The sequence below is a fragment of the Vibrio gallaecicus genome, from assembly GCF_024347495.1.
Taxonomy (GTDB): domain Bacteria; phylum Pseudomonadota; class Gammaproteobacteria; order Enterobacterales; family Vibrionaceae; genus Vibrio; species Vibrio gallaecicus.
Genome location: NZ_AP025490.1, coordinates 1,787,815 through 1,845,485, shown reverse-complemented (window position 1 = coordinate 1,845,485; position 57,671 = coordinate 1,787,815). Strand labels below are relative to the sequence as shown.

General features: G+C 40.0%; 46 protein-coding genes (1 of these 46 running past the window's edge). 25 read left to right on the top strand and 21 right to left on the bottom strand.

Going from position 1 to position 57,671, the window contains the following annotated elements:
* A protein-coding gene (locus OCU78_RS07925; RefSeq protein WP_137373102.1) for an ATP-binding protein crosses the window boundary here: on the bottom strand, positions 1 to 720 show its 5' end (the start). 1,245 nt of this gene lie to the left of the window's left edge; the window shows 720 of its 1,965 coding nt (coding positions 1–720); its start codon is at positions 718 to 720; the stop codon falls past the left edge of the window.
* 184 nt (positions 721 to 904) lie between these two features.
* Between OCU78_RS07925 and OCU78_RS07920 the strand changes: the two genes are divergently transcribed.
* Complete coding sequence (locus OCU78_RS07920) at positions 905 to 2,167, top strand: DUF945 family protein (RefSeq protein WP_137373103.1); 1,263 nt, start codon at positions 905 to 907, stop codon at positions 2,165 to 2,167.
* A gap of 161 nt (positions 2,168 to 2,328) precedes the next feature.
* Entirely contained in the window at positions 2,329 to 3,432 is a 1,104-nt protein-coding gene (gene serC / locus OCU78_RS07915) for a 3-phosphoserine/phosphohydroxythreonine transaminase (RefSeq protein WP_137373104.1), read from the top strand.
* 157 nt (positions 3,433 to 3,589) lie between these two features.
* On the opposite strand, the gene cydC is transcribed toward serC, so the two are convergent.
* The 3 genes from cydC to trxB all read right to left on the bottom strand — a co-directional run bounded on the left by cydC (position 3,590) and on the right by trxB (position 8,183).
* Positions 3,590 to 5,311 carry a heme ABC transporter ATP-binding protein/permease CydC gene (cydC, locus tag OCU78_RS07910; RefSeq protein ID WP_137373105.1) on the bottom strand — a complete coding sequence of 574 codons (1,722 nt, stop codon included), beginning with the start codon at positions 5,309 to 5,311 and terminating at the stop codon, positions 3,590 to 3,592.
* Positions 5,304 to 7,088: a heme ABC transporter permease/ATP-binding protein CydD gene (gene cydD, locus OCU78_RS07905; RefSeq protein ID WP_137373106.1), complete on the bottom strand. Its 1,785-nt coding sequence runs from the start codon at positions 7,086 to 7,088 to the stop codon at positions 5,304 to 5,306. The genes cydC and cydD overlap by 8 nt, the downstream gene beginning before the upstream one ends.
* Before the next feature lie 135 nt (positions 7,089 to 7,223).
* Positions 7,224 to 8,183 (bottom strand): thioredoxin-disulfide reductase, encoded by a 960-nt coding sequence (gene trxB / locus OCU78_RS07900; RefSeq protein ID WP_137373107.1) that lies wholly within the window; start codon positions 8,181 to 8,183, stop codon positions 7,224 to 7,226.
* A 412-nt stretch (positions 8,184 to 8,595) separates the two neighbouring features.
* On the opposite strand from trxB, the gene OCU78_RS07895 reads away from it, so the two are divergent.
* From OCU78_RS07895 to OCU78_RS07880, 4 genes are all read left to right on the top strand, one after another.
* Positions 8,596 to 8,979: a DUF6575 domain-containing protein gene (locus OCU78_RS07895; protein WP_137373108.1), complete on the top strand. Its 384-nt coding sequence runs from the start codon at positions 8,596 to 8,598 to the stop codon at positions 8,977 to 8,979.
* A gap of 168 nt (positions 8,980 to 9,147) precedes the next feature.
* Entirely contained in the window at positions 9,148 to 9,729 is a 582-nt protein-coding gene (locus OCU78_RS07890; RefSeq protein WP_137373109.1) for a hypothetical protein, read from the top strand.
* Positions 9,730 to 10,203: 474 nt separating this feature from the next.
* Positions 10,204 to 10,860, top strand: a complete 657-nt coding sequence (locus OCU78_RS07885) for a 2OG-Fe dioxygenase family protein (protein ID WP_137373292.1) — start codon at positions 10,204 to 10,206, stop codon at positions 10,858 to 10,860.
* Positions 10,844 to 12,076, top strand: a complete 1,233-nt coding sequence (locus OCU78_RS07880; RefSeq protein WP_137373110.1) for a cysteine desulfurase-like protein — start codon at positions 10,844 to 10,846, stop codon at positions 12,074 to 12,076. Before OCU78_RS07885 ends, OCU78_RS07880 begins: the two co-directional genes overlap by 17 nt.
* Before the next feature lie 49 nt (positions 12,077 to 12,125).
* Here the strand turns inward: OCU78_RS07880 and OCU78_RS07875 are convergent, their stop codons facing one another.
* Positions 12,126 to 12,473, bottom strand: coding sequence for a c-type cytochrome (locus OCU78_RS07875; RefSeq protein ID WP_137373111.1), 348 nt, complete (start codon positions 12,471 to 12,473; stop codon positions 12,126 to 12,128).
* Between the two features lie 229 nt (positions 12,474 to 12,702).
* Positions 12,703 to 13,527: a DUF2797 domain-containing protein gene (locus tag OCU78_RS07870; protein WP_137373112.1), complete on the bottom strand. Its 825-nt coding sequence runs from the start codon at positions 13,525 to 13,527 to the stop codon at positions 12,703 to 12,705.
* Between the two features lie 311 nt (positions 13,528 to 13,838).
* Here OCU78_RS07870 and OCU78_RS07865 point away from each other — a divergent pair, with 311 nt between their 5' ends.
* Positions 13,839 to 15,134: a GGDEF domain-containing protein gene (locus OCU78_RS07865; protein ID WP_137373113.1), complete on the top strand. Its 1,296-nt coding sequence runs from the start codon at positions 13,839 to 13,841 to the stop codon at positions 15,132 to 15,134.
* 222 nt (positions 15,135 to 15,356) lie between these two features.
* Here OCU78_RS07865 and OCU78_RS07860 read toward each other — a convergent pair whose 3' ends face one another.
* Both OCU78_RS07860 and OCU78_RS07855 read right to left on the bottom strand, forming a co-directional pair.
* A complete protein-coding gene (locus OCU78_RS07860; protein ID WP_137373114.1) occupies positions 15,357 to 16,727 on the bottom strand; it encodes an SLC13 family permease in 1,371 nt (456 codons plus the stop codon).
* A 188-nt stretch (positions 16,728 to 16,915) separates the two neighbouring features.
* Positions 16,916 to 17,590, bottom strand: a complete 675-nt coding sequence (locus tag OCU78_RS07855) for a SanA/YdcF family protein (protein ID WP_137373293.1) — start codon at positions 17,588 to 17,590, stop codon at positions 16,916 to 16,918.
* Positions 17,591 to 17,923: 333 nt separating this feature from the next.
* On the opposite strand from OCU78_RS07855, the gene OCU78_RS07850 reads away from it, so the two are divergent.
* The 8 genes from OCU78_RS07850 to OCU78_RS07815 all read left to right on the top strand — a co-directional run bounded on the left by OCU78_RS07850 (position 17,924) and on the right by OCU78_RS07815 (position 23,129).
* Positions 17,924 to 18,082, top strand: coding sequence for a hypothetical protein (locus OCU78_RS07850; RefSeq protein ID WP_167494022.1), 159 nt, complete (start codon positions 17,924 to 17,926; stop codon positions 18,080 to 18,082).
* A 203-nt stretch (positions 18,083 to 18,285) separates the two neighbouring features.
* Positions 18,286 to 18,609: a hypothetical protein gene (locus OCU78_RS07845; RefSeq protein WP_137373115.1), complete on the top strand. Its 324-nt coding sequence runs from the start codon at positions 18,286 to 18,288 to the stop codon at positions 18,607 to 18,609.
* A 397-nt stretch (positions 18,610 to 19,006) separates the two neighbouring features.
* The gene (thrS, locus tag OCU78_RS07840; RefSeq protein ID WP_137373116.1) at positions 19,007 to 20,935 is read left to right on the top strand and encodes a threonine--tRNA ligase; all 1,929 of its coding nucleotides are present in this window, start codon (positions 19,007 to 19,009) and stop codon (positions 20,933 to 20,935) included.
* Entirely contained in the window at positions 20,932 to 21,489 is a 558-nt protein-coding gene (gene infC / locus OCU78_RS07835) for a translation initiation factor IF-3 (RefSeq protein ID WP_428807955.1), read from the top strand. The genes thrS and infC overlap by 4 nt, the downstream gene beginning before the upstream one ends.
* Before the next feature lie 109 nt (positions 21,490 to 21,598).
* Entirely contained in the window at positions 21,599 to 21,793 is a 195-nt protein-coding gene (gene rpmI / locus OCU78_RS07830) for a 50S ribosomal protein L35 (protein ID WP_004738430.1), read from the top strand.
* A gap of 42 nt (positions 21,794 to 21,835) precedes the next feature.
* On the top strand, positions 21,836 to 22,189 hold the full coding sequence (gene rplT, locus OCU78_RS07825; protein ID WP_004733517.1) for a 50S ribosomal protein L20: 354 nt from the start codon (positions 21,836 to 21,838) through the stop codon (positions 22,187 to 22,189).
* Positions 22,190 to 22,366: 177 nt separating this feature from the next.
* Complete coding sequence (gene yqfB / locus OCU78_RS07820) at positions 22,367 to 22,684, top strand: N(4)-acetylcytidine aminohydrolase (protein WP_137373117.1); 318 nt, start codon at positions 22,367 to 22,369, stop codon at positions 22,682 to 22,684.
* 7 nt (positions 22,685 to 22,691) lie between these two features.
* Positions 22,692 to 23,129 (top strand): hypothetical protein, encoded by a 438-nt coding sequence (locus tag OCU78_RS07815; RefSeq protein WP_137373294.1) that lies wholly within the window; start codon positions 22,692 to 22,694, stop codon positions 23,127 to 23,129.
* 90 nt (positions 23,130 to 23,219) lie between these two features.
* Here OCU78_RS07815 and OCU78_RS07810 read toward each other — a convergent pair whose 3' ends face one another.
* From OCU78_RS07810 to OCU78_RS07790, 5 genes are all read right to left on the bottom strand, one after another.
* The gene (locus tag OCU78_RS07810) at positions 23,220 to 24,458 is read right to left on the bottom strand and encodes a leucine-rich repeat-containing protein kinase family protein (protein WP_137373118.1); all 1,239 of its coding nucleotides are present in this window, start codon (positions 24,456 to 24,458) and stop codon (positions 23,220 to 23,222) included.
* Between the two features lie 241 nt (positions 24,459 to 24,699).
* Positions 24,700 to 26,469, bottom strand: a complete 1,770-nt coding sequence (locus OCU78_RS07805) for a sodium:solute symporter family protein (RefSeq protein WP_137373119.1) — start codon at positions 26,467 to 26,469, stop codon at positions 24,700 to 24,702.
* Between the two features lie 657 nt (positions 26,470 to 27,126).
* Complete coding sequence (locus OCU78_RS07800; protein ID WP_137373120.1) at positions 27,127 to 27,753, bottom strand: bifunctional 4-hydroxy-2-oxoglutarate aldolase/2-dehydro-3-deoxy-phosphogluconate aldolase; 627 nt, start codon at positions 27,751 to 27,753, stop codon at positions 27,127 to 27,129.
* 71 nt (positions 27,754 to 27,824) lie between these two features.
* Entirely contained in the window at positions 27,825 to 28,757 is a 933-nt protein-coding gene (locus OCU78_RS07795) for a 2-dehydro-3-deoxygluconokinase (RefSeq protein ID WP_137373121.1), read from the bottom strand.
* 34 nt (positions 28,758 to 28,791) lie between these two features.
* Positions 28,792 to 29,127, bottom strand: a complete 336-nt coding sequence (locus tag OCU78_RS07790; RefSeq protein WP_137373122.1) for a cupin domain-containing protein — start codon at positions 29,125 to 29,127, stop codon at positions 28,792 to 28,794.
* Between the two features lie 329 nt (positions 29,128 to 29,456).
* Between OCU78_RS07790 and OCU78_RS07785 the strand changes: the two genes are divergently transcribed.
* The 4 genes from OCU78_RS07785 to OCU78_RS07770 all read left to right on the top strand — a co-directional run bounded on the left by OCU78_RS07785 (position 29,457) and on the right by OCU78_RS07770 (position 36,042).
* A complete protein-coding gene (locus OCU78_RS07785; protein WP_137373123.1) occupies positions 29,457 to 31,655 on the top strand; it encodes a heparinase II/III domain-containing protein in 2,199 nt (732 codons plus the stop codon).
* Positions 31,656 to 31,657: 2 nt separating this feature from the next.
* Positions 31,658 to 33,811, top strand: a complete 2,154-nt coding sequence (locus tag OCU78_RS07780) for a heparinase II/III domain-containing protein (protein WP_137373124.1) — start codon at positions 31,658 to 31,660, stop codon at positions 33,809 to 33,811.
* A 176-nt stretch (positions 33,812 to 33,987) separates the two neighbouring features.
* The gene (locus OCU78_RS07775) at positions 33,988 to 34,992 is read left to right on the top strand and encodes a Solitary outer membrane autotransporter beta-barrel domain (RefSeq protein WP_137373125.1); all 1,005 of its coding nucleotides are present in this window, start codon (positions 33,988 to 33,990) and stop codon (positions 34,990 to 34,992) included.
* Positions 34,993 to 35,229: 237 nt separating this feature from the next.
* The gene (locus tag OCU78_RS07770) at positions 35,230 to 36,042 is read left to right on the top strand and encodes a fumarylacetoacetate hydrolase family protein (RefSeq protein ID WP_240701726.1); all 813 of its coding nucleotides are present in this window, start codon (positions 35,230 to 35,232) and stop codon (positions 36,040 to 36,042) included.
* Between the two features lie 117 nt (positions 36,043 to 36,159).
* On the opposite strand, the gene phnE (OCU78_RS07765) is transcribed toward OCU78_RS07770, so the two are convergent.
* From phnE (OCU78_RS07765) to phnD, 4 genes are all read right to left on the bottom strand, one after another.
* Positions 36,160 to 36,990: a phosphonate ABC transporter, permease protein PhnE gene (gene phnE / locus OCU78_RS07765; protein WP_137373127.1), complete on the bottom strand. Its 831-nt coding sequence runs from the start codon at positions 36,988 to 36,990 to the stop codon at positions 36,160 to 36,162.
* Positions 36,991 to 37,000: 10 nt separating this feature from the next.
* Entirely contained in the window at positions 37,001 to 37,864 is an 864-nt protein-coding gene (gene phnE / locus OCU78_RS07760) for a phosphonate ABC transporter, permease protein PhnE (protein WP_240701727.1), read from the bottom strand.
* The gene (phnC, locus tag OCU78_RS07755) at positions 37,861 to 38,697 is read right to left on the bottom strand and encodes a phosphonate ABC transporter ATP-binding protein (RefSeq protein WP_137373128.1); all 837 of its coding nucleotides are present in this window, start codon (positions 38,695 to 38,697) and stop codon (positions 37,861 to 37,863) included. The genes phnE (OCU78_RS07760) and phnC overlap by 4 nt, the downstream gene beginning before the upstream one ends.
* A gap of 79 nt (positions 38,698 to 38,776) precedes the next feature.
* Positions 38,777 to 39,733: a phosphate/phosphite/phosphonate ABC transporter substrate-binding protein gene (gene phnD, locus OCU78_RS07750; RefSeq protein ID WP_137373129.1), complete on the bottom strand. Its 957-nt coding sequence runs from the start codon at positions 39,731 to 39,733 to the stop codon at positions 38,777 to 38,779.
* 564 nt (positions 39,734 to 40,297) lie between these two features.
* Between phnD and OCU78_RS07745 the strand changes: the two genes are divergently transcribed.
* The 6 genes from OCU78_RS07745 (at position 40,298) to OCU78_RS07720 (ending at position 52,020) form a co-directional block, all read left to right on the top strand.
* Positions 40,298 to 42,076, top strand: a complete 1,779-nt coding sequence (locus OCU78_RS07745) for a sodium:solute symporter family transporter (RefSeq protein WP_137373296.1) — start codon at positions 40,298 to 40,300, stop codon at positions 42,074 to 42,076.
* Positions 42,077 to 42,419: 343 nt separating this feature from the next.
* Positions 42,420 to 43,301 (top strand): NAD(P)-dependent oxidoreductase, encoded by an 882-nt coding sequence (locus OCU78_RS07740; RefSeq protein WP_137373130.1) that lies wholly within the window; start codon positions 42,420 to 42,422, stop codon positions 43,299 to 43,301.
* Between the two features lie 652 nt (positions 43,302 to 43,953).
* Positions 43,954 to 45,825: a methyl-accepting chemotaxis protein gene (locus OCU78_RS07735; protein ID WP_137373297.1), complete on the top strand. Its 1,872-nt coding sequence runs from the start codon at positions 43,954 to 43,956 to the stop codon at positions 45,823 to 45,825.
* Positions 45,826 to 46,065: 240 nt separating this feature from the next.
* Positions 46,066 to 47,808, top strand: coding sequence for a polysaccharide lyase family 7 protein (locus tag OCU78_RS07730; protein ID WP_137373131.1), 1,743 nt, complete (start codon positions 46,066 to 46,068; stop codon positions 47,806 to 47,808).
* A 378-nt stretch (positions 47,809 to 48,186) separates the two neighbouring features.
* Complete coding sequence (locus OCU78_RS07725; RefSeq protein ID WP_137373132.1) at positions 48,187 to 49,764, top strand: polysaccharide lyase family 7 protein; 1,578 nt, start codon at positions 48,187 to 48,189, stop codon at positions 49,762 to 49,764.
* Positions 49,765 to 50,274: 510 nt separating this feature from the next.
* The gene (locus tag OCU78_RS07720) at positions 50,275 to 52,020 is read left to right on the top strand and encodes a hypothetical protein (protein WP_137373133.1); all 1,746 of its coding nucleotides are present in this window, start codon (positions 50,275 to 50,277) and stop codon (positions 52,018 to 52,020) included.
* Between the two features lie 672 nt (positions 52,021 to 52,692).
* Here OCU78_RS07720 and OCU78_RS07715 read toward each other — a convergent pair.
* The 4 genes from OCU78_RS07715 to OCU78_RS07700 form a co-directional block, all read right to left on the bottom strand.
* On the bottom strand, positions 52,693 to 53,451 hold the full coding sequence (locus tag OCU78_RS07715) for an oligogalacturonate-specific porin KdgM family protein (RefSeq protein WP_137373134.1): 759 nt from the start codon (positions 53,449 to 53,451) through the stop codon (positions 52,693 to 52,695).
* A gap of 860 nt (positions 53,452 to 54,311) precedes the next feature.
* A complete protein-coding gene (locus OCU78_RS07710; protein ID WP_137373135.1) occupies positions 54,312 to 54,521 on the bottom strand; it encodes a hypothetical protein in 210 nt (69 codons plus the stop codon).
* 561 nt (positions 54,522 to 55,082) lie between these two features.
* Positions 55,083 to 56,372 (bottom strand): MATE family efflux transporter, encoded by a 1,290-nt coding sequence (locus OCU78_RS07705; protein ID WP_240701728.1) that lies wholly within the window; start codon positions 56,370 to 56,372, stop codon positions 55,083 to 55,085.
* 279 nt (positions 56,373 to 56,651) lie between these two features.
* On the bottom strand, positions 56,652 to 57,374 hold the full coding sequence (locus tag OCU78_RS07700; protein WP_137373137.1) for a FadR/GntR family transcriptional regulator: 723 nt from the start codon (positions 57,372 to 57,374) through the stop codon (positions 56,652 to 56,654).
* Positions 57,375 to 57,671 lie beyond the last annotated feature (297 nt).

Genomic DNA, 57,671 nt, shown 5'->3' with positions numbered 1-57,671 from the left:
TCTTTGCTGACTCAATTGATCTTTCTTGTAGAGGGCGACTTCACCTTTAGTAATTAGCCATAAAAACCGATTGTCTTCGCCTTCTTTGGTTAACAAATGGTCTGAAGAATAGTGGCGAAGTGCTTTAGTTTCGTCTGTTTTAGAGAAAAATTCGTGTAGGGCTGAGACCACTTTTTCAGCTAACTCTGAATCGGTCAGATCATGAAAGTCATGAATAAAGCCAGATTGATAAGTCCGTATTTTATTTTCAATATGTGACCTTAATAATCTCTGGTGATCAAGAACTTGGCTATAAGACAAAAGGTCATCTTGCGCATGCTTTATAATAAAAGAAGTGAGCTCTTTTTGGGCTGTTTTAAAAAGTAAGTTGTCTTGCAAAGGTTTCGTTAAGCAGTGATTCAACCTACCTTCATTAACAGCGGTAAGAATGGCTTGAATGTCTGTAGAGCTGCTAACCAAAATTGTATGGGCAGTTTTGGTATGCGGTAATTGTTCTAGCTCTACTAAAAATTGAACGCCGCTAAAACCAGAGTGATGATGAGTGACGACCAAAGCAACGGTTTGATCGCGGCTCTGCACATACTCTAACGCTTGATGAGCATCTTCTAAATCATCAACCGTGTAGATATCAAACATTGGGGCTAATGGTGCTAGCTCTTGTCTAATTTGTTCAATGCTTACTGGGTTGTTGTCTAAGCAAATAACAGCGTATTGATTCACAATTAGGCTCTCATAATGATACTACCCTGAGATTACCAACTTAAAGATAGGAGTGATGAGAGCTAGCTTTAAAATTATTGTCTAAAAATGTAAATCAACCAATAGGCTGATTTAACTCAATGTTTCTTGTTTCTTGCTGATAGGCTAGACTGTCACAATATTAGTCAGCATATAAAGAGAGTTCATGGAACAGTTAAGAAAGATGGGTGCTATTGGTGGTGCTATTGCATTGTCACTGTGTTGGCCTCTGGCAGTGGGACAAATTGGTCAGAATGTTGTGACTGATGGTGTTGCTAGCCTCAATAATGCGAGTGTAGAAGCTGAATTACTAAATTATGATCGCGGTTACTTATCATCAACCGTTCAGACTCGATTTACTGTTGTAGATGAAAGCCTAAAAGAACAATTAGAAATTGATGGTTTACCGACTGAATTTGTCGTTAATAGTGACATTAGCCATGGTTTACTGAGTTTAAGCGCAGTTTCGACGCTTGTAGATGCAGAAAAATTACCTCTGACGCTTACTACGAAGACAGAACTAAACGGAAATACAGATTTTAACTTTGTGTTGAGCCAATTAAATCACCAAAGTTCTGGTGAAAACAGCACGTCAGTTTCTATCACTAAGTCTACCTTGTCTGGACATGCTACGGTACTAGGACAAATCAACTACGAGCTTTCCATTCCTTCCGTTCAGATTGACTTCCCTACCGGTGAAGAGATTATTCTATCCAATTTAACGGGTACAGGTGAAGGCAAGCAAGCAAAAGGCTATTGGCTTGGCAATCAAGACTTTTCGATTGAATCATTTTCTGTTTCAGACGCGAGCATGCAACCTTACTTAGCAATTGATGGCTCTACTTATAAATTTGGCTCACACCTTGATGAAGTGACAAAGCGTTTACAGAGCAATGTGAAATTAGGCGTTGAAGCAATCAAAACCAGCGATGGCGAGGTAAATAACCTTGATGTTGATTTTGAACTTTCGAATTTAGACAGCGAGTCTTTTGAAAAAGTATTTGAGATCTATCAAAGCAGCCCTGTCATGACGCAGGAGGATATCGAGAGCATTGTGCCTTACATTGATATCTTATTCGCAAAAGGTTTTGACTTATCGATGAACAAAATGTCGCTGAACCTAGGGCAGGGTGAATTTGAGTCAAAATGGTTAGTGAGTGTTCCTGAGGGTACTGAAAATGTGAGTAGCAACCCTGCAACCATTGTTCCTGCATTAACTGGTAATTTAAGTACTTATTTCTCAAATGAATTGGTTCAAGAATACCCATTTATACGTGAAGGTATTGATGAGCTTATCGTTATGGAAATGATTAAAGAAACTGGAAATGGTTATGAAATTAAAGCGGAATTATCAAAAGGGAATCTAGTCTTTGAAAACGGACAAGAAATCCCATTGATAACGCTGCTTATGCCAGTATTACTGCAGTAATCAAAAGAAGTGCTTGGCTGACTTTCTGCTGTTTTGGCAGCTAAGCTTAGTATTTCTATCCGTACACAACAAAAGAGGTATTAAGACCTCTTTTGTTGCTTTTTATGTGACGTAAAACATGCTATTACTTGCACAGTTATTATTTAGATTTAGCAGGAGCAATGTCCCCAATGGAACCGAAAGTAGAGAATATATATAACTTTAGTGCTGGCCCCGCTACATTACCAAAGCCAGTAATGAAGCAAGCCCAAGCCGACTTTATTGATTGGAATGGTCTGGGCACTTCAGTGATGGAAATCAGCCACCGCAGTAAGGAGTTCATTAAGGTTGCTGACGAAGCAGAGCAAGATTTACGCGATCTGCTAAGCATTCCTGATAACTATAAAGTGCTTTTCTGCCATGGTGGTGCACGTGCTCAATTTGCAGCTGTTCCAATGAACCTACTTGGTCAATCCAAAAAAGCGACATATATCGATGCGGGTTACTGGGCTGAAAGTGCTGTAAATGAAGCAGAAAAATACTGCGAAGTTGATGCGTTTGATGCTAAGACAACCATTGATGGCAAAGCTGCGGTTATCCCTGCAAGTGAGTGGAAAGTTACAGCTGATTCAGCTTATGTACATTTCTGCCCGAACGAAACTATCGACGGAATCGAGATTAACGAACTTCCTCAAACCGATAAGCCTATTGTCGCTGATTTATCTTCTACGATTCTATCTCGCCAAATTGACGTGTCTAAATATGGTGTGATCTACGCGGGTGCTCAAAAGAACATTGGTCCTGCTGGTATCTGTATCGTTATTGTACGTGATGATTTATTGGAACTAGCAAGCGAGGCGTTACCAAGTGTATTGAGCTACAAAGTGCTGGCTGAAAAAGATTCAATGTTCAACACGCCGCCAACATACGCATGGTACTTATCTGGTTTGGTATTTAAGTGGTTGAAAGAACAAGGAGGCGTAGAAGCGATTGAGCATGTCAATCGTGAAAAAGCTGAGTTACTTTATAACCACATTGATGAGTCTGATTTCTATAAAAATGATGTTCATACCAATAACCGTTCTCGTATGAATGTACCATTCCAACTCGCTAAGCCTGAGCTTGATGCTCAATTTTTAGAGCTCGCTGATAAAGCTGGTTTGAAGTCTTTAAAAGGGCACCGAGCTGTTGGCGGGATGCGAGCGTCTATTTATAACGCGATGTCACTTGAAGGTGTTCAAGCCCTTGTTGATTTCATGAAAGCATTTGAAAAAGACAACGCATAATAATCGTCTTGATTTAATGCTACTTTAAGCGTTAAATATTCAGCGCGATAAACTATCACGATAAACAATAAAAAAGCTCCTAAATAGGAGCTTTTTTGTTAGCGAAGTTTCAAGCTAAATTAATTTCTAAGTGATATTAATTTTCAAATTATATCGCCTACAAAGCTTGGTGCAGCTGGTGGTATCGTCCTTTATCAGCTAGCAATTGAGAGTGTGATCCCTTCTCAATAATTGCACCTTGTTCTATTAGAACAATTGAATCCATTTTTGAGAGTCCAACCAAACGGTGTGTAATAAATATAACCGTTTTACCTTCAAAGTGTTCATCGAAGAGTGACATGATACTGCTTTCAGTCTGCTTATCTAACCCTTCTGTTGGTTCATCTAACAGTAGAATTGGGGCATTATGCAAAATTGCACGGGCAATACCAATTCGGCGCTTTTCACCACCAGAAAGCTGTCTACCGCCATCACCTAGCCATGCATCTAATGCAGTATCATCCAGCAATTTCACAAGCCCAACTTTAGTAAGTAGTTCACTCAATTCTGTATCTGAGGCATCAGGCTTCGCAATTAATAAGTTATCACGCAGTGAGCCGTTAAGAATATCAACACGTTGACTTACAACACTGATTGAATCTCTTAATTGTTTCTCGCTCCATTGTTTTAATGAAGTGCCTGCAATAGAAATGTCGCCATTTTTCGGATCCCAGTAACGAGTCAGTAACTGTATTAATGTTGATTTACCTGAGCCAGTTTGTCCTACAATCGCCATTTTACTTTTTGCTGGAATGGACAATTCAACGTTTGAAAGAACATTGTGTTCAGAATCTGGGTAATTAAACGTCACATCAGAAAATTGGATATCTAGTTCAGATGATAATGAAGCCGCTTGTTCTGGAAATTCAACGTCTGGCTTTGTCAGAATAACTTCATTAAGTCGCTTAGCTGAAGACAGTGTTTGACCTAGGTATTGGAAAGCGCCGGCGATTGGCATTAATAATTCGAAACTTGCCATAGTTGCAAACGCCATCAAAGCGATAAACGGGTCTGGCGCATTTCCGCCAACACCATCAGAGGATAACCACAGAATAAGTACCAGTGTCCAACCGTTAAGCAGCATCAACAGCGCAGAAGCGAGCCCGGTTAAGTTGGCGTTAACATATTGGTTATTCATCAACTTCTGCTGAGAAACTAAGATTGCGTTACGGTAGCGCTCTTCTGCACCGAATAGGGTAAGCTCACTGTACCCTTCAATCCAATCTAGCGTCGTGATTCGTAAATTCGCTTTGTTTTGGGTGAGTTGCCCACCGTTACGCTGTCCTAGCTTGTAAAAAAGTACAGGCCATACTGCAAGGAGAACGACTAAAATCCCACCAAGAAGCAAGCCTAAGGAACTGTCAAACCACATTAGAAATGACGTTAAGCAAAGAATACCAAGAACACCAACGGTGACAGGGCTAACAAGTCTTAGGTAGACATGATCCATTGCATCGACATCGGCGACTAAGCGATTTAATAAATCGGCATCACGCAGATTGGATATGCGTCCAGGGATTAACGGAGTCAGCTTCTGGAAGAAGAAAATTCGAAGATCGGTTAAAAGCTTAAATGTAGCATTGTGGCTAACAACACGTTCACCCCAGCGACCGGCAGTTCGGCTCATAGCAAGCCCGCGGACACCGCCTCCAGGTAACATGTAGTTGAATGTTTCACGTGCGATGGTGAGACCAGCTACTGCTGATGCGGAAATAAACCAACCAGATAAAGTCAGCAAACCGATTGAGGCCGAAAGCGTAGCAAATGCCAGTAGCATGCCTAGCGATAAGCCAAACCAGTGTTTTTTGTAGAGTTTAAGGTAAGGCAGTAAATCACGCATCTAAATTACCCTCATTGTTATGTTGAGCTAAATTCGCGCTGAGCATTTCTTCAAATAAACCACCCGCTTGAGACAGTTGCTGATAATTGCCTTGTTCAAGCAGCTTTCCGTTTTGCATGACAAGGATTTTATCGACGGCTTTAAGAGGTTCGAGTTGATGGGTCACCAGTAATGCTGTTTTGTCATCAATATTAGAATTGATGCCTTGCATAACCAGTTGCTCACTGCGAGCGTCTAAACTTGCTGTCGGTTCATCCAATAGCCAAAACTGTCCGTTTTGAATCATTGCACGAGCGAGTGCTAGACGTTGAGATTGACCGACTGACAAACCACCTGAACGATCTGAAATCATGTATTCAAGACCATGTTGGTTGACGAATTCATCAGCGTGAGATTGCGACAGTGCTTGATGGATGTCAGATTCAGAGATTTCTTGTTTACCTAGCGTGACATTGTCTTTAATAGTTCCATGAAGCAGTAATGGGTTTTGACCAACCCAGCTGATTTGTTTTCTCCATGAAGCCAAATCAAGTTCTCGTAACTCTATACCATTGATCTTCAAACTACCTTCATAGGGCATGAAACCTAAAATAGCGTTGATCAAGCTGGTTTTACCGGCACCACTTGGACCAACTAATGCAGTTGATTGTTGTGGGTCTAAAATAAATGAAATTGGACCGACAAGCTCAACACCTTCCGGGCTGATTACTTTTAGATCGCTGGCTTCAACTGAGATACTGCTAGGGGATGCCAAATCAATATTGCCCGACTTAACTTTAGTAATATCAGTATCCAAAAACTCCACAATGCTTTCTGCTGCACCTACTGCTTGCTGTTTAGCATGGTAAAACGTACCCAAATCTCTCAGAGGCTGATAAAACTCGGGAGCTAAAATTAAAATAAACAAGCCAGCGAATAGAGTGACACCCACACCATAGTGACCAAAGTTAAGTTCACCAATATAGCTAAAACCGAAATAAACCGCGGTCATTGCAATTGAAAGCGAAGTGAAGAACTCAAGAACAGCAGATGATAAGAAAGCTATTTTCAAAACATCCATTGTACGGGTTCTGAATACTTCAGATGCACCGCGTAGGACTTCGGTTTCTGCATCTGCTCGGTTGAACAGACGAATGGTCGTCATTGACTGCAATCGATCGTAAAAGTGACCGGATAAACGCTGTAATGCTTTGAAGTTTTTACGGTTAGCATCAGCCGCTTTCATTCCAACAAGTGCCATAAACATTGGAACAAGAGGAGCAGTCAAAAGGAAAATTAAACCAGCAGCCCAGTTAATGGGGAAGACCACAACCAAAATGATGAACGGGATAAAAACCGAGAGGGACATTTGAGGGAGATAACGAGAGAAGAAATCTTGCATGTCTTCAACTTGTTCTAAAAGCAAAGTTGCCCAGCTACCAGCGGGTTTGCCTTTGATGTAGGCAGGCCCCAACTCTCTGAGTTTGTCCAAGATCAGCTGTCTTATATAGATTCGAATTTGCTCACCACATCGGTAACCAGCAATTTCTCGTCCCCAAGTACAGCCCGCTCGTCCAACAACTGAAAGTGCTAAACCAATAAAATGCATGACAAGTTCGGACTTATCGACATTTTCAATAATGAGCTGATGAAGAATAGAGGCAAGTAGGGCAGCTTGTACCAGCAAAAAAATGCTTGAAAGTACGCCAAGGCCAATAGCAATCATAAGCCAGCGCTTAGCTAACTTACTTTGCTGTTTAAGCCACTTATTCAAGGTGCGTTGTTTTGTCTTATCCATTATGAAGGCTTAATGATAATTATTCTTAGGTTTGAAGTCGGGTAGTATACAAAAGAAAGCCCAGTGGATATACCACTGGGCTGTATGGATTTATGACAATTTTGGATAATTGTTACATAAACATGAATTCGATTTTTATTTATCCGTCAGTGCGTCAAGAAATCGTTCTGCATCAAGAGCAGCCATGCAGCCAGTACCAGCTGAAGTAATGGCTTGGCGATAGTTATGATCCATAACATCACCAGCAGCGAATACACCTTCAACACTAGTCTGTGTTGCATTACCTTCTAAGCCTGATTGAACAATGATGTAATCATCTTTCATCTCTAACTGACCTTTGAAGATAGTAGTATTTGGTTGGTGGCCAATAGCAATAAACGCACCCATAACTTCTATATCTTCAGTTTTATCAGATTGAGTATCCTTTATACGCACGGCTGTAACGCCCATGTCGTCACCCAGCACTTCATCTAAAGTTCGATCAGTATGAAGAATGATATTTCCATTCTCGACTTTATCCATGAGACGCTTGATTAGGATCTTTTCAGCACGGAACGTTTCGCGGCGGTGAATCAAATGAACTTCAGATGCGATGTTAGAAAGGTAAAGAGCCTCTTCAACAGCAGTGTTACCACCACCTACAACTGCAACTTTTTGATTGCGGTAAAAGAAACCATCGCAAGTCGCACATGCTGATACGCCACGTCCTTTAAATGCTTCTTCTGACTCTAAACCTAGATATTTTGCAGAAGCACCAGTAGAAATAATCAGTGCATCACAAGTGAACTCACCTGCATCGCCTTTTAGTCTGAATGGACGCTGAGATAAATCGACCTCATTGATATGGTCGAATAGAATTTCAGTTTCAAAACGTTCAGCATGCTCTTTCATGCGTTCCATTAAATCAGGACCAGTTAAGCCTTCTGCGTCTCCTGGCCAGTTTTCTACTTCAGTTGTTGTGGTTAATTGACCACCTTGCTGCATACCAGTCACAAGCACTGGATTTAAATTAGCGCGTGCTGCATAAACAGCAGCGGTATAGCCGGCAGGGCCAGAACCAAGAATTAATAAATTACAATGCTTTACGTCGCTCATGAGGACTCCAAACTTGAATACGTTTTTATTTTTTATAGCCTAGGATTGTATGGAAAATATGGAGGCAATAAAAGTTTAAACAAGACCTCGATTGTAATTAATGGTTATAGGTTAGAACATAAGGTGATTTTTATGAACCTAAGTAAATCAAGGGTTTGCTTCATTATCAATAGGTTAGCCAATGGTGCTCGCTGTATGTACATATAAAGGCTCATTTCGGGGACCTCTGCCGCCATCTTGTCGCCACTATTTATTGAGTGCCTGATTGAGCAGGCTTCTATGTTTCATGACTTGTCTGACGTCTGTTAAGTTTCTAACAGGCTCAGTAAATAACTGTATATAAATACAGTATTTCATTGTAAGCTTAAATCTAATGTTTGATAAGCAAAGTCATGAACATGAGGAACAAGCAATGAACTTACTCCCTACAGGAACGCAGCTAGGAAAGTTAGAACTAATTGAAATGTATGATGATTTATTAGGACCTAAGTGTTTCTCTGTGAAAAATGAACACACTCAAAGGTATATGGTGTACTGGAGTGGGGATTATGATGAAGGTTCCTGTATTAAATGGGCTTACATACCCGTCACTAAGCCTTTGTTAGCAAATTTGCTCAACAACCAAGTGAGTTTCCATGACGCATTTCACCAAGCTGCTGAGCTGTATATTGCTTCAATTTATTCTGACGGAGTAGGAAAAGCCGCGAAGGTAGAGCGGGTCAATGGAATGAATAAGCACTTGGTAAACCTGCCTCCCCTAGATTTTGAAATTGACCTTGAAGAAGCATGCCTGTAGTCGCGAAAATGTACTACTTACCGATCAACTTTAGTATGTATGGCAAAGCTTTGTGATCAATGCAACAGATTGTATCTCTAAGTCTTTTATAAAATTCAACTCATTGAAAAATAATATATATTACATCTCAAACGTTATTTGGATATATAAGAGAAGAATGAGAAAGATATGGAAATAAAACAAAAGAAATTTTCTAATAAGCATGTATTCAAATTTGGTGATGAGTCATTAAACTTTGCTTTTAAAGATAAGACAGGTTCCGACGATTTTGATCTCCACTATGCTAATTTTCCTGATAAATCTTCAGTAAGCATTGAGCGAAATGAATGGTTGAGAAATGTTGGTGGTTTATGGTGTTTGCTGGGTTGTTATCAATTAGGGACGGCTATTTATAACGATTTACCATTAACAGGTCGTGGTTTTTGGCTTTTAATTGGGCTACTTTGCTTAGGTTGGTTTGCGTTTACAAAAATTAAATACTCAGTCTTTAAAACAGAATATGGGAATATTTTTGTCATGAATGACAGAAAGCATGATCAGATTATTGATGAAATAAAGAGTCGGAAAAAAGCACAGTTATCTGCATGGTACGGTGAAATAAATTTAGACAACGGCTTAGATCATGAAATAAGTAAATTTAGATGGTTAGCTGAGATGGATGTCATCACAGATCAAGAAGCGGAAGAAAAGATAGCAGCAGTCGAGTTTGCTCATAAGAGTGATGATTCGCATGGAAATATATTGAACTAGTATCAAAAAAGGACTTTGAAAAGTTAGAGTGAGTCGAGCTCCCCCCGAACTTGGCTCTTATTGAGTATTATTAACTTATCGCTCGTATAAACTACGAGCAACGTTTCACTATAAAAAGCCCACAAATTAGATTCCCCATCTCACCTGCTTAACCAAAAAATTAAGAATGCCATGACTTTTGCTATTTATTGGCGAAAAGGGACTTAAATCATTTATAAATATTATTCACTAATAATTACGAATAATTTAACCGATTATATTGAACTAGTGAAGTGTTCTGGATTTTGATGTTGCCTAACTTTTAAATTGGAGAGTGTGACTGGTTTTTTGGTTATTAATGGTTATTAACTTTGTTTTAACTGAAAAAGTAAAACTTTGAGCTGTATAAGCTTGTTTTGGCGGAATTATTGCGTATCCTTTTGATGTAAATTAAATGTTAAAAGTAAATGAATAACAATCATTAAGGAGTCGATGATGTTACATGCTCGCGAGAATACCTTACATATTACGCACCTAAGTAATCATGCTATTGAGGAACTTTCACCTTCATTTTCTCAGCTTCCAAGTACTGAACATGCTGATGGTAAATACCGTTTACGTCGATACTCTGTTGTGCGGTTTTGTGAAGGTAAAGTCGTGGAGCAAGATAAACATAATTTCGTCCAATCAGATGATATAAACCATTTTCAAGGCAACGTTGTTAGGCAATTTGAAGCTATTGAGCCGCAGATCCTAAACGGTGTAGGTATGCAAGAAATGTGTGCGCTATTTACTCGAAGCAACGAACTGCAAGATGGGCAAGAAATTGAAATTCACCAGATGCGTATTTCTGCTATTTATGAAGAAACTCAAGTTGCACCAGAAGGAGTGCATCAAGATGGTTTCGATCATATTGCTTTAGTAGGTATTTCTCGACATAACATTGTTGGGGGAGAAATCATGCTGTATCAAGATTATAACGAAGCTCCGTTTTTTAGAAAAATACTGAATAACGGTGAAGTGGCGATTCTAGCGGATAGTAAACTATGGCATAACGCGCAACCTATTCGAACGATAGAATATGATCAAGCTGGCCATATGGATGTATTTGTACTTACGGCAAAGGATGCTCGCAATGCACTTCAATCTTAATGAAATTCGCCAACAGTTTAGTGCTTTAGGTCAGTATCACAACGATAAACCAGTGACGTTTTTTGATGGTCCGGGTGGCTCTCAAGCTCCTGAATCCGTCCTTTCGTCTATGACTGAATATTTAGGGCACTTTAATGCTAATTTAGGTGGTCATTATTTCTCAAGTCAAAAAACAACAAGTCTCATGCAGCAAGCTAGAGAGTCTGCACAAGCTTTATTAAATGCTGAGTCTTCGGGAAATATTGTATTTGGCGCAAATATGACGTCTTTAACTTTCCAGCTAAGTCGTACCATCAGTCGAGATTGGTCGGAAGGTGATGAAGTGATTGTGACAGCTCTTGATCATTATTCGAATGTATCGAGTTGGAAGCAAGCAGCAGAAGATAAAGGTGTTATTGTTCACCAAGTTCGTGTGAATGAACATGATTGCAGCTTAGATATGGACCATCTTAAGTCTTTATTGAATGCTAAAACGAAATTGGTCGCAGTGACGTTTGCATCGAATACAACAGGCTCAATTGTTGATGTAGAGGGCGTGGTTAAGTTGGCTCACGATGTTGGTGCTCAAGTGTATGTGGATGCTGTTCATTACGCTCCCCACCATTTAGTTGATGTGCAGAAACTTAATTGTGATTTTTTAGTTTGTTCGGCGTATAAGTTTTTTGGTCCCCATATCGGAATTGCGTATATTGCTCCTCAATGGTTGCATACTTTAAATCCATATAAGGTAGAACCTGCAACAAATGTTGGACCTGGCAGGTTTGAAACCGGCACTCAAAGTTTTGAAGCGCTTGCTGGGCTGATTGCTGCTATCGAGTACCTGGCGCAATTAGGTGATGCAGATGCATCATTGAGAAGAAGGTTAGAGCAAAGCTATAAGCTTTATAATCAACATGAATCTAAGTTGAGTGAGTATTTTTTGACTCGTTTAGCTGAGTTGGAAGGTGTGACGTTATATGGCCGTACTGAGCACGACTCTGAGCGAAGAACACCAACTTTCGCGATTACGTTTGCTAAGTACTCAACAGAGTACATAGCCCGTTTGTTAGGTGAACATAACATTTGTGTTTGGAATGGGCATTTTTATGCATTAGGTCTTGTTCGTCAGCTTAATATTGAGGAGCAGGGTGTTGTCAGAATTGGCTGTATGCACTACAACTCAATTGAAGAAATTGATCTGCTATTTAATGTACTAGAAGGGATAACTAGAAGTTAACTCTTTTTCAATAGTGATTAGATTAATGACGATCTTTGGGTCGTCATTTTTATTTATTGCTATCACTACTTTCTGAATCTACTTTTGATAGATATAAAGCGATGAGCTTTATTTCTTCAACGGTATACTCATCAATGACCAGTTCCATCAAAGGATATAAGCCACTCTTTCGTGTTTTATTAGAAAATGCGAGTAACTGACTCACTAAATATTCTTCACTTTGTCCATTAATTTTAGGGTAAGTAGAAATTAAGGGCTCTGATCCTGTTGAACCATGGCAGTTTACACAACCACCTTTGTCTTGCATTGAATAGAGTTGTTTTCCTAATTCGAAGTCACTTGTGGCATAACTGCATAATGAAAATAGAGATAAGTATATAAAGGTGAAGATCTTCATAAGGACTTCTTTTATCGTATTTAATGATTAATTAATGCTATCAGATAAGCATTTTTATGCATAATTGGAATGACTGAAAATTACTATGAAGTCTCATTTGCTAAGATAAAATTACTTAGGCGTTACACGAATAAAGAAGTGATATGGGTGGGAAAGAGTTAAGGATCTTCAGCGTATCGACATATGAGGTAAATACGCTGAATTAAATTTATCTCTAAAGCAACAATGACTAAGCCGATACCTCAACTTCGTAAGAGCTAAATTTACGAATATTGATAACCCCAGTATCTAAGATTAGGTACTGACCTTTTATACCTTGCAGAGTCCCTGTTACTTCAGGGTTCTTATCAAAATTGTGAGACGTAATCTTAACCGGATGCTGCTCTACCGGGTAGCTTAAAGGTGTGATGCTTTCGCTTAACACTTCTACTGCATCATCCCCGTATTTTGCCTTTATTTCTGAAATAGTATTTTCTGCCAATGGTAAAAGCTCTTTAGCTCGCTCTATTAATTCAATATCGTCCCCATCGCCTTTTAGCAATGTTCGCCAGTTGGTTTTGTCTGCGATATGTTTCGCTAGCTCAATCTCAATTAAACCAGAGATATGACGAGTTTTTACTTTCAATATCGGTAAGCCTTGAGTCGCACCTTGATCTATCCAACGCGTTGGGATCTGAGTATGACGCGTGATCCCCACTTTTAAGCTGGAGGTATTAGATAGGTATACAAAATGATCTACCATGCAGTTATCTTCACCCCATTGAGGTTCACGGCATGTGCCTTCTTCATAGTGACAAGTTTCTGGCTTCATTATGCACATATCGCAACTCGCCAGTTTACGCATACATACGAAACAGTGACCTTGTGAATAACTTTTCTTGGTTTTCTTACCACACGCACTACAAAAAATGTTACCGGTATGGGTGAGAGTGATGGATTGACCGATGAGTGGATTTAGTTCCACAAATTCATTTCCTACAGGTAGGCGATAAGAGACGGTACCATCAAGAGAAGCACTCATTTTTTTGAGTGTCCCTGTTGCTAATAAAGACATGACATTACTCGAAATAATTATATTTACGCCCAGAACCCTACATTCGTTCGATGCTTAATAGTCACTGAGCTAGTTTCTTGAGTATATCAAACAGTTGATGAATTTGGCTTTAGATATGTTCTGAGATAGAGCATTGGTGCATTTTCTTCATTAATTTGATGAGCCATTAAGCTTTTTTATTTTAGTGTATGACATATTACAAACTCGTGATATAAAGTTAATGATAATAGACTGAATAAAAGTAAGCCAATTGGCTTAGTTCGATTCAGTGGCACAACAATTAACTTAATACTCTTCAGGAAGCTACAACCGTGAAATGGGCACATAAAATAGTCATATTTTTAGTGGTATCAACACTCGCAGCAGTTCAGTACTATCGGCTTAATGGCAACACAGTTTTAATTGCGATCGACCCTGAAGAGTACGCATTTTTTGCAACATCCGATAGAATTGATCGTGGGAAAAGTATTTCCCAGCTGTCTATTGAAGATGGGTTGTATACGTTAAATTGTGAGCTCGTTGATTCGGAATATCCCTGGCCATATTGTGGGCTGTCTATACATATCAACCCTGATCCTTCCATTGGTTTGGATCTTTCTCGTTACCATACTTTCCGCGTTAACATCGATTACATTACAGATGAAAAATCGAGTGGGCGATTACGAACGTATCTCCGAAACTATAATCCTGCTTACTCCACGTTAGATGATGAACATACTCATAAATACAACGGCATGGAGTTCTCCCCAGGTGTAAGCCAAGGCGTACTTGAAATCCCGATAGCCAATTTGCAAGTCATGACATGGTGGTTGGCGGATAATGATATCGCTATGGAATATTCTGCTCCTGAATACAGCAATGTGAATAAGGTTGAGTTTGCCACTGGTTCTGGTGCAAAACTTGGGACACATAAAATCATTATTCGTAGTATTGAATTTGAAGGTTCATACATAGCCGCCGACAACTTTTTCCTACTGTTATTGGGTGTATGGGTCAGTACTGGTGTTATATTCATTATTGTTGAGCTAAATCGTTCCCGTAAAGCTGTAGCCAAAGCTGAAAGGCGACACCTACACCTAAAGCATGTTAACCAAGTCTTGCGTGAGCAAAACTTTGAATATTCAGAGATGGCACACCGCGATGAATTGACTGGCACTTTGAATAGACACGCGGTGCGGGATTGGCTGAAACTGCAAGCTCAACAAGTAAAATCTGAGCAAGGGCAGTTGGTTATGCTTTATTTCGATATTGATTACTTTAAGCAGATTAATGATAAATATGGTCACCAAATGGGCGATGATATTTTACGTGAGTTTAGTATGGTGATGGGTAGCGGAATTAACCAAACCGATAAGTTGGTTCGCTGGGGAGGGGAAGAGTTTATTATATTTTGTCCAGAAACGAGTTTAAGTGAGGGTCAAAATAAAGCAGAAAGAATTCGCCACCTAGTTGAGCAGCATTTATGGGTTCATGGAGATGGCATGACATGCAGTGTAGGTGTGGCGGCGATGAGGCATGAACGAGTAACAGAGACTATTGCGCGAGCGGACGAGGCTTTATACCAAGCTAAACATTTAGGCAGAAATAAGGTTGTCGTCAGTTATTAAGTTCGGGTTCATTATCCCAAACGTTGTTGAGAATAAAAAAAGGTGGCAAAAGCCACCAAAAGGGAAACTGCTGGAAAGGTATGTTCAAATCATCGGGGAAGAAGGTTTGATTTTTCCTGCAGAGTAGTGCTCATTTACGCCGTTAGCTAAACGGCGTTTTAATGTTTTTTGATTTAGTTTCATGCATCAACCAGAGTTGATGACTCGCTATCTATCTAAGGCTTACCAGAATATCCACGCGAATAAAGTAAGAACTAAGATACACACCACATTGAGAACCATACCAACACGCATCATTTCGCTTTGCTTGATATGACCTGATGCAAACACAATGGCATTGGGTGGTGTCGCGACTGGTAGCATAAAGGCGCATGATGCAGCCACTGCAATAAGAGCTGACAGGATCACCGGTGACATACCTAACGCTTCTGCTATTGTCGCAAATACAGGGACAAGCAATGCAGCACTTGCGGTATTACTTGCAAATTCTGTTAAGAAAACAACAAACGCCACGACGGCTAAAATAGTCAGCAATACACCTGCTTGTTCTAAGAATCCGCTTAATGAATGTGCTAAGAAAACGCTGGTTCCAGTAGCCTTCAATATGTTACTTAAACAGATACCTCCACCAAACAGAACTAGTACTCCCCAGTCTGTAGTTTTTTCAATGTCTTTCCATTCAACAGCACGAGATGCACCAAGCAGGACAATAGCACCAATAGCAACCAAGCTATCAAACTTAGAGAACCCACCTATCATGGCATTTATTGGTTTTCCAAAAATCCAGAGTGTTACTGTGAGTAAGAAAATTGAAAGAGTGATTTTTTTGCTGTTTGTCCACTCAACTGGTTTATGGTCTAACTCAAATGTATGGTTTAGTTGAGGTTTCGTCATGGCATAAAGGATGATCATCGCAATCGGCATTAATACTAGAGAGATAGGTAAACCTAGCGCCATCCATTCTGTAAAACTTAAGCCTACTTCCGCAGCTGCAATAGCATTAGGCGGGCTACCGACTAAAGTTGCTATACCACCAATTGAAGCACAATAAGCGATACCTAAAAGAACAAATACATAGGTATTTCTGTCTTCTCTTTGATCGACTTTGTTCATCACACCAAGTACTAGAGGTAACATCATTGCGGTAGTCGCGGTATTGGATATCCACATAGACAGTCCAGCACTTACTCCAAATAGCATGAAGATGGCAACAGACATTTTACCTTTAGCAATGATTAAAACTTTATCGGCAATGGCTTTATCTAATTCTTGTTTATTTAACGCGGCAGCGAGAGCAAAGCCACCCAAGAATAAAAAGATAATAGGGTTCGAAAAGTTTGACAGTGCCGTGGATGTATTGAATACGCCAAATAACACCGCCAGTAATGGCACAAGCAAAGCGGTAATGCTCACATGTATAGCTTCTGTTAACCATAAAACGGCAACGAAAACCAAAATGCTTAGCCCGGTATTGACGCTAGATTCAAAAGGTAATGTGGATAAAAGAATGGTAAATAAAAGTATATTGCCGATTAAAATCATGCTGTTACGTGTGAACAGCCAGTGCTTCAGTGTGGTGACCAATGCCGTCATAAGACGCTCCTTTTGCTGGACCTCGTTCTGCTTTTACAGCTTATTATTGACGAGGTAGACCATGGTTAACTTCGTGTAAGGTGTAAACTTTGTTGGAAGAATGTTACTTAGGTTAAGGAGTGTGTGTTGGTGTGTTTTAAATGGAAGATTAGAAAGTGTGAAGCGACAAATTTAAAATGTATAGAAATCTACACATCTACTTTTAAAGAAAGCTCAGAAGCGTGTGGTTTAGCTTGAATTGGTTCTTTAGGACCTAAGAATTTAGGCATTGTACCAATGATGTATAAGTCCAAAAATGCTTTGCTTCGTGCGAACACTTCTCTTAAACGGATAGTTATACCTGAATGCTTTGTTGGACCCGAGACAGCTAAACATTGTGCATTTATATCAAATGAGTGAGCAATAAAGAGGGCACGCTCACAATGAAATTTTTGAGTAATGATTAAAAAGTTATCCGTATCAAATATTTCTTTAGCTCTAACAATAGAGTCTAATGTCCTGAAGCCAGCATAATCTAAGTTTATACGATCTTCCGGTACACCGGCTTTTAATAAGTCGCGTTTCATTGTCCATGGTTCATTGTATGAACGGTGGGCGTTATCACCACTAAGTAAAAATTGTCGAATCTTATTTTGTTCAAATAAAGCGATAGCGGCATCAATGCGGTGGGAGTAATACTCATTGAGGGTTCGGCCTAAGTATTTACTAGTGCCTAATACTACCGCGACTTCTCGCTCAGGAACCGACTCGATAGACATGATAATGCGACCTTTAGCCTGCCAAGAAACCCAGAGATCAATAGCCGTAATAGTAAAAACCATGGTCAGTAGCAAAATACCAAACATCACAGAAAGCTCACGCATCTTTGAGCGTAGTCTTAATAGAAGATGAAAGCAGTTAGACTTAAATGATTTCAAGCTTTGAAAATCCCTGTCGAGTCGTCATGAAAAATATGAAGTGGCTATTATAAGAATCGAATTGTCGTTGTTAAAGGCCTAAATAACAGTTACATCCTTTTCTGAAGTAACTTTCAAGCTGCTGGGCTTTCTGGGCCTGTCGAGAATCCTAACGCTAAATCTTCAGCATTGGTGGGTTAGGGCGCTACCGCTTTGGTCGCTGATGACTACTGTTAAGCAGCACAAGAAACCTTTGGCGATGACGACGAACTGTTTGATGCTGAGACTGAACTGAAACGTATGTTAAGTCGTTTATTTGGTAAAGAAAACGCTCGCCGTCGTTCTTTGTTAATGAATGCTTATTACACGGCATTTAGAATTAAAGACCGAACACTAATAAATCTGTTTATCTATGGAACGAAAGTCAACCCTGAATATATGGGGAATATGGTGATCTAGATGTTAAATTTGGGGCGCGTGAAGAAGCTCATACTCTAAAATATGAGTCTTATGGTGTATTTTTTGCCGTTGGTTATTTAACATCAGGAGAGTTTGCAACTCTTAACAATACTTTTGAATAGGCAGCTCAAGATTACGGGGTTTAGAGACTTCTCATCCAGTGGCGGGAACTGATTCTTGGAATCCATATTAAGGATGGTTTAATGAAAAAACTAATTTTAATTTTGTTAACTTGTAATCTATTTGGTTGCTATGATCGTGGATATGGACCATCCATTGTAAATAGTTCAAGTAGTGAAAAAACAGTAATTATTAATTATGAAAGTAAAGAGAGTTTAAAGAGAACACTTAAAAAGTGTGGGGGAATATTAAGTGGAAGAGAGTTTGACCCTGTAGAATCCATTATAGTGGACGGGCTTACTTATGACACAAGCTCTCTTGATAAGAAAAGTGATCAAACTATTATAGTTCAAATATTTGATGAGACAGTCTTATTCCTTAATTCAAACAGGTGTTTAGCACCATAAGTATTACTACAAAGATTTACGGTGTGTACCGCCAATACTACTGAATTTTTGTTATTGGATTTAAACTGAGCACATAGAATATGTTCTAGTGCTCATAAATAGCTTACCTGCTTCCTCTTTAATGCTAGTTTATTGAGTAGATGAATCTGTAACCTACATTTATACATGCTACTGAAAGGTGGCACTCTTCCTCTGCCTAGTGCTTATTACATTATTGTCATTTCATGTTAATTCGTTACAATGCCCATGGAATAAATGAGGGTGCATCTGTATTTGTACCTGAATTTGTACCAATTCTTACATATATCCCCATTAGGTTATCTAACCTTTTGAATTAAATATATTAAATAATTTTCATGTGTTGCTTGGTGTGCAACACCACTGTAAAGGACAAATAATGCCAATTATTACTCTTCCTGACGGCAGTCAGCGTCAATTTGACAACCCTGTATCAACTCTAGATGTTGCCCTATCAATCGGTCCTGGCCTTGCGAAAGCAACCATTGCTGGTCGTGTAGACGGTGAGCGCGTTGATGCTTGTGATCTTATCGAAAACGATGCAAGCCTTGAAATCATCACAGCAAAAGATGAAGTTGATGGTCTTGAGATCGTTCGTCACTCTTGTGCTCACCTTTTAGGTCACGCGATTAAGCAGCTTTTTCCAGAAGCGAAAATGGCGATCGGTCCTACCATCGATAACGGTTTCTACTACGATATCGATCTTGAGCACTCTCTAACGCAAGAAGATCTAGAAAAGATTGAAAAGCGTATGAAAGAGCTAGCGAAGACCAAGTATCAGGTTGTTAAGAAGAAAGTTAGCTGGCAGGAAGCGCGTGACGCATTCGAAGCTCGCGGCGAGACTTACAAAATCGAAATCTTGGATGAGAACGTTTCTAAAGACGACCGTCCAGGTTTGTACCATCATGAAGAATACATCGATATGTGTCGTGGTCCACACGTTCCACATATGGGTTTCTGCCAACACTTCACTCTACTTAACGTAGCGGGTGCTTACTGGCGTGGTAACAGTGACAATAAGATGCTTCAACGTATCTACGGTACTGCATTCCACGATAAGAAAGCGCTTAAAGCTCACTTAGTGCGTTTAGAAGAAGCAGCTAAGCGTGATCACCGTAAAATCGGTAAGCACTTAGATTTATTCCACATGCAACAAGAAGCTCCGGGCATGGTGTTCTGGCACCATAATGGTTGGACTATCTTCCGTGAGTTAGAAGTATTTATTCGTCAGAAACTGACTGAGTACGATTACCAAGAAGTAAAAGGTCCATTAATGATGGACCGTGTTCTTTGGGAACGCTCTGGTCACTGGGATAAGTATGCGGAAGCAATGTTCACAACTTCTTCAGAGAACCGTGAATACGCTATCAAACCGATGAACTGTCCAGGTCACGTTCAGATCTTTAACCAAGGTCTGAAATCGTACCGTGATCTACCGCTACGTATGGCTGAGTTCGGCTCATGTCACCGTAACGAGCCGTCTGGCGCACTTCACGGCATTATGCGTGTTCGTGGTTTTACTCAAGATGATGCTCACGTATTCTGTACTGAAGACCAAGTTCAACAAGAAGTGAAAGCTTGTATTGAAATGGTTTACGATACTTACACAACTTTTGGTTTCGAAAACATTGTTGTTAAGCTATCTACTCGTCCAGAACAACGTGTAGGTTCAGACGAAATGTGGGACCGTGCAGAGGCTGATCTTAAGCAAGCGCTTGAGGCGATGGAAATTGCATACGAGATTCAAGAAGGTGAGGGTGCGTTCTACGGACCTAAGATTGAATTTACTTTGCATGATTGTTTGGACCGCGCATGGCAATGTGGTACAGTGCAGCTCGATTTTGCATTACCAGAGCGTTTAGGTGCAACTTACGTAGGTGAAGATAACGAGCGTCACACGCCAGTTATGATTCACCGCGCGATTTTAGGTTCACTAGAGCGTTTCATCGGTATTCTTATTGAAGAATATGCTGGCTTCTTCCCAACGTGGTTGGCGCCAGAACAAGCAGTTGTGATGGGCATTACAGACAAACAGTCTGAATATGTACAAGAAATTACGAAAAAACTGCAAAAAAGTGGATTTAGAGTCAAAGCAGACTTGAGAAATGAGAAGATTGGCTTTAAAATCCGCGAACATACTTTGAAACGTGTACCGTTCATGCTTGTGTGTGGTGACCAAGAAATGGAAGCCGGCGAAATTGCAGTACGTACACGTAAAGGTAAAGACCTTGGCAAATTTAAAGTGGATGACTTTATTTCATACATCCAAGCCGAGGTTTCAAGCCGTAAGCTCAATCTGGAGGAATAGCTATTAAAGGCGGAAGACGTGGCCAACAACCGGCCAAACAAAACCAGCACCGTTTAAACGGTGACATTCGTGGCGTTCGTGAAGTACGTCTAACTGGCGCTGACGGCGAAGCTGTTGGTGTGGTTTCAATTGCGGAAGCACTTGAAGCAGCTAATGAAGCTGGTATGGATCTCGTAGAGATCAGCCCTAACGCCGAGCCGCCAGTTTGTCGTGTGATGGACTACGGTAAGTTCCTCTTCGAGAAGAGCAAAGCTGCGAAAGAGCAGAAAAAGAAGCAAAAACAGGTTCAGATTAAGGAAATAAAATTCCGTCCTGGAACTGATATTGGAGACTATCAGGTAAAACTACGCAACCTGACAGGTTTCCTAGAAGACGGCAACAAAGTGAAGGTAACAATTCGCTTCCGTGGCCGCGAAATGGCCCACCAGAGCATCGGTGTTGACGTTCTTAATCGTTTGAAAGCGGATACTGAAGAATTTGCAGTAGTCGAATCTTTCCCAACGAGAATTGAAGGTCGCCAGATGATTATGGTATTGGCGCCGAAGAAGAAGTAATTAAAGGCTTCACAAGTAATAATAGCGCCACTGCTGTTTTACAGCGGTGGCGTTTTATTCGCCCTGATTACTATGTTATTAACAACTCAACAATGCGGAGTTATTCATCATGCCTAAGATGAAAACCAACAAAGGTGCTGCTAAGCGTTTCCAGAAAACTGCTGGTGGTATTAAGTTTAAGCACGCTGGTAAACGTCACATCCTGACTAAGCGTACTACTAAGAACAAGCGTCAGCTACGTCCGAACTCGATCCTTCCTAAATGTGAAGTTGCTCAAGTTCTACGTATGATGCCATACGCTTAATTCTTTTTAGTTTATAAATTCGTTTAGTTTAGGAGAAGCATAATGCCTCGCGTAAAACGTGGTGTACAAGCTCGTGCACGTCATAAGAAAGTTCTAAAACAAGCTAAAGGTTACTACGGAGCACGTTCACGTGTTTACCGCGTAGCTTTCCAAGCAGTTACCAAAGCTGGTCAATACGCTTACCGTGACCGTCGCAACAAGAAACGTCAATTCCGTCAACTTTGGATTGCACGTATCAATGCGGCATCTCGTCAAAATGGTCTATCTTACAGCCGTTTCATCAACGGTCTTAAGAAAGCATCTATCGAGATCGATCGTAAGATTCTTGCTGACATCGCAGTATTCGACAAAGCAGCATTTGCTGTTCTAGTTGAAAAAGCGAAAGCTTCTCTTTAATTAGAGACTCTCTTTGAGAGCAATGCTTACAAGGTATAAGTGAAAGGAGAGCTTCGGCTCTCCTTTTTTGTTTTCCCTATCCTTCCGCTTTGATGATGACTTGTAGTCACATTATCTTTCTACTTCTCAAATATCTGTTAATCTTCAATAAACACAATTATTGAATGGTTAGTACCAATGACAGTTCCAACTACGATGACGTTCTTTGAACGTTTTGAAAAAGATATCCTTTCTGGTGTAAAAACAATCACTATCCGTGATGAATCTGAAAATAACTACGCACCAGGCTCTACAGTGAAGGTGTCTACACTTGAAAGTGGACGTGAATTTTGTTCGTTAAGGATTGTAAGTGTTGAGCCTGTCTTATTTAGTGAGTTGAATGACTTTCACGCACAGCAAGAAAACATGACGTTAGAGGAGCTAAAGTCTGTGATTCAAGATATTTATCCAGGCATTAGTGAGTTGTATGTCGTGTCATATGAGATGGTGTTGTAGTCAAATGATGAGTACATCACTGACAACTCATAGGCAGCTTTATCTCCGAGAACAGGGCGAACAATCGTTAATTGAGCTAAGTGATTTAGAAAGCGCTTCTATTGAATTAGCGAAGTTTGACTTGTGGCTTAAGTCAAAACGAAAACTTACTTTCAGTAATATAGAAGGCAGAACGTGGGTTAAAACCTGTACTGGTGGGTATATTACCGAATTAACATTTTTTGAAGATGGAAGCTTAGTTGAAAATAGGCTGTTTGATCGTTTTGAAACTAAAGGTCATTGGAGTTTAGCTGAAGGGTTATTAAAGGTGACGATTTTCAAAGGCAATAATCACTACAATTTTACTGTGGTGGGGAATCTGGAACTTAACATCCATTCTGCTATAGAGTATAAAAATGACGAGCTTCACTCATACCTTAAATTGATGCAGATAGAGCAATCATAATTGGGTTATCAATGAACGATATAAAAAAGCTAACAAATCATTGTTAGCTTTTTGTTTCTATCATAAGTTGGAACGTTCGAGCTTTCTTGGCTAGTGCGTAAGCTTTTTCAACGTAGCGTATTTCGCACTCTTTATATCTTCAATACTACAAATACTAAGTAAATCATCAATGAAGTATTTCAACGCACGAGCTTCAATTTGCTGAATCTTTTCTTGTTGAGCTTGTTCTAAATATCCGTAGATTGAAGCGGCTCCGAAATCCCCAAAGATCATATCATTTTGTTTATTCACTAAAACATTGTGTGCGTATAAGTCACCATGGCAGACTTTGTTTGTATGTAAATGTTCAAAAACGTCAATCATTTGCTGAACAATAAGATCAATTTGCTCAATCGTAAGAGTAAAGCCATCTTTAAAGGTATCTCTAGTACAACTAGCAAGGCTTGGTGGCAGCCCAAGGTTAAAATAGTTATCAGGAATAAGTTCCATCACTAGAGCTAGATAGTTGTCTTCACTCACCTGAGCTATTGATTTGATTAGGCTAGGGTGTTGACCAGCTTGTAAGCAAGCTTCTAATTCATCTTGAGGATAACCATCACTTGTAACTTCACCTTTAAATACTTTAACCGCAACTTCTTTTGGAAAAGGAAATTGGCTGTTCTCCCAAGTAGCATGAGATATTACCCCTGACGCACCTTGGCCTAATACATGGTTTAAAGTGTAACTATTAGAAGGTACTTTTGGGATGCTGGCATCATCAACTTCGTGTTGACAGAAAGGGTTACCTGAGAATGCCAGCCAAGCCAATTTAGGTAATGAAAGTAATAACTCTGGAAAAGCGGTTAATTGGTTTGCAGATAAACGCAGTAGCTCAAGATTATGAAGAGCACTCATAGAGCTAGGCAGCTCTTGAATTTGGTTTCCAGCTAATGCTAGTTTCTGCAGACGCGGTCTTTGACCAAGAGAGTTCGGTAAAATTTCAATTTCATTGTCAGTTAAAATCAACCAGCGTAATTTTTGAGGAAGAGAAGCCTCACTGACATATTTGATCTTATTACTTTTGAAACCAACCATCTCAAGAACTGGAAGTTGACCAAGAACATCTGGCAAATGGGTGAATTGATTACTGGAAGCGAAAAGGATGCGAAGGTGAGTTAATTGTGCAAGCTCGTTGGGTAGGTCATTCAGCTGGTTGTTAGACAAATCCAGAATTTCTAGAGTATCTGATAATTCGAGTATCTCCATCGGAAATTCGGTCAATTCTTCTGACAGTGCGAGTCGAGTAATTCCTTTGAGCTGACCTGAACGAAGCTGTTCTAATGTTTGCAAACCTAAACCTTCTACATTGAATTATTGTGCGGGTAGTTTACTGATCTGAGAGTTCAAATGCGAGGGATAGTCTAATTAGATTCGCTCTTTGAATGCAAGTGATGCTGTAACTTATGGGTAGTATAAAAAAGCCCATATTATGCAAGATAATATGGGCTAATTATTATTTTAGAAAATCTAAGTTAACCTTTATACAGTCAATTTACTGAGCTGTTACTTGGTTACTTAAATAGTTGCTTAGCTATTTAGCTGTTGCTTGGTTATTTGGTTGTTTTGAAGAACCTTTTGCAGCATTTACTAGCAAGATACCTACGGTTAGCACCATCGAACCACACAATAGGAACAATAATCGTCCTGTTGGTTCATTTGGAATCAGAGCCATTGCTAGGATACCGAAACCTGCTGTGCTGATTAGTTTACCTAGCATTGAACGTTGTTTAGTATCTAGATTTTGTTGCTCTTCGCCTTCAGCTATAAGCGGCGTGTTCCAGTTAGTGAATAGTTGATCAACTTCTTTTTCACGCTCTGGCGTTAAGCCTTTGTAGAAGCGAGATGTCAGGATGAAGTAACCACCAGTGAACACTACGTGAGCTGCTAAGCTTAGACCAACTTTCAAGTCACTCCATTCACGTCCAGTTAATGCTGTTTCTAGACCAAATAGGTTTTCAATGTCTTCTGCTTGAAGCGAGATACCAAAGATGTAAGAAACCACACCACCAACGACTAGTGTTGACCAACCAGCCCAGTCTGGGGTTTTACGAATCCACATACCTAGTAGCACAGGTATAAGCATTGGGAAGCCAATCAACGCGCCTACGTTCATTACTATATCGAACAAACTTAAGTGACGAAGAGAGTTAATGAATAGACCAATCGCGATGATGATAACACCCATCATGATAGTCGTTAGTTTACTTACAATAACCAGCTCTTTCTGAGTCGCGTTTTGGCGTAGAATCGGGCTGTAGAAGTTCATAACAAAGATACCAGCGTTACGGTTCAAGCCTGAATCCATAGAAGACATCGTTGCAGCGAACATTGCTGACATAAGAAGACCAACCATACCTGCTGGCATTACGTTCTGCACGAATGCTAGGTAAGCAGCATCACCGGCTTTGTCGCCCATTGATGTGTATTGCTCAGCGAACTCAGGCATGAATGCACTTACGTACCAAGGTGGTAAGAACCAAATTAGTGGGCCAACAACCATAAGAATACATGCTAGACCTGCCGCTTTACGTGCGTTTTCACTGTCTTTTGCACATAGGTAACGGTAAGCGTTAATGCTGTTGTTCATTACACCGAACTGCTTCACGAAGATGAATACCACCCAAAGGATGAAGATGCTCATGTAGTTTAGGTTGTTACCTAACATGAAGTCGCCGTCGAAGTTGGCAACAATGTTAGTTAAGCCTCCACCGTGGAAGTAAGCTGCAACCGCACAAGTAATGGTTACCGCCATGATTACAAGCATTTGCATGAAGTCAGAAGCAACAACTGCCCAAGATCCACCTGTTACTGCCATCAACACGAGAACCATACCCGTTACCACAATGGTTGCTTCCATTGGGATGTTGAATACTGCGGCTACAAAGATAGCGAGACCATTTAGCCAGATACCAGCTGAGATAAGGCTGTCAGGCATACCTGCCCATGTGAAGAACTGTTCAGACGTTTTACCAAAGCGCTGACGAATTGCTTCGATAGCCGTTACCACACGAAGTTGGCGGAACTTAGGAGCGAAGTACATATAGTTCATGAAGTAGCCAAATGCATTGGCTAAGAATAGGATTACAATAACGAAACCGTCATTGAATGCGCGTCCTGCGGCTCCTGTAAACGTCCATGCTGAAAACTGTGTCATGAAGGCAGTTGCACCAACCATCCACCATAACATTTTGCCTCCCCCTCTAAAGTAATCACTTGTAGATGTGGTGAACTTACGGAACATCCAACCAATCGCGATTAAAAAGAAGAAGTAGGCAAGAACAACGAAAGTATCAATAGTCATTTTTTTCAGCCTTTAAAGTTTGATAAGTAACTGACACTAAGAATACTCCTTCTTATGATTTATTTGTACTACAATATGTCTTTATCGTGATCTGATTCTCATGTTTATATGGCTTTTAAAACATTGTAATTGTTTGTATTTCTGAATTTTTCTTATGAAACAAGCTGTTACTGAAAGTGTGTGGTTTAGTGTTTGTAATTAAGTTTAATATCTATAGTAATACAAATAAAATTAAAAGTTTGTATGTGTAAAACTTGTTTAATGAACAGATATCTTAATAGTAACAAAGTGGAAACGTAAGCGATTGAGTCACTGTCACTATAATCCCCTTGTTCATAGCCATTCACCTGAATAACCAGCTTGCGGTATTATAGTGCTATTTTGGGGCTAGGATGTCACTGAGCGGTTATTGTAAATGGTCCATCGCACTATGCTGTGTTTTCTCATCAGTCATGAGTAAATAGTCACAGCATCTTTTGATTACTTGGAGTGGTTCAGTATTGCTTGGTATCGATTAGTTTTGCTCGTGAGGGATCAATCCAGTGGTGAAACTGGTAATAATAGTGAACAAAATGATGAAAAACTGTATCGGAGAAATAAAAAAGCCCCAGCTTGTTACAAACATAGGGCTTAGAAAGCAGAGCTCTGTATTAATGATTAGCGATTAACGTGAGAAACTGCATCTTTCACTAGAGCGCCAAGCTCGTCCCATTTACCCTCATCAATCAGGTTAGTTGGAACCATCCAAGTGCCGCCACACGCAAGTACTGAAGGGATAGATAGATATTCATCTACATTTTTCAAGCTCACGCCGCCAGTAGGCATAAATTTAACAGGATAAACCGCAGTTAGCGCTTTAAGCATGCCTGTACCGCCAGAAGGTTCCGCAGGGAAGAATTTCAACGTGCGAAGACCCATTTCCATTGCTTGCTCAACTAAGCTTGGGTTGTTAACTCCTGGTACGATGGCAACACCTTTGTCAATACAGTATTGAACAGTACGTGGGTTAAAACCTGGGCTTACGATGAAATCAACACCAGCTTCGATAGATGCGTCAACTTGCTCGTTAGTCAGTACAGTCCCTGAACCAATGAGCATGTCTGGAAATTCTTTACGCATGATACGAATCGCTTCGATTGCACATTCAGTACGTAGAGTGATTTCTGCACATGGCATGCCATTTTCAACTAACGCTTTACCCAGAGGGATTGCATCTTCAGCACGGTTAATTGCGATTACAGGGATAACTTTCAGGTTTGCTAATTGTTCATTTAATGTAGTCATGAATTCTTTCTCACGTTAAATTTGGGCTTGCTTTTAGCTAAGCAAACCCTTGATTAATATAAAGTACGTAATTATAGGGATAGATGTGGCGTCGCTTCTAGAGGAATGATAGCACCTTGATGCTGGATCACGGTTCCGGCCACAATATGCCCCGCGAATGCTGCATCACGTGCATTACCACCAGATAAACGTTTTGCTAAGAAACCAGCGCTGAATGAATCACCAGCAGCAGTAGTATCTACAATATTATCTACAGGGTTTGGAGCAACATATTGAGCGTTTTGATCTTCAACGACTAAACAGTCTTTAGCACCACGTTTAATGATGATCTCTTTAACACCTGCTTCAGATGTTCTTGCAATACATTCTTCAATGCTTTCATCGCCGTAAAGCTCTTGCTCATCATCAAATGTCAATAAAGCAGTATCGGTAAACTTGAGCATTTTCAAGTACCAAGAAATGGCATCTTGCTGACATTCCCAAAGTTTCGGTCGGTAGTTATTGTCGAAGAATACTTGACCGCCTTGAGCTTTGAATTTGTCTAAGAATTTAAATAGCTGAGTTCGACCATTTTCAGTCAAAATAGCAAGTGTAATACCACTTAGATAAACCGCATCAAAAGAGAATAGCTTATCAAGTAGAGCAGGGGTGTCTGGTTGATCAAACATGAATTTCGCGGCAGCGTCACTACGCCAGTAATGGAAGCTGCGTTCACCAGTTTCATCGGTCTCGATGTAGTAAAGCCCTGGTTGTTTATGATCAAGCTGAGCCACCAAGCTCGTGTCGATACCTTCTGCTTGCCACTTTTCCAGCATATCAATACTGAAAGGATCAGTACCTAACGCTGTCACATAGCTGGTTTTAATGCTTTGTTCTTTAGTTAAGCGTGATAGGTAAAGTGCAGTATTTAATGTATCACCACCAAAACTTTGCTTAAGCCCATCTTGTTTCTTTTGTAGCTCAACCATGCACTCGCCAATGACCGCGATGTTTAATGATTTCATATGCTTACCTTAGCAACTGAGGTTGCGCTATTGATTATTTAAGGAAATCTTCACGAGCTGGGTTAAAGATATCAAGAAGGATGCTGTCTTGCTCTAATGCAACGGCACCGTGCATCATGTGTTTACGAGCAAAGTAAGCATCGCCTTCTTTTAGTACTCGTTTTTCTCCTTCAATCTCAGCCTCAAAACTGCCACGTACAACGTAACCAATTTGGTCATGAATTTCGTGAGTGTGAGGATGTCCAATAGCGCCTTTATCAAAACATAGGTGAACAGCCATTAAATCATCAGTGTAAGCAACGATTTTACGCTTAATACCACCGCCTAACTCTTCCCAAGGGTTTTCGTTCAACATAAAGAAAGCATTCATTGTGATTCTCCTAAACTGTTTAATTCTTTTTCATAAAACTCAAGTTACGAACATAATAGTGCAATACGCTTATTTGTAATACAATATATCTAAATTTATGTGATAACGATCAAATGTAAATTATTGGATTTTAATAATATCAATGACTTAAGATTGAATTGGGACTTTTGTTTCACTTTGGCTATCAATTACTTATAAGGTTTTATGTGATTATGGTCATCATTTTAAGATGAATATGTATGACTAAAGCTCATATTGTATTACTTTATTGGAGGTTTATGAATCAAATCTAAGTTTAAGCAAACTCTTTATTGAGGGTGAAAAAAAATATGACTACACAACCAGTATTGTTGACAGAAGCAGAAATTGAAGCGCTTCATTTAGAAGTCGGTCGCTCTAGCTTAATGGGTAAGACCATTGCCTCGAACGCAAAAGATTTAGCAGCATTTATGCGCTTACCAATTGATGTGCCTGGTCATGGAGAGGCGGGTGGTTACGAACATAATCGACATAAGCAAAACTATACTTACATGAACTTAGCCGGTCGTATGTTCTTGATCACTAAAGAGAAAAAGTACGCTGATTTTGTAACAGAACTACTAGAAGTGTACGCAGATAAATACCTAACGTTTGATTACCACGTACAGAAAAACACCAATCCGACTGGTCGTTTGTTTCACCAAATTCTGAATGAACACTGCTGGTTAATGTTCAGCAGCTTAGCTTACTCGTGTGTTAAATCTAAGCTTACTCAAGCGCAACGTGACAACATTGAATCTCGAATTTTCGAGCCAATGCTAGAAATGTTCACAGTTAAATACGCACACGATTTCGATCGCATTCACAATCACGGTATTTGGGCTGTAGCCGCTGTGGGTATCTGTGGTCTTGCTCTAGGTAAGCCTGAATACCTTGAAATGTCAGTATATGGTATTGACCGCAATGACACGGGCGGCTTCCTAGCGCAAATTTCTCAACTGTTTGCACCTTCTGGTTACTACATGGAAGGTCCTTACTACCACCGTTACGCAATTCGCCCAACCTGTGTATTTGCTGAAGTGATTCATCGTCATATGCCTGAAGTGGATATCTACAACTATAAAGGCGGTGTGATTGGTAACACAGTACAAGCAATGCTTGCGACAGCGTACCCGAACGGCGAATTCCCTGCTTTGAACGATGCATCTCGTACTATGGGCATCACCGATATGGGTGTTCAGGTTGCAGTCAGTGTTTACAGCAAACATTACTCTTCAGCTGAAGGTGTTGACCAAAACATTCTTGGTATGGCGAAGATTCAAGACGCGGTTTGGATGCACCCATGTGGTCTTGAACTTTCTAAAGCATACGAAGCCGCATCTGCTGAAAAAGAAATCGGCATGCCTTTCTGGCCAAGTGTCGAACTGAATGAAGGTCCTGAAGGTCATAACGGTGCACAAGGTTTTATCCGTATGCAGGATAAGAAAGGTGATGTTTCTCAACTTGTGATGAACTACGGTCAACACGGTATGGGGCACGGAAACTTTGATACTCTCGGTATTTCTTTCTTCAACCGCGGTCAAGAAGTGTTACGTGAATACGGTTTCTGTCGCTGGGTAAATGTTGAGCCTAAATTCGGAGGTCGTTACTTAGATGAAAACAAATCTTACGCTCGTCAAACAATTGCTCACAACGCAGTAACGATTGATGAAAAATGTCAGAACAACTTTGACGTTGAGCGTGCAGATTCAGTACACGGTTTACCTCACTTCTTTAAAGTAGAAGACGAGAAAATTAACGGTATGAGTGCATTTGCTAACGATCACTACCAAGGTTTTGACATGCAACGCAGCGTGTTCATGCTAAATCTTGAAGAGCTAGAATCTCCGCTATTGTTAGACCTATATCGCTTAGACTCTTCAAAAGGCGGAGAAGGCGAGCATCAATTCGATTACTCTCATCAATATGAAGGTCAAATTGTTCGCACTAACTTCGAATACCAAGCGAACAAAGAGTTAAACACGCTAGGTGACGATTTCGGTTACCAACATCTATGGAACGTAGCAAGTGGGGAAGTGAAGGGGACAGCACTTGTGAGCTGGCTACAAAACAACACTTATTACACATGGCTGGGCGCTACGTCTAACGACAATGCTGAAGTAATCTTTACTCGCACTGGCGCCAACGATCCAAGCTTCAACCTACGTTCAGAGCCTGCATTCATTATACGTAGCAAAGGTGAAACAACACTGTTTGCTTCTGCTCTCGAAACGCACGGTTACTTCAACGAAGAGTTCGAGCAATCTGTAAGTGCCCGTGGTGTTGTGAAAGACATCAAAGTAGTGGCTCACACGAATATCGGTTCAGTAGTAGAGATTACGATAGAGAAATCAAACGTGACAGTGATGATCAGCAACCAACTTGGCGCGACTGACAGCACTGAACACAAAGTAGAACTGAACGGCAAAGTATACAGCTGGACGGGCTTCTACTCAGTAGAAACAATTTTAAACCCAGAATTAGCAAGCACAGCAGAGCAGGGGAAATAATAATGAGCTATCAACCACTTTTACTTAACTTTGAGGAAGCAGCAGAGCTTCGTAAAGAACTTGGCAAGGATAGCCTATTAGGTAACGCACTGACTCGTGATATTAAACAAACTGACCTTTACATGACTGAAGTTGGTATTGAAGTACCTGGTCACGGTGAAGGCGGCGGCTACGAACATAACCGTCACAAGCAAAACTATATCCACATGGATCTAGCGGGTCGTTTGTTCTTAATTACAGAAGAAACAAAGTACCGTGATTACATCGTTGATATGCTAACTGCGTACGCAACGGTATACCCAACATTGGAAAGCAACGTAAGCCGTGACTCTAACCCTCCGGGTAAGCTGTTCCACCAAACGTTGAACGAGAATATGTGGATGCTTTACGCTTCATGCGCGTATAGCTGCATTTACCACACTATCTCTGAAGAACAAAAACGTCTTATCGAAGACGATCTTCTTAAGCAAATGATCGAAATGTTCGTTGTGACCTACGCTCACGACTTCGATATCGTACACAACCACGGTCTATGGGCTGTGGCAGCAGTAGGTATCTGTGGTTACGCGATCAACGATCAAGAGTCAGTAGACAAAGCGCTTTACGGCCTGAAACTAGACAAAGTAAGCGGCGGTTTCTTAGCGCAACTTGACCAACTGTTCTCGCCAGACGGCTACTACATGGAAGGTCCTTACTACCACCGTTTCTCTCTACGTCCAATCTACCTGTTCGCAGAAGCAATTGAACGTCGTCAGCCTGATCTTGGTATCTACGAATTTAACGATTCAGTGATCAAAACAACGTCTTACGCGGTATTTAAAACTGCATTTCCAGACGGTACATTGCCAGCACTTAACGATTCATCGAAGACGATTTCTATTAACGATGAAGGCGTTATTATGGCAACGTCTGTGTGTTACCACCGTTACGAGCAGACTGAAACGTTACTTGGTATGGCTAATCACCAGCAAGATGTTTGGGTTCACGCTTCTGGTAAAATACTGTCTGACGCTGTTGATGCTGCAGACGACATCAAAGCATTTAACTGGGGTAGTTTGTTTGTAACTGACGGACCTGAAGGCGAAAAAGGCGGCGTAAGCATCCTTCGTCACCGTGATGAGCAAGACGACGACACGATGGCGTTGATCTGGTTTGGTCAACATGGCAGCGATCACCAGTACCACTCTGCGCTAGACCACGGTCACTACGATGGTCTGCACTTAAGTGTATTCAACCGTGGTCACGAAGTACTGCACGATTACGGCTTCGGTCGTTGGGTAAACGTTGAGCCTAAGTTTGGCGGTCGTTACATCCCAGAGAATAAGTCTTACTGTAAGCAAACTGTTTCTCACAACACAGTAACGGTTGATCAAAAAACGCAGAACAACTTCGATACGGCATTGGCTGAATCTAAGTTTGGTCAGAAGCACTTCTTCGTAGCAGATGACCAGTCTCTACAAGGTATGAGTGGGACGATTTCTGAGTACTACACTGGCGTAGACATGCAACGTAGTGTGATTCTTGCTGAGCTTTCTGAGTTCGAGAAGCCTCTAGTGATCGATGTATACCGCATTGAAGCTGACGCTGAGCACCAGTACGACCTGCCAGTTCACCACTCAGGTCAGATCATCCGTACTGATTTCGATTACAACATCGAAACTACGCTTAAGCCATTAGGTGAAGACAACGGCTACCAACACCTATGGAACGTTGCTTCAGGTAAAGTAAACGAAGAAGGTTCTCTAGTGAGCTGGCTACATGACAGCAGCTACTACAGCCTAGTAACAAGCGCGAATGCGGGCAGTGAAGTGATTTTTGCTCGTACTGGTGCTAATGATCCAGACTTCAACCTTAAGAGTGAGCCTGCGCTTATCTTACGTCAGTCTGGTCAAAACCACGTGTTTGCTTCCGTACTAGAAACACATGGTTACTTTAACGAGTCTATCGAAGCCTCTGTAGGCGCTCGTGGTCTAGTTAAATCAGTATCTGTTGTGGGCCATAACAGTGTCGGGACTGTTGTTCGCATTCAGACTACTTCGGGCAACACTTACCACTACGGTATTTCAAACCAAGCTGAAGACGCGCAGCAAGCAACTCATACCGTTGAGTTTGCAGGAGAGACATACACATGGAATGGTGCCTTCTCATTGTTGTAATGCCATAGCTGCCTAGTTGGTTCTGGTTAGCGTGCCAGAATTGATATGCTCTGAAATAACAATTACCTGAGAAAACTATAAAGCCAGAAGCCTAACTTCTGGCTTTATTTTTATTTATCATTATGCTCTTGTTTTCTATAATGTTATTTATATGAATTATTCAGAGATATTGATGTATGAGTGTGAAGCTTGAAGACAATAACTACTTAAGCCTAGTGTTTATTGGCATGTACTCTTTCAGTATTCTGGCATTTTCAGGGCAAGCTGAAGCTGCCCTCAACGTAAAAAAAGCCGCGCGCGATCTCCTCGAAAGTCGATTTGCCACTTCCATTATTCTCACTGATAGCGATGCGATCGAATTTGGCATAAAAAGCTTTGATCCTAATGGTGTGTTCCATACACAAAATGATGATCTTGGTAATCAAAGAGCATTAGAAAACCGTAAAGAAAAATCAGTTTATGCTTTACCTCTTACTTACCACTTTGATATTGAAGGTAGCCAAAATCGTTCAGTATTAATGTTAAAAGCTTTTGCTATAGACACAGAAGAGCAAGTCTCATTAATTAATGATTCACAGCCAAAAGATACGATTAAGGAGCTTACCCTTGGTGGCTCTGTCGGATATGGCTATGAGATGCCTTTTGCGGGCGGTTTTACATTCACACCTAGCGTGACTTCCCACTTAATCTATTACAAAAACACTTACGATGCTCGAAGCCCGTTTTCTGAATTGTTTGAGCAAACCTTTGATGGTCTGTTACTGAATACATCAGCATGGGCACATATTATTGAACCATCACTTACATTGAACTATGAATTACCAACAAGTTGGGGAAAATGGCATTTTGGCTCTGATTGGAATTATTTTTATGGGTATACGTGGGGTGAAGCAGAAGATGCGGGGAATCCTAAAGGAGGTTATGTCACTAATCAGGCAACAGCATATTTCGATGTGTTGGATAAAAAGAGCACACTGTTTGTTGGCGTGAAGCGCATTGATATGTCTGATGAACTAGTCAGTGAATTTGGTGATAATTACTATTATGAAGCTTCAGCCGGCTGGCTATTTAACAACCCAACAAAATGGGATTGGGTTGATAACATAGGTTTAGGCGTTAATTTTAATTACGGCTCTAACTTGAAAGGTGGCAGCATTGTTCTCTACTACAACAAAATGTGATGTTATATACGACACAAAGCCGTAACCTTGATTTTTATCTATCCCCCCACCTTTATTGTCGCCAATACTCATGGAAGATATTGAAGCGGTAAATTTGTAATTCGCTACCTCGTAACTTCCAACACCTATTTCCCAACCTCCTGTTTTACCAAGCATTCTAGATTTTAGCGTCTATACTGATCTCTGTATCGTCGTATTCGTAATGTACTAGTCTGAATAAATAATGGAATGAACTATATGAAATGGATTCTTGGCTGTTTAGCTTCTATTGTGCCGGTAACAGTAATCGCAGACGTTGAGCATTTTGTTCGCTATGAACATAAGGGAAAAATTCAGCACGGGCTGTTGAGCGATAAAAAAATCACACCGATAACGGGTAACATATTTGATGAATACAAGCTTGAAAGCGGTAGCAAGCCCATCAATGAAGCGGATGTTTCCTATTTATTGCCTACCGTGCCTGAAAAAGTATTTGCAGTGGGAATGAATTATGTCAGCCATTCTGCTTCCCACCCAGATCTACCACCTCCGCTGTTTTTAAAGTTGCCATCCTCATTGATTCTTTCTGGTGAAAAAATTCATGCGCCTTTTGATGCTAGAAATGTGCACTTTGAAGGAGAGCTCGTGGTCGTTATCGGTAAAGAAGTCAGTAAAGTTAGTCAAGAAGAAGCAGAAGATGCAATTTTTGGTGTCACGGTAGGAAATGATATCACTGAAAGAACTTGGCAAAACAACGATCTGCAATGGTTAAGAGCAAAAGCATCTGATGGATTTGGACCAATTGGTCATACAATTGCGAGAGGTATTGACTATAACAACGTTCAACTGACCACACGGGTTAATGGCGACATTGTGCACCAAGAAAATACCGCTCTTATGATTCATAGCCCAAGAAAAGTCGTCAGTTATTTGAGCCATTATTTCACCTTGAAACCGGGTGATCTTGTGTTTATGGGGACGCCGGGTAAAACCCATGCATTATCAGACAAAGATAGAGTGACAGTGTCAATTAAAGGGGTAGGGTCTGTAACTAATGAGATTAGATTTTAACGGATAATCTTAATCGAACTTTCACTACATATTTTATATGTAAAAAACAGCCAACATAATGCGTTGGCTGGTTAAGTTTCTTCAGGTTGATTCTATTAATTTCAGCTGAAATGCTTATCAAATGAGAGCGGTTCGGGCTTTAGCGGCCAGCCACTCAGAGAAGATAACTGTCACCAGAATGGCACAGAAAATCACAGTCACTTGCGGCCATGCAAGCATTGCCATCGACTCTTGAAGCTTCAAACCAATCCCGCCAGCGCCAACCAAACCTAAAACGGTTGATTCGCGGATATTAATATCCCAACGAAATAGGCTTGTTCCTATAAAACTAGGCATCACTTGCGGAAGAATTCCGTAGTTTAAAACTTGCAGAGGTGAGGCTCCGGTCGCTTGAATGGCAGACATTTGAGTAACATTTACTTCTTCGATTGCCTCGTACATTAATTTAGCCACAAATCCAATAGAGCGAAGTGCGATAGCGATGATACCCGAGAGTAAGCCAGGACCAATAATTGCCACGAGCAATAAAGCCCAAATTAATGAATTAATTGAACGACTTGCCGCAATAATGAAAAGAGCTATAGGCCTTATAAATGTCGAGCTTGGAGTCGTGTTTCGCGCTGCTAAAAACGCGACTGGAAATGCCAAAACAATGCCTAGTAAAGTACCTAACGTTGCGATGTTTATGGTATCCCACAATGGGCTCCAAAGTGAATCTAGATAACTCCATCTTGGTGGCCACATACGCGACGAAATATCAGTGAGTTGATTGGGGGAATCTGTTACAAAATACCAAATAGTATCTTTGTTCATGACTTGCCATGCAAAAACAGTTAAGGCAACAAAGCTAAGCCAGCCAAGCCAAAGTAATAAGCTCTGTTTACTGTCGTAACGCTGCCATTTTGTTTGATCGATGGAGTTTAGTGATGTTTCATTGAAAGTGCTCATGCTTAACTCCTTACTGTACATGCTTGCGAATAATGGTGGATAAGTATTCGCACAACATCACAATGGCAATAATGATCAATAAAATCGCGGCTGCTGCGCTGTATTCATAACGGTCCATCGCTGTATTTAATGTTGCGCCAATACCACCTGCACCTACAATGCCAATCACGGCAGATTCACGGAAGTTAATGTCGAGACGGTACATAGAAAGCCCGATAAAGCGCGGCATTACTTGTGCTTGAATGGCGTAATTCACTTGTTGCAGCCAACTTGCCCCTGTTGCACGCATTGCGGTAAGTGGTGCAGGGTCAATAGCTTCAATTTCATCAGCGAATAATTTTGCAAGAAAGCCTATGGTTGCAAAGGTTAAAGTGACAAAGCCAGCAAACGTGCCAAAACCGAATAGAGCAACACATAAAATCGCAACAATGATCTCTTGTAAGCTGCGTGCAATAGAAATAAACCCACGACAAAACAAATAAATGGGTGTAGGCGCAAGGTTTTTAGCCGCACCTAAACCAAAAGGAATAGACAGAAGGACACCAGCCACTGTGGAAGTTAGCGTCATTGTTAGACTTTCGATTAACCCTTGTTGAATATTTTCCCAACGACCGCTGAAGTCCGGGTTCATGAATGCCAGAATAAACTGCCAACCACGCTCACTTCCTTCATAAATACGCGCCCAATTAACGTGTACTGATTGAGTAGCAAGGTACAAGTAGATTGCAATGGCAACAAGCAAGCCCCAGCGCAGCCAAGCATTTGAAATCAGCGGTGGCTTTGTCCACTGGGTCGGATACGTTTGAGTTTTTTGGAGATGTGCTTGAACCGGCTTTGAATAGTGTTCAACCTGATTAGGGGAATGCTCTATCATGCGGTTGCCTCTGGCAATTGAGGATTAACCGAAGCAAGAGGACTAACCGCGACAACTTCATCTTCATCATCGTCAGTTTGCTGGCTCCAGTCTTCAGCGCCATAAATGGTTGTCAGCACATCCTCAGTTAAGTGGCTGGGTTTATCATCAAAGACCACATAGCCTGCATTTAATCCGACCACCCGATCAACAAACTGTTTAGCTAACTGAACATCATGAATATTGATTATGGCAGGGAGTTTTTGCTCGGAACAAATTTCGCTGATTAATCGCATAATTTGACGAGCCGTTCGCGGATCAAGCGCGGCAGTTGGTTCATCTATCAAGAGTAGCTTAGGTTTTTGAGCAAGCGCACGTGCAATACCGACACGCTGACGTTGACCACCAGAAAGTGCATCCGCTCTTTTATTGGCATGCTCCAATAAACCTACACGGTCGAGTAGGGCATAAGCGGCTTGAATATCCGACTCAGGAAAGCGGCGGGTGAAGCTTTGAAAAAAGTTCACATAGCCAAGGCGACCTGAAAGTACATTTTCCATAACGGTTAAACGTTCTATCAGGGCATACTCTTGGAAGATCATTCCAATTTCACGTCTTGATTGACGAAGTTGGCGTTTAGATAACTTTTCAAGGTGAGTATTTGAGAATATGACTTCACCGCTGGTGGGCTCTGTTAATCGATTAATACAACGGATAAGGGTCGATTTTCCGGCTCCTGATGGTCCAATAAGCCCAACAACTTCGCCTGCGTTAACCGCTAGGCTGACATTAGTCAGTGCTTTATCAGAATTGGAGTAATGTTTGGTGAGTCCCTTGAGGATAAGAGTAGACATAAATTTCCTATAAAAACGGCTTGTTTTTGAATAAACCTGCGTTTGGTTTATTCATAACAAGCCGCCTGATGTTCAATCATTAACTGCAGGTATATGAAACGTTATTTGCTGTATCGATAGTGCGGATCACTTCCCAGTGCTCTTGGTAAGTAATCGGAACAAACTTCGCTTCACCATTACGTTCAAACTCTTGCTGAAGTTTTGTACCTTCCCAGTCGAAAGTAAAAAATGCTTTTTGAATTTTGCTTTGTAATTCAGGGCTTAGGTTATGAGCCGTGCCATAAGCTGTCGTAGGGAAAGTTTGAGACTTGTAGATGGTTTTAATCTGGTCTTCCTTAACCACTTCACGTGAAAGCATGCGATTCAATACTGAATTAGCAATGGCTGCTGCATCATAATCTTTATGGGCAACACCAAGAATTGAGTTGTCATGAGCACCAGAGAATGCAGGTGTGAAATCTCGTTCTGGCTTTAGTTGATATTCAGCATTGAGAATTGCAGAAGGAGCTTTAAATCCTGAATTAGACGTTTGTGAAGTGAATGCTAAGTTCTTACCTTTAAGATCTTCCACTTTTTCAATGCCAGAACCTGGGTGGGTAATGATTTCCATTTCGTAACCGAATGAACCGTCTTCTGCTGCCATCATTGTGAAAGGTGCAAACCCTGCACAATTTACCGCAAGAGGAGTAGAACCCGTATTAAAGCCAGCAATATGTAAACGGCCAGATCGCATCGCTTCAATTTGTGCTGCATTGTTTTGAACAGGGAAGAAGCGAACTTTTTTACCTGTTGTTTTCTCAAGATGGGATAAAAATTCACTCCAAACATCCGCATAAACAGCAGGATCTTCAACTGGTGTATAAGCAAAAATTAACGTGCTTGGACTAATCCATTCAGATTGGTCACTTGGTACGTCGGCAACTAGGTTGCCTGAGCGATCTTCATATCGAGAGTCCATAGCAAGAGAAGACCCAGAGAAAAGAAGTGCAGCGGTAATTGCACTTTTTAGCGTTAAGTTTATTTTTCTTGTGTTCATTGTGACTAACCAATTGAGTTGTTTGTATGGAAAGCAATATAAACATTGGTTATGACAAATTTGATTCAATTTGATTACGTATTTATGTACGCATGTAACAATTGCCATGAAAGATTACATGGAATGTAAAATGTGATTTTTTTGAATGCGTTGCTGATGACTGTGAAGAATCGCTCACAAACGATAATGTTTGAATACTAATAATAAAACTATTGTCTTATTAATCCTGGCTTGTGACACTTAATTTATTAAATTATAAACAAAATAGGGCACTTAATAGTTTGAGTAAGCAATCATAGTTAATCTGACTATTATGAACTTAATTTGTCATTAACTTGTTGTTATTAATGGTTTTTGTTTGGGATTGTTATTCGTTGTGCAATTGGATTTATATGAATTATTTGATATTAATGAATTAACTATATTCAATTTGGTGTCACATATATGATTAGCACTGTTTATTAAAATAAGATCACCATCACTTATTTAGATTATTGTACTACAAATAAGCGAGGCGTTTATCTATAGTGTTTTGTAACAAAATACTATAGATAAGGTTATATGATGGAACTCAACACTATTATCGTAGGCATCTACTTTCTATTCTTGATTGCAATAGGCTGGATGTTTAGAACATTTACAAGTACTACAAGTGATTACTTCCGTGGGGGAGGTAACATGCTTTGGTGGATGGTTGGTGCAACTGCCTTTATGACACAGTTTAGTGCATGGACCTTCACAGGAGCAGCCGGTAAAGCATACAACGATGGATTTGCAGTAGCGGTTATCTTCATTGCCAATGCGTTCGGTTACTTCATGAACTTTGCATACTTTGCTCCTAAATTCCGTCAACTTCGCGTTGTAACGGTAATTGAAGCGATTCGCATGCGTTTTGGTGCAACGAATGAGCAAGTATTTACTTGGTCTTCAATGCCTAACAGTGTTGTATCAGCAGGTGTATGGCTAAATGCACTAGCAATTATTGCTTCTGGCATCTTCGGTTTCGACATGACAGCGACTATCTGGATTACAGGTCTCGTGGTATTGGCGATGTCAGTAACGGGCGGTTCATGGGCGGTTATCGCATCTGACTTTATGCAGATGGTTATCATAATGGCAGTCACGGTGACATGTGCGGTTGTTGCAGTAGTACAAGGTGGTGGTGTTGGCGAAATCGTTAGTAACTTCCCTGTAGCAGAAGGCGGTTCATTCCTTTCTGGTAACAACATTAACTACTTAAGCATCTTCAGCATCTGGGCATTCTTCATCTTTGTGAAGCAATTCTCTATCACGAACAACATGCTTAACTCTTACCGTTACCTAGCAGCTAAGGACTCTAAGAATGCTAAGAAAGCAGCACTTCTTGCATGTGTATTAATGCTTTGTGGTGTATTCATTTGGTTTATGCCTTCTTGGTACATTGCAGGTCAAGGCGTTGATTTAGCAGCGGCTTACCCAGAAGCAGGTAAGAAAGCTGGTGACTTCGCATACTTATACTTCGTACAAGAATACATGCCAGCAGGTATGGTTGGTCTTCTAGTTGCCGCGATGTTTGCTGCAACAATGTCATCAATGGATTCAGGTCTTAACCGTAACTCAGGTATTTTTGTTAAGAACTTCTATGAACCAATCGTTCGTAAAGGTACAGCAAGTGAAAAAGAGCTGGTAACTGTATCTAAGATTACTTCTGCTGTTTTTGGTATCGCTATCATCCTTATTGCACAGTTCATTAACTCTCTCAAAGGTTTGAGCTTGTTCGATACAATGATGTACGTAGGTGCTCTAATCGGTTTCCCAATGACAATTCCTGCATTCCTTGGCTTCTTTATTAAGAAAACTCCGGATTGGGCTGGTTGGGGCACGTTAGTCGTCGGTGGTCTTGTTTCTTACTATGTAGGCTTCGTTGTAAACGCAGAGATGGTTTCATCAGTATTTGGTCTTGAAGAGTTAACTAGCCGTGAATGGTCTGATGTTAAAGTAGCGATTGGTCTAATTGGTCACATTGTATTTACTGGTGGTTTCTTCATCCTATCTACACTGTTCTACAAACCACTTACTGAGAAGCGTCAAGCTGACGTTGATAAGTTCTTCGGTAACCTTTCTACTCCGTTAGTTGCAGAGTCTGCAGAACAGAAAGTATTAGATAACAAACAACGTGAAATGCTTGGAAAACTGATTGCAGTAGCTGGTGTTGGTATCATGCTAATGGCTCTATTGACTAACCCAATGTGGGGGCGTTTAGTCTTCATCCTTTGTGGTGTGATTGTTGGCGGTGTTGGTGTACTACTAGTTAAAGCAGTAGATGACAATGGAAAAACAGCCACAGCAGCAACTGAAAGTTAATTAATTGAAATAAATCAATAGCGGTTACTCGAAAGGGTAGCCGCTTTTTGTTCGATACGATAGATGAATGGTAGGAATGATTGGTGAAGTTTTGTTAATTAAATGCGCTAATTGTTGATTGTTATTAGTAAAACTAAGCGTGGAAAATTCACGAATTGTAGTTATTTCAAACGATACAAGAAGAAACGAACTTAAGATTAAGACATCTTTATTTTTTTATATAACCTTCATCACATCTCGCCATTAATATTCCATTTCAGCCACCAAAAAGTATTGCGTAACGGAAAGCTGGTGGTTATTATAATGAGCATATAATCATACAATAACATATTTGGAGTTGAGCATGACTAAACCAGTAATTGGTTTCATTGGCCTGGGTCTTATGGGCGGCAACATGGTAGAAAACCTGCAAAAGCGCGGCTACCACGTAAACGTAATGGATCTTAGCGCAGAAGCAGTTGCTCGCGTTACAGATCGTGGCAATGCTACGGCATTCACTTCAGCTAAAGAATTAGCAGCAGCGAGTGACATCGTTCAATTTTGTCTGACAACTTCAGAAGTTGTAGAAAAGATTGTTTACGGCGAAGATGGTGTTTTAGCAGGTATTAAAGAAGGCGCAGTACTAGTAGACTTCGGTACTTCTATCCCTGCATCAACTAAGAAAATCGGCGCAGCCCTTGCTGAAAAAGGCGCTGGCATGATCGATGCTCCTCTTGGTCGTACACCTGCACACGCTAAAGATGGTCTTTTGAACATCATGGCTGCTGGCGACATGGACACTTTCAATAAAGTTAAACCTGTTCTAGAAGAGCAAGGCGAGAACGTATTCCACCTGGGTACTCTAGGTTCAGGTCACGTGACTAAGCTTGTAAATAACTTCATGGGTATGACTACAGTTGCGACTATGTCTCAAGCGTTTGCTGTTGCAAAACTTGCAGGTGTTGATGGCCAGCAGTTGTTTGACATCATGTCTGCAGGTCCTTCTAACTCACCATTCATGCAGTTCTGTAAGTTCTACGCTGTAGATGGTGAAGAAAAGCTAGGTTTCTCTGTTGCTAACGCAAACAAAGACCTTGGTTACTTCCTTGCAATGTGTGAAGACCTAGGTACTAAGTCATTGATTGCTCAAGGTACTGCAACAAGCTTACAAGAAGCTGTTGACGCAGGTCTTGGTCAAAATGATGTACCAGTAATTTTTGATTACTTCACAAAACTAGAGAAGTAATCATACAGAACCTTACTATGGCATTATGTATCTAATTCGTAATGCCGGAGTAAGGTTCCATTTCTTTGTTATTCATACATTCCCCTTCGAATTAATACTCAGACCAACCTTTCTCATTTCTAAAAAATAATCTTTTTTACTCTTTATTTCTTGGCTACTTCTTGTCTGTTTAGTCATAAATTTTTAATTCTCTGATCTCGATTTTCAATGCCAACCACTAAAGCTACATTTCTATTACTAATCATCACTGCTATCTCCATATTTATTGCAGAACAATATGTGACTGGTTACTTATTAATGTTCTATAAATAAATCACCATAATATATTTTATTGGAAATCTTCATGAATATAGAAATATTGGTAAATTTTCAATAAAGAAACTGAGACATAAATAAAAATAATAAATTGCTGACTAACCATATGATCGTCTTTCTCACAAAATAAATTAATTATTTGTAATACAATACTTAAAATATTAATGCAGTAACTCATTGTAACTATAAAATACCTTTTGTGACGTATGACTCTCACTAAGCGATTACTGCTAAAGCTCCTATTTCAATAGATTTAAATAAATATTAAAGGTTGTTATTAATTATGAGTTTTATGAATTCAGGATTATCTTTAGGGTTTAAAGGAAAGCTGATTTTGATGGCGGCTGTCGTCAGTTCTAGTGCCTTAGTGGTTACCAACTGGTATTCGCTTGACTTAGCAACACAGCAGGTAAATAACAAAATATATAACGAAATCGACCAATCACTTTCTATTGAAATAGAAGATATTGAAAATACAGTTCAAAGAACAATCGACACCGTGAACTCAGTCGCACAAGAGTTCATGAGTTCACCTTATACCGTTCCAAATGAAACGTTGATGCACTATGCCGCTAAAATGGGCGGGGTCGATAAGGTTGTTGTTGGATTTGATGATGGTAGATCTTTCACCTCACGCCCATCAGAATCTTTCCCTAATGGTGTGGGAATTAAAGAAAAATATGATCCGACGGTACGCCCTTGGTATAAGCAAGCAAAGAAAAAAACGGGTCAATCATTTAGTGATTTGTTTTTTACCAAAAGCACGCAGGTACCAATGATTGGTGTGACTTATTCCTATAAAGATCGCGTTATTATGGCGGATATTCGATTTGATGATCTCGAAGATAAATTGAAACAACTAGATAAAATATATGAAGCTAAAGGTATTATGGTTGATGATAAAGGAATGATCATTGCCTCAACCATAGAGCAGATCCAACCTCAAACTAATATAAACTCTATTAATCGTGACGCAAATATTATTCAGGCTATTCAATCACCCGAAATATTTATTGAAGGCATAATTAATGGTGAAAATAGAGTGTTGATGGCGAAGAAGGTGCATATTGGTGACTCAAGGGAATGGTATATGATATCTAGTATTAATCCTTCATTAGCCCATGAACAATTAGATGAAGTGATGTCTAGTGCTCGCATATTAATTATTTTATCAATTATAGGGTCAGTCGTATTAATGGTTATTCTACTTAATCGTTTTTACCGTCCAATAGTTTCCTTGCGAGATATTGTTCATAGATTATCACAAGGTAATGGCGATTTAACTCAACGCTTAGTTGAAAAGGGCAGTGATGATTTAGGCCATATAGCAAGAGACATCAACCTATTTATCATGGGTTTGCAGGAAATGGTAAAAGACGTCAAATTTAAAAACTCAGATCTAGACGTTAAAGTATTAAGTATCCGTGAAGGATGTAAAGCAACCAGCAATGTGCTCAAGGTTCATACGGATGAAACAGCTAAAGTGGCTTCTTCTATTGATAGCCTGTCTGAAGCATCGAATGAAGTTGAAAAAAATTCACAGTTTGCGGCTGATGCAGCAAGAAGTGCAGCTCGATTAAGTGATGAAACGAAGCAAATAAACACTGTGACTGAAACTTATGTGAGTGATCTTGAGAAACAAGTGGTTTCAACGTCTGAAGACATTTTGTCCATGGCAAATGAAACGCAAGGGATTCAATCTATTGTCACCGTCATTGGTGGAATTGCTGAACAAACAAACTTGTTAGCGTTAAATGCTTCGATTGAGGCGGCAAGAGCAGGTGAACATGGTCGCGGTTTTGCAGTGGTAGCCGATGAAGTTAGAGCTCTAGCGAACCGAACTCAAATCAGTACTTCGGAAATTGAAGAAGCGTTATCAAGCTTGCAAAATAAATCTGAAGGGCTGGTTAAGTCAATTGAGCAAACAAAAACGAATTGCGAAATGACTCGCTCTCAAGTTGTGCAAGCGGTTGATATATTGTCTAAATTGACCGAACAAATGGAAACAGTGAGTCGTTTTAATAATGATATTTCGGGTTCTTCTGTTGAGCAAAACTCTCTGATACAGAGCATTGCGAAAAACATGCATACTATTGAAAATTTTGTAGTAGAACTTAACCAATTAAGCCAAAATCAAGTGGCAGAATCAGCAGAAATTAAAACGCTGAACACCAGCGTTAGTGAGTTGATGAGCAGCTTTAAGGTGTAAAAATATACTTTAGAACTAATTTAGTACTTCTAACCGAGTCTTATCAAGGCTGCCCTGATTTTAGGGCAGCCTTTTTGTTGAGAGACCTTTCAAACATTAATCTGCATGACTCTTTGGTTTTATTACTCATTTCTAATAATAAAAACTTATTCAAGTTAGCTATCACATTATCATTACACTTTAATTGAATTAAAATACTACAAATGTAAGTTATTCTTTTTATACAGATGGATAAGTGAAATGAATGCGATGAAGCCGCTTATGATTGTAGCATTAACCGGTCTTGTTTACGGTTGTGGTGGAGGTAGCTCAGGCAGTAGCAGTACAGCCCCGAGTAACCCTGGAACACCAGAAGAAACAATAGCCCCTTTCGATCTCGTTAAATATCAAAGTATTCTTTCCAATTCAGATTTACAGGTGTCTGATCCCAATGGATCAGAAGGTAATAAAACTTCTGAAGTAAAAAACGGCAATTTTGACGGATACAAAAGTGAATACTTTTATGCTGACAAGAGTACTGAGAATCTGATTTTTAAAATGTCGAACTACAAAATGAGATCAGAAGTTCGAGAAGGTGAGAACTTTGATGTCAATGAAGAGAATACTAAGCGAACTCTTTATGCAGAAGTGAAACTGCCAGGTATAGATTTGGCGGTGGCTAGCTCGCCAGCTGACCACGATGAAGTAACATTCTTACAAATCCATAATAAAGGCACCGATGACAGTGGTACTGGGAACATACCTCATCCTTTATTACGTGTGGTATGGGAACAAGAAAGAGACGGCATTACTGGTCATTATTGGGCTGTTGTAAAAAATAACGCCATAGATTGTAGTAAAGCAGCAGACTCATCAACATGTTATGCCACTTCTTATGATCGTTATGACTTAGGTGAAGCAGATCTTAATAACTTCACTAAATTTGAATTGTCTGTGTTCGAAAGCACGCTTGCTATAAAAGTAGATGGTCAACTCTCTGTCACTCACGACATTCAATATTGGGAACACTTGCTCAGCTACTTTAAAGCTGGCATTTACAATCAATTTGAAAATGGAGAAGGTGTCGCACATTTTCAAGAGTTACAGCATTCAAAAACAAGCCTCAATAATTCAAGTGACTGGGATATTAGTCACTGGAAGTTGACCATTCCGGCTAGTAAAGATACTTGGTATGGCGACGGTGGTAGCAGTGCTGCGGAATTAGAACCAGTAAGATGTAATTCCAGTAAAGATGAGCTTACAGATGATAGTGATGTCTATGATAACAGCATCAATTTGTCATACTTTAACGTTGAAAATGGACGAATGCATTTTAGAACGGACATGGGGTATGGCACGACAACGGCTAACTCTAGTTATATCCGCTCTGAACTTCGAGAGCTTTATGTCAGTAGCAGTAGCCCTGATTGCAGTACCAGCGATGAAGACACCAGTTGGTACCTTGTTGATAACCGCACTAACTCTTCGGAACATGTGTTAACGGCTCAGTTAAAGATTGAAGAATACCCAGAGATAAGCAACCAAGTCCCTAAAGTCGTTTTAGGTCAAATCCATGGTTGGAAGATCAATCAAGCCTTGGTCAAGTTACTTTGGGAAGGCGAAGATAAACCAGTAAGAGTGATCTTAAACTCTGATTTTGAACGCAATAATGCCGATTGTAATCATTGTGAGCCATTCAGTGTGACACTAGGATCTTATGCTGCAAATGAAGAATGGCGCTACACGATTCGTGCAAATGCAGACGGAGTGTATCTAGCCACTCATGATGCTGATGGTACAAATACCGTTTCTCACAATATCTTATGGGGCGAAGATTATACTGATAAAGATGGAGATACCGTTTCTCTTACCTCCGACTGGTCTTCATCTGATGTCGCATTTTATTTTAAAGGCGGTATCTACCCTCAATTCAAACCAGAGAGTAATTATCAGGGAAAGCTGTTCGATGTCAGCTTTGTTTCATTAATTGCGGAGCATCATTAATCATAATTAGAGGGTATCTGTAATCAATGGATACCACTTTCTTTGTGAAGGTTTTGTAAGACATATGCTTATCATTACTGATGAAATTTAACTTATATGAAATTCATATTGAGCGGGATCTCATTTATTCACCCTTTGAGAGGCTAGGTACAAGACCGTGATCTCATTTATGATTCTTTGCTTATTTGTACTATTTTATTATGTATATAATGATTCGTATCAAATGAGCAGAACATATTGGCACAACAATATACAACGTTGCTTATATGCCTATTTATAGGCAAGCGATTGAATCATTTTCAATGCCCAAATGCTCTGCTTTTAATAAAACAAATAGATCTAATTATTCAAACTTTATATTTAAAGGTGAACAGACAAATGAAAAACATTTATCTTAAAAGCTTGCTAGCTACTTCTATCCTATTCGCTGTTGGTTGTACGAGTACTGGATCTTCCACGACAGCAGCTGAATTCCCTAATAATAAAGAAACTGGTGAAGTTATTATGACGCCGGTTGCTGCTACTGCTAGTAGTCACGATGGTAACGGTCCTGATCGCCTAGTTGACCAAGATCTAACAACACGTTGGTCTTCAGCCGGTGACGGCGAGTGGGCAATGTTGGACTATGGTTCTGTACATGAATTTGACGCTGTTCAAGCATCATTCAGTAAAGGTAACGAGCGCCAATCTAAGTTTGATATTCAAGTCAGTGTTGATGGCGAAAACTGGACAACGGTACTTGAGAATCAAATGAGTTCAGGTAAAGCTATCGGTCTTGAGCGTTTCCAATTTGCTCCGGCGGTTCAAGCTCGCTACGTAAGATACGTTGGTCACGGTAACACCAAAAATGGTTGGAACAGTGTGACAGGTCTAGCTGCTGTAAACTGTAATGTTAACGCTTGTCCTGCTAGTCATATCATCACTTCAGACGTAGTTGCAGCTGAACAAGCAATGATCGCAGAAATGAAAGCCGTGGAAAAAGCACGCAAGCAAGCGCGTAAAGATCTTCGCTCTGGCAACTTCGGCGTAGCGGCAGTTTACCCATGTGAAACAACGGTTCAGTGTGACACTCGTAGTGCACTACCAGTACCGACTAACCTTCCAGAAACACCACTGGCAGGTAATGCTCCAAGTGAAAACTTTGACATGACTCATTGGTACTTATCTCAACCATTTGATCATGACAAAAATGGCAAGCCTGATGATGTGTCTGAGTGGAACCTCGCAAATGGTTACCAACACCCAGAAATTTTCTACACAGCAGATGACGGCGGCCTAGTATTCAAGGCTTACGTGAAAGGTGTTCGTACCTCTAAAAACACAAAGTACGCACGTACTGAACTTCGTGAAATGATGCGTCGTGGTGATAAGTCTATTAGCACTAAAGGTGTTAACAAAAACAACTGGGTATTCTCAAGCGCACCTGAGTCTGACTTAGAAGCTGCAGCAGGTATCGACGGCGTACTAGAAGCAACGTTGAAGATAGATCACGCAACCACTACTGGTAATGCAAATGAAGTAGGTCGTTTCATCATTGGTCAGATTCACGATCAAAACGATGAGCCGATTCGTTTGTACTACCGCAAATTACCAGACCAAGCCACAGGCGCAGTTTACTTTGCACATGAAAGTCAAGACGCGACAAAAGAGGACTTCTATCCTCTAGTGGGTGATATGACAGCTGAAGTTGGTGACGATGGTATTGCTCTTGGTGAAGTCTTCAGCTATCGCATTGATGTTAAAGGCAACACAATGACCGTTTCTTTAATGCGTGAAGGCAAAGATGACGTAGTACAAGTGGTTGATATGAGTAAAAGCGGCTACGACGTAGGCGGCAAATACATGTACTTCAAGGCTGGTGTTTACAACCAGAATATCAGTGGTGATCTAGACGATTACTCACAGGCGACATTCTACAAGCTAAATGTTTCTCACGATCAATACCAAGGTAAATAATTACCTGAGATTAATTCTCAATAGATAATCTAATAATGAATGGTCGGTAAATGAATAGGGTAATTTATTACTTTGTTAATTTACTGACCATTTTTTTATTTATAGAACTGAGAACTTAAAAATAAATTATAGATTGAAAGCATGTTATTTCTTGAGTAGGAATGTGCAAATAAGCAGTGTGTTTAGTATGAGGCTCACGAAAAATTAATTTAAAGAAGATCTGCCTTTTGTATCTACCGTCATCTGATATTTATTGATAGTAAGTTTATAGTCACTTTTGGGTTAGGGTGGGGCGTAATAATCATATTATATGCTTCATGTTAGGTGGCGTATATAGCAATAAATACGTCAACTTTGCTTATTAATGTGATGTATGCATGAGTTCTATAACCTAAATAGCAGCGACTGTGAGAAAGGTCATCATATTAAATATCCATGATTGAAGAATGACCGCTTTTGTCTGACAATATCATTTAAGGGATTAATGACTAACGTGAAAGAGAGTAAATTATGCAGATTTCTAAAATTGCACTTGCAGTAACTATGTCTACAGGTTTGTTGTTCGGTTGTGACACAGATGTTGAGTTCATTCCTGATGATGTACCAACACCGCCAGCACCAACATCACCTCTTGATGGCGGTATGTGGGAAATTGGTGCCGCGACAGTAAGCACAAGTGCTTTACCTGCAGCCACTTCTACCGATCTACCCAATGTTTATGTATTTGCAGATGGCACACAAAAATATTACTACGACGATGCAGTTCCTGGTACGTACGAAATTAAAACCGCAACGTATACAGAAGATCTGGACGCAGAAACAATTTCGTTTACCTATTACGGTGCAGACGCTAATGGTGCCGTTGTTGATGGTGGTTACTCTGTAACGAATGGCGAATTAATGGTAGATACTGCAACTGAGGGTGAATTAGTAGGGGCTGATGAAGCCACTACCACATCTGTAAGTGATGCTGTTAAAGATGCAAATGAAGAGTCTGGTGTAAACAACTACGTTCAAATCATTGATACTTCAACTTCTGATACTGGTGAACTTAGATTAAAGCTCTCTGATAATAGCCTTGATAACATTACTTCAGGTCGTTTAACGGTTGATTTAGTTTATCAACTTGATGAAGATTCTGTCGGAGATGATAACAGCAAAAACGCGTATGTTTCAGTTTATGCTTCAGGTACATCAACAGCAAACCTACATGGTGAGATTGCTTTTGAAGCTGGTGTTATTAAATACCGTGACAGTGCCAAGCAACTGAATGCTATCGATGGCGGTTATACGGAAGGTGAGACACTAACAGTCGAAGCAACTTGGAGTAATGGTGTATTCAGCTTCAAAGTAAATGACGTTGAACATTCATATCTAGCAGATGAAATCCCAGAAAGTGGTCCTGTCCAAGTGATTGCATTAAGGTTGGGTGATAACGGCAGTACGAATAACTTTGAACTACTTGCTGATAACCTAAAAGTATATTCAAGTGATAGTGGTTCTGAAGAGCTAGTTTTTGAAGATGACTTCAATGGCTACACTATTGGTAAAGTATTAAATACAACGCCTTACAACAGCAGTAGCTCTGAAGCAACAGTAGCTGGTGATGGAGGCACTCCAACAGATCCAGAACCAACGGGCAATCAAGTTGCGGCAATCACTGACCAAGATGAAGGTGATACAGGCGAATTGCGTTACAAGTTTGCGGAAGGTATGACAACTGGTACGCATAAAGTATCTATGTATTACGACACTGCAGAAACAGAGTCAGCTTACGTTTCTCTTTTTGATACTAAAAACTCCACTTCTTCTTTGGTGGGTGAGCTGAAAATTGACGAAGGTAAAATCACGCTACGTGGTGAAGATGAGCAAGTAACAACGTTTACTCCTGGTACTTGGATTGACCTAGAAATGTCTTGGGATACATCTTCGACGACTGAAACTGGTACTTACACAGTTAAAGTTGATGGTGTGGAGTTTGGTCCTTATGACTCTCAGAACGCAGGTAATGACGCAAACCACTCAGATTCTAGCGTTCCCGTAACAGCAACTACTATTAAGTTCTCTTCAAATAGTGGAATGGCAGATACAACATTATACGTTGATGACTATGAAGTTTATTCTGATGAAGCGGCCCAATTAGAAGTTTTCATAGATGATTTTGACTCGCGCACTATCGGTGATGTGCTAAAGGGTAATGATTACAATTCAAGTACGTTCTCAGCTGTTGTTGCGCCGGACCCAATGGATAAATAAGCTTTATTTACCATCAGTACTTTTTATAAGTACCTTTGCTATAAGCAACGAATTGAGCGTCATTCATTGATTGAATGGCGCTTTTTTATTATTGATGCTGATTTTTATAAACCATGATCAAAGCTATTAATACGCTCCTAATCAGCATCGATATGCGCCTCTCTAAACGTGTGTAGACGCTCATTTACTGTTTTCATATTTACACTTTGTTTAAAACACATTGAGCTACTCTCAGCCTGCAAACGTCGCAATAAAAGATATTCTAATCTCATCCGATTGTTACAAAAATCTCCCTGTTAATTAAAACGCAGAGTCATTGAATTGGCTATTTTTCGTGAGTATTCGTATTGATGAACATGTTCATCAATACGAACAAGCAGAGACTGCTAAATATTGTCTTCAATAAGGGCGGGCGTAATGTGCTTGATAATATAAGTTAAGCTTCTGAAGCAGTCTACAGCGGTGATGATTTAGGTAAAGTATAGTTTGGTTACAGTGAGTAAAAGCTTATCTTCCGAGAGGATAGAGAGGATAGAGAGGATAGAGAGGATAGAGAGGATAGAGAGGATATTAAAAAGGCTCAGCGCGATGCTAAACCTTTTTAAATCGAAGCTTAACTAAGTAAATAATAGAATTTTAAAAACAGTTACTTAGTGACATTAAATCTTATAATTAGAAGCTGTACTTAAGACCAAAGCGAGTTTTAAGCTGGCGATCATCTTCAGCAGATGAACCGTAATCAGATGACCAGAATTCCATGTAAGGAGTGAAGTCACCCATTTTGTAACCTACTTTAACACCAAGATCCCATTCCCAATTTTTATCGTTCGCAAGACGAACGTCGTCGTAGTTCACATTGTAGTTAGCTTCGTAACTTAGCTTTAGGTTTTTCCAAGCTTCGTCACTGAACTTGTATGAACCAGTTAACGTGAATTTACCTTGTTGCAGAGTTTTACCATCACGTACAACTTTGCCACCGCCAGCAGCACTTGCAGTGCCTGTACCAGTTTCAAAAGTTTGCAGTTCATGACGGTAACGTAAAGCAGTTGTTAAGCCGAAATCAGCTTTATAACCCACGCGGAATTGAGGTTTATAAGTCGTTTTAGTTTCAGCAAAAGTAATTGGCATACCTGGTTGTATGTACCACTTATCATCTAGTTTGTAAGTTACATCCCAGCTAAACTCAGAATCGCCACGAACCACTTCCTTCCAAAAGTCAGTTTGGTCACTACTTTGGAATTTTTGCTCAACACCAAAAGATAGCTTTGCTTGGTCATCAAGGATTTTAGTGTTTGCACCAATTTTAATACGGTGTGCGTACTTTTCATCTTCATGCTTATACTCGCCACGGTAATCAATGGTAGCAGCTGCAGCAGTGCCGGCTAAAAGTGTGGTTGTTACGAATAGTGCAATTTTTGTTACTGGTTTCATACTTATCATCTCGCTATGATTTATAATTATGGATACATCCTTAGTACCCTTTTATTTCATCAAACAACAACAATGCTATTGAATTAATGTATGACAAATATGGTATGTATTATCGGCTATCTATTCTGTGATACCAATCAAAAAGTTCATATCACTCCGTCTTATTTATAACTAAGTGTTATGGTTATCCCATTTTCAAGCGAACTTTCAACACTAATCTTGATAGTGATCTCATTACAATAATGATACCGATAATCTAAAGCATAAAATAAGACAAATATGGTGCTGTTTGGCTAGTAATGTGTCGCACAGTTTAATAATTTCAATGTTGAGAACTCATATTTATATTCCTTATATTTATGCCTTTGTGCATATCGTGAGGTTTGCTTAATCATTGGAAATTAAATGTTAATTGATTAATAAGATATTGAAGTGAGCTATGTGTTTAGCTTGAGGCGGGTAGGGTGAAGTGATTTAAAATGACCGTAGTGAACTTTCCTGATTTTATACGATAGCCTGTTTGACATGAATTGAGCTACTTCAATTCGGATAGGCTTCTTATATTAATGAAAGTCATGCATAAAGCTGTCGAATCGAATGTTCAAGATGCTCAAACATACGCGGAATGTGTAATGGTGTGTGGGTAATAGAGAGTAATAAATTGATTGAGTAGAGTGAACATCAATAGAATGAGCAATAAGAGTAAAACCTAGTGAGCGTGAGCCGCGAGTGAAATGCAAATGACTAGGTTCGATTCTATTGTATGCTTAAGGTCGATAAGGCGACCTGAGACGATGGTAAAGACTATAGATTTTCCGGAGACATGGCGAAGTCTCTAGTTTCGTTATATAAGTCTTTCGCTATAGGATTGTGAAATTTCCTAGCGTGCAACCAGTACTTGATAATATGGTGCCAGTGTTGTCTCGTTCACTGAATTCGAAGTCGATTAGATAACTTGTATGTTGAAGCTTTGGCAGTATGTGACGGTGTAAAATGTCGCTGTTCAGCTGGCGTATCTCTGCGACCCAAGACAGGTCTTCTTTTAATAAATTAATTTCTATTTTGAGCATTTATTACCTTGTGATTTTGTAAACGCTTTTTCGCGTGTTAGTTGGTACCAATGGATTTGTCGTGTTGTTCTTTTTGACATAATTGTGCCTTAGTTTTATTACAGTAATGATTTACCCGAATAACTAGATACGCTACTGAACACTCAGTACAAACGTAAATAATCGGATTGGTTTATTGAGCTAACGGCTTATTAAAGGTAGCGGTTTGTTGAAGCTAACAGTTTATTGAAGCCAATAGTTAATTGAGGCAAATGGTTTAAAGCTATTGAATGATCTATCGAGGTAAAGCTGACGCAGAATAGGTGTAACGAGGAAAAATCGTGAACTGTCTGTGTAGAAACTTGGACTAAATGTAGCATTAACAACTCTTAAATAAGAGCCAAGAGCCGGACTATACGCTTAGTTTTGGAAATAGCTATATTTATTTTCAGAAAACCGAAAATAAATATAGCTCAAATAATCTTCACCTTGAGTTCTGACAACTTTCAAAATGTATAAAAAACACCGCTACTTCTTATTAAAAAAGCATGCTTCAAGTTTATGAACATAAACTCAGGCTGCTCAATCGTACATTAGTGATTTGGCTTTTTGAGAATAAAACTCCCTTAACGATTTTCTTGCAAGGTGCCTAAATGGAAAAGCTTTCACCACTTCTTCAAAAGGTTGAATAGCAAATGCCCAGAAAATAGAACCATCAAGACCGAAAATAATCAAAGCACATAATGGAATCGAGATGATCCATTGCCCTGTGAAGTTAATTTTGAATACATCAGTTGTTTTTCCCAATGCTCTTAATACGTGCCCATGAACCGTGTTGTATCCACGAACAATTGGGAGAAATATATAGAGGGGAGCAATAACTGCGAGTGCTTGGTAGGTTGAACTGTCTAAATCGGGGTAGATGTCATTAATAGCTAAACTTAGGCCGCCAAATAAAAACGCACAGACGATAGATATTCCAACCGCGACATCAATGCTCGTATCGACATTCTTTGTCAGATCATCCATTTTTTTAGAACCAATCGCTTGGCTAATGGTGATTGCAGATGAATGTGCCCAAGCTGTAATGAACTGAGTACCAGCGCGTAGCCAGGGCATAACGAGCGTAATTGCAACATAAGCATTAATGTTGAGCTGTGAATAGAGCAGCTGATAAATTGTGGCACCAATTGAAAGCATTGTCACGTTTGCTGCAACCGGAAATATCTCAATAAAATGCTTACGTATATTAGCGACTAATTCAGATTTTTGGGCGTGTAAAGACAATGAGATCGTAGAGTCATAGTGAACACACAAGGCGAGATAGAACAGCCTAAATGTAATGGCAATCACGCTACCAAGGGCTGCACCTTGCACGCCAAGACCTTCAAATGTTGAGAAACCATGAATTAATAGATAGGACAGTAGTGCATTAATAGGCAATTCAATAAGGTAGCCCTTAAAAGGGATTTTAGTGCGACTTAAGCCGTTAAATAAAGCAATGATAACTTGCGTTAAAGCGGTAAAGATAACCAAGTGTTTTGATATATCTAAATAATGGCTGATTCCAGTATACAGAGCAAAATTGTCGGTTAATGCCTGTATTAGTGGTTGCTCGAAGAAAGTCAGCAAGCTCCAAAATATGAGTGCAACAGCTAGATTGATTGATAGCCCCGCCCAAAATGCTTTTGAAAGTGAACTTTGGACTCCTGAACCGACCGCACGGCTTAAAACCAGTTGAGTACCATTAGCTAGTGCCATTTGTATGCCTAGAATAAAGGCAATAATGGTTGTAGCAATTCCCATTGCAGCAAGAGGAACCTCGCCTAAAGGTGAAACAAGCAAAGTATCGATCATCAGCATCGACTGCATAAGCAATGCATTAAGGGCTAAAGGCCAGGCTAATGAGAAATTTTTTCTAACGTATGATTGGGAAGACAAAATACAACCTTTTTAGAAAGAGCGTGATTTATTCCATACCATTAATGACCTCTAGACCGTCCATGATAAAGAAGATAAACCGTTGGTTTAGTTGTTCTAAAAGATACGGCAATAAACAACCCTAGAGGCTTGTTGGCTAAAATGTTGCGGTCTGTAAATGAAACCTTAAGCTCTCTACATGGCAGAACTTAAGATTTGGTGGAAGTCGAATTAAGCGATAGCTAATTCTATATTGGATAATTTCTGATTTTCATCATCGAGTAGCCCTTTAGATGCAATTCGAGCTTGTGGCGCATTACCAGTCATAATACTGTCGTATATTGCCTTATGCTCTTCTAAGCAAAAGCGCCCACCTTCAGCAGAGTGGTCGATAAACTGTTTGAAAATCGTAGATAAAATGTTTCCAAATGGCACATAAAACTGGTTGCCTGTAGAAAGGAAAATAGTTTTATGAAATAGATGATCGTTTATCGTCCAAGATCCATAATCATAACTTTCAGCAGCCATCGTCATTTTTTGAAATAAAACCGAAAGCTCTTTGCGCTGTTCAACCGTAGCGTTAGTTGCTGCAAGCGCACAAGCTTCTGGTTCAATGGCTTTTCGTAAACCTAAAAATTGAGATAAGAAGGGTTTGGTATCTTCTAAATCTTGGATCCAGTTTAGTAGTTGAGGATCAAGGAAATGCCATTGAGAGCGGGGCATGACACGGGTGCCAACTTTAGGTTTAGACTCGATAAGCCCTTTGGCTGAAAGCAATTTTGTTGATTCACGAAGTGCAGTTCGGCTAACGCCAAAAACTTCACATAGGTTCATCTCGCTGGGTAATTTTTGATTTTCTTGTAATTCGCCAGATAAAATCTTGCGAGCAATTTGTCTCGCAATTTGAACATGAATGCGGCGGCTCGAATCTTCCACCAATGAAAATGTTGACATGTAAACCACCTGAGTTGGACATAAAAGCAGGGCTTCAAATAGAGTGAAGCTTTCTTTTGTGTCTGACATGCCCTTAAAGCAGAGCATTACTTACCAAAAATAATTATAAAGGGTCAATGTCGTGTAAATAACATCTGCCACATATAAATCATACAATAACACTTTGATTGTGCAAGAGGGAGGGTAACCAAAATGAGTAATTTTCCCGGTAAATAGTTAACTCATAATCTATTTTGTGATTTCAGGCATATATTAGTATTACAAATGATAATTATTTCTAGGTGTAAAAGTGACATA

What these genes read in the sequence shown, in the direction of transcription:
- OCU78_RS07920 (WP_137373103.1), top strand. Translation starts at nt 905, where the DNA reads ATGGAACAGTTAAGAAAGATGGGTGCTATTGGTGGTGCTATTGCATTG.
- serC (WP_137373104.1), top strand. Translation starts at nt 2,329, where the DNA reads ATGTCCCCAATGGAACCGAAAGTAGAGAATATATATAACTTTAGTGCT.
- cydC (WP_137373105.1), bottom strand. Translation starts at nt 5,311, where the DNA reads ATGCGTGATTTACTGCCTTACCTTAAACTCTACAAAAAACACTGGTTT.
- cydD (WP_137373106.1), bottom strand. Translation starts at nt 7,088, where the DNA reads ATGGATAAGACAAAACAACGCACCTTGAATAAGTGGCTTAAACAGCAA.
- trxB (WP_137373107.1), bottom strand. Translation starts at nt 8,183, where the DNA reads ATGAGCGACGTAAAGCATTGTAATTTATTAATTCTTGGTTCTGGCCCT.
- OCU78_RS07895 (WP_137373108.1), top strand. Translation starts at nt 8,596, where the DNA reads ATGAACTTACTCCCTACAGGAACGCAGCTAGGAAAGTTAGAACTAATT.
- OCU78_RS07890 (WP_137373109.1), top strand. Translation starts at nt 9,148, where the DNA reads ATGGAAATAAAACAAAAGAAATTTTCTAATAAGCATGTATTCAAATTT.
- OCU78_RS07885 (WP_137373292.1), top strand. Translation starts at nt 10,204, where the DNA reads ATGTTACATGCTCGCGAGAATACCTTACATATTACGCACCTAAGTAAT.
- OCU78_RS07880 (WP_137373110.1), top strand. Translation starts at nt 10,844, where the DNA reads ATGCACTTCAATCTTAATGAAATTCGCCAACAGTTTAGTGCTTTAGGT.
- OCU78_RS07875 (WP_137373111.1), bottom strand. Translation starts at nt 12,473, where the DNA reads ATGAAGATCTTCACCTTTATATACTTATCTCTATTTTCATTATGCAGT.
- OCU78_RS07870 (WP_137373112.1), bottom strand. Translation starts at nt 13,527, where the DNA reads ATGTCTTTATTAGCAACAGGGACACTCAAAAAAATGAGTGCTTCTCTT.
- OCU78_RS07860 (WP_137373114.1), bottom strand. Translation starts at nt 16,727, where the DNA reads ATGACGGCATTGGTCACCACACTGAAGCACTGGCTGTTCACACGTAAC.
- OCU78_RS07855 (WP_137373293.1), bottom strand. Translation starts at nt 17,590, where the DNA reads ATGCGTGAGCTTTCTGTGATGTTTGGTATTTTGCTACTGACCATGGTT.
- OCU78_RS07850 (WP_167494022.1), top strand. Translation starts at nt 17,924, where the DNA reads ATGTTAAGTCGTTTATTTGGTAAAGAAAACGCTCGCCGTCGTTCTTTG.
- OCU78_RS07845 (WP_137373115.1), top strand. Translation starts at nt 18,286, where the DNA reads ATGAAAAAACTAATTTTAATTTTGTTAACTTGTAATCTATTTGGTTGC.
- thrS (WP_137373116.1), top strand. Translation starts at nt 19,007, where the DNA reads ATGCCAATTATTACTCTTCCTGACGGCAGTCAGCGTCAATTTGACAAC.
- rpmI (WP_004738430.1), top strand. Translation starts at nt 21,599, where the DNA reads ATGCCTAAGATGAAAACCAACAAAGGTGCTGCTAAGCGTTTCCAGAAA.
- rplT (WP_004733517.1), top strand. Translation starts at nt 21,836, where the DNA reads ATGCCTCGCGTAAAACGTGGTGTACAAGCTCGTGCACGTCATAAGAAA.
- yqfB (WP_137373117.1), top strand. Translation starts at nt 22,367, where the DNA reads ATGACAGTTCCAACTACGATGACGTTCTTTGAACGTTTTGAAAAAGAT.
- OCU78_RS07815 (WP_137373294.1), top strand. Translation starts at nt 22,692, where the DNA reads ATGAGTACATCACTGACAACTCATAGGCAGCTTTATCTCCGAGAACAG.
- OCU78_RS07805 (WP_137373119.1), bottom strand. Translation starts at nt 26,469, where the DNA reads ATGACTATTGATACTTTCGTTGTTCTTGCCTACTTCTTCTTTTTAATC.
- OCU78_RS07800 (WP_137373120.1), bottom strand. Translation starts at nt 27,753, where the DNA reads ATGACTACATTAAATGAACAATTAGCAAACCTGAAAGTTATCCCTGTA.
- OCU78_RS07795 (WP_137373121.1), bottom strand. Translation starts at nt 28,757, where the DNA reads ATGAAATCATTAAACATCGCGGTCATTGGCGAGTGCATGGTTGAGCTA.
- OCU78_RS07790 (WP_137373122.1), bottom strand. Translation starts at nt 29,127, where the DNA reads ATGAATGCTTTCTTTATGTTGAACGAAAACCCTTGGGAAGAGTTAGGC.
- OCU78_RS07785 (WP_137373123.1), top strand. Translation starts at nt 29,457, where the DNA reads ATGACTACACAACCAGTATTGTTGACAGAAGCAGAAATTGAAGCGCTT.
- OCU78_RS07780 (WP_137373124.1), top strand. Translation starts at nt 31,658, where the DNA reads ATGAGCTATCAACCACTTTTACTTAACTTTGAGGAAGCAGCAGAGCTT.
- OCU78_RS07775 (WP_137373125.1), top strand. Translation starts at nt 33,988, where the DNA reads ATGAGTGTGAAGCTTGAAGACAATAACTACTTAAGCCTAGTGTTTATT.
- OCU78_RS07770 (WP_240701726.1), top strand. Translation starts at nt 35,230, where the DNA reads ATGAAATGGATTCTTGGCTGTTTAGCTTCTATTGTGCCGGTAACAGTA.
- phnE (WP_137373127.1), bottom strand. Translation starts at nt 36,990, where the DNA reads ATGAGCACTTTCAATGAAACATCACTAAACTCCATCGATCAAACAAAA.
- phnE (WP_240701727.1), bottom strand. Translation starts at nt 37,864, where the DNA reads ATGATAGAGCATTCCCCTAATCAGGTTGAACACTATTCAAAGCCGGTT.
- phnC (WP_137373128.1), bottom strand. Translation starts at nt 38,697, where the DNA reads ATGTCTACTCTTATCCTCAAGGGACTCACCAAACATTACTCCAATTCT.
- phnD (WP_137373129.1), bottom strand. Translation starts at nt 39,733, where the DNA reads ATGAACACAAGAAAAATAAACTTAACGCTAAAAAGTGCAATTACCGCT.
- OCU78_RS07745 (WP_137373296.1), top strand. Translation starts at nt 40,298, where the DNA reads ATGGAACTCAACACTATTATCGTAGGCATCTACTTTCTATTCTTGATT.
- OCU78_RS07740 (WP_137373130.1), top strand. Translation starts at nt 42,420, where the DNA reads ATGACTAAACCAGTAATTGGTTTCATTGGCCTGGGTCTTATGGGCGGC.
- OCU78_RS07735 (WP_137373297.1), top strand. Translation starts at nt 43,954, where the DNA reads ATGGCGGCTGTCGTCAGTTCTAGTGCCTTAGTGGTTACCAACTGGTAT.
- OCU78_RS07730 (WP_137373131.1), top strand. Translation starts at nt 46,066, where the DNA reads ATGAATGCGATGAAGCCGCTTATGATTGTAGCATTAACCGGTCTTGTT.
- OCU78_RS07725 (WP_137373132.1), top strand. Translation starts at nt 48,187, where the DNA reads ATGAAAAACATTTATCTTAAAAGCTTGCTAGCTACTTCTATCCTATTC.
- OCU78_RS07720 (WP_137373133.1), top strand. Translation starts at nt 50,275, where the DNA reads ATGCAGATTTCTAAAATTGCACTTGCAGTAACTATGTCTACAGGTTTG.
- OCU78_RS07715 (WP_137373134.1), bottom strand. Translation starts at nt 53,451, where the DNA reads ATGAAACCAGTAACAAAAATTGCACTATTCGTAACAACCACACTTTTA.
- OCU78_RS07710 (WP_137373135.1), bottom strand. Translation starts at nt 54,521, where the DNA reads ATGCTCAAAATAGAAATTAATTTATTAAAAGAAGACCTGTCTTGGGTC.
- OCU78_RS07705 (WP_240701728.1), bottom strand. Translation starts at nt 56,372, where the DNA reads ATGCAGTCGATGCTGATGATCGATACTTTGCTTGTTTCACCTTTAGGC.
- OCU78_RS07700 (WP_137373137.1), bottom strand. Translation starts at nt 57,374, where the DNA reads ATGTCAACATTTTCATTGGTGGAAGATTCGAGCCGCCGCATTCATGTT.